46 protein-coding genes are annotated in these 48,453 nt (G+C 72.0%); 27 read left to right on the top strand and 19 right to left on the bottom strand.

Annotated elements, in window-relative coordinates; all coding sequences use genetic code 11:
- Nucleotides 1-147: 147 nt before the first annotated feature.
- On the bottom strand, nt 148-345 hold the full coding sequence (locus ABD714_RS07295; protein ID WP_344811640.1) for a DUF7455 domain-containing protein: 198 nt from the start codon (nt 343-345) through the stop codon (nt 148-150).
- A gap of 229 nt (nt 346-574) precedes the next feature.
- Between ABD714_RS07295 and ABD714_RS07290 the strand changes: the two genes are divergently transcribed.
- On the top strand, nt 575-2,668 hold the full coding sequence (locus tag ABD714_RS07290; RefSeq protein WP_344811639.1) for a DNA gyrase/topoisomerase IV subunit B: 2,094 nt from the start codon (nt 575-577) through the stop codon (nt 2,666-2,668).
- A 39-nt stretch (nt 2,669-2,707) separates the two neighbouring features.
- Here ABD714_RS07290 and ABD714_RS07285 read toward each other — a convergent pair whose 3' ends face one another.
- Nucleotides 2,708-3,550: an alpha/beta hydrolase gene (locus ABD714_RS07285; protein WP_344811638.1), complete on the bottom strand. Its 843-nt coding sequence runs from the start codon at nt 3,548-3,550 to the stop codon at nt 2,708-2,710.
- Nucleotides 3,551-3,576: 26 nt separating this feature from the next.
- Nucleotides 3,577-4,437, bottom strand: a complete 861-nt coding sequence (locus ABD714_RS07280) for an alpha/beta hydrolase (protein WP_344811637.1) — start codon at nt 4,435-4,437, stop codon at nt 3,577-3,579.
- Nucleotides 4,438-4,609: 172 nt separating this feature from the next.
- Between ABD714_RS07280 and ABD714_RS07275 the strand changes: the two genes are divergently transcribed.
- Genes ABD714_RS07275 through ABD714_RS07265 form a run of 3 tightly spaced genes read left to right on the top strand, consistent with a single transcriptional unit; the run spans nt 4,610 to nt 6,982 of the window.
- The gene (locus tag ABD714_RS07275; protein WP_344811636.1) at nt 4,610-5,569 is read left to right on the top strand and encodes a helix-turn-helix domain-containing protein; all 960 of its coding nucleotides are present in this window, start codon (nt 4,610-4,612) and stop codon (nt 5,567-5,569) included.
- A gap of 58 nt (nt 5,570-5,627) precedes the next feature.
- Nucleotides 5,628-6,224: a mycothiol transferase gene (locus tag ABD714_RS07270; RefSeq protein WP_344811635.1), complete on the top strand. Its 597-nt coding sequence runs from the start codon at nt 5,628-5,630 to the stop codon at nt 6,222-6,224.
- Nucleotides 6,221-6,982, top strand: coding sequence for a glycoside hydrolase family 16 protein (locus tag ABD714_RS07265; protein ID WP_344811634.1), 762 nt, complete (start codon nt 6,221-6,223; stop codon nt 6,980-6,982). The genes ABD714_RS07270 and ABD714_RS07265 overlap by 4 nt, the downstream gene beginning before the upstream one ends.
- Here the strand turns inward: ABD714_RS07265 and ABD714_RS07260 are convergent.
- Both ABD714_RS07260 and ABD714_RS07255 read right to left on the bottom strand, forming a co-directional pair.
- The gene (locus ABD714_RS07260) at nt 6,925-7,515 is read right to left on the bottom strand and encodes a hypothetical protein (RefSeq protein ID WP_344811633.1); all 591 of its coding nucleotides are present in this window, start codon (nt 7,513-7,515) and stop codon (nt 6,925-6,927) included. The genes ABD714_RS07265 and ABD714_RS07260 overlap by 58 nt on opposite strands.
- Entirely contained in the window at nt 7,512-8,078 is a 567-nt protein-coding gene (locus ABD714_RS07255; protein WP_344811632.1) for a hypothetical protein, read from the bottom strand. The genes ABD714_RS07260 and ABD714_RS07255 overlap by 4 nt, the downstream gene beginning before the upstream one ends.
- 143 nt (nt 8,079-8,221) lie before the next feature.
- Here ABD714_RS07255 and ABD714_RS07250 point away from each other — a divergent pair, with 143 nt between their 5' ends.
- Nucleotides 8,222-8,758, top strand: a complete 537-nt coding sequence (locus ABD714_RS07250) for an RNA polymerase sigma factor (protein WP_344811631.1) — start codon at nt 8,222-8,224, stop codon at nt 8,756-8,758.
- A complete protein-coding gene (locus tag ABD714_RS07245; protein ID WP_344811630.1) occupies nt 8,755-9,372 on the top strand; it encodes a hypothetical protein in 618 nt (205 codons plus the stop codon). The genes ABD714_RS07250 and ABD714_RS07245 overlap by 4 nt, the downstream gene beginning before the upstream one ends.
- Here ABD714_RS07245 and ABD714_RS07240 read toward each other — a convergent pair whose 3' ends face one another.
- Complete coding sequence (locus ABD714_RS07240) at nt 9,373-11,826, bottom strand: DNA gyrase/topoisomerase IV subunit A (protein WP_344811629.1); 2,454 nt, start codon at nt 11,824-11,826, stop codon at nt 9,373-9,375. It abuts the gene before it with no gap.
- A gap of 66 nt (nt 11,827-11,892) precedes the next feature.
- Here ABD714_RS07240 and ABD714_RS07235 point away from each other — a divergent pair, with 66 nt between their 5' ends.
- Nucleotides 11,893-12,330, top strand: a complete 438-nt coding sequence (locus ABD714_RS07235) for a YdeI/OmpD-associated family protein (RefSeq protein ID WP_344811628.1) — start codon at nt 11,893-11,895, stop codon at nt 12,328-12,330.
- Here the strand turns inward: ABD714_RS07235 and ABD714_RS07230 are convergent.
- The 3 genes from ABD714_RS07230 to ABD714_RS07220 form a co-directional block, all read right to left on the bottom strand.
- A complete protein-coding gene (locus ABD714_RS07230) occupies nt 12,323-13,186 on the bottom strand; it encodes a CHAD domain-containing protein (protein ID WP_344811627.1) in 864 nt (287 codons plus the stop codon). The two genes, ABD714_RS07235 and ABD714_RS07230, sit on opposite strands and share 8 nt — an antisense overlap.
- A 71-nt stretch (nt 13,187-13,257) precedes the next feature.
- Nucleotides 13,258-14,991, bottom strand: coding sequence for an AMP-binding protein (locus ABD714_RS07225; RefSeq protein ID WP_344811626.1), 1,734 nt, complete (start codon nt 14,989-14,991; stop codon nt 13,258-13,260).
- A 119-nt stretch (nt 14,992-15,110) separates the two neighbouring features.
- Nucleotides 15,111-15,665, bottom strand: a complete 555-nt coding sequence (locus tag ABD714_RS07220) for a P-loop nucleotide/nucleoside kinase family protein (RefSeq protein ID WP_344811625.1) — start codon at nt 15,663-15,665, stop codon at nt 15,111-15,113.
- 70 nt (nt 15,666-15,735) lie between these two features.
- Here ABD714_RS07220 and ABD714_RS07215 point away from each other — a divergent pair, with 70 nt between their 5' ends.
- Entirely contained in the window at nt 15,736-16,692 is a 957-nt protein-coding gene (locus ABD714_RS07215; RefSeq protein WP_344811624.1) for an NAD(P)-dependent oxidoreductase, read from the top strand.
- Here the strand turns inward: ABD714_RS07215 and ABD714_RS07210 are convergent.
- On the bottom strand, nt 16,686-18,488 hold the full coding sequence (locus ABD714_RS07210) for a glycerol-3-phosphate dehydrogenase/oxidase (protein ID WP_344811623.1): 1,803 nt from the start codon (nt 18,486-18,488) through the stop codon (nt 16,686-16,688). The two genes, ABD714_RS07215 and ABD714_RS07210, sit on opposite strands and share 7 nt — an antisense overlap.
- 142 nt (nt 18,489-18,630) lie before the next feature.
- On the opposite strand from ABD714_RS07210, the gene ABD714_RS07205 reads away from it, so the two are divergent.
- Genes ABD714_RS07205 through ABD714_RS07195 form a run of 3 tightly spaced genes read left to right on the top strand, consistent with a single transcriptional unit; the run spans nt 18,631 to nt 23,011 of the window.
- Entirely contained in the window at nt 18,631-21,270 is a 2,640-nt protein-coding gene (locus ABD714_RS07205) for a GNAT family N-acetyltransferase (RefSeq protein ID WP_344811622.1), read from the top strand.
- 50 nt (nt 21,271-21,320) lie between these two features.
- A complete protein-coding gene (locus ABD714_RS07200) occupies nt 21,321-21,899 on the top strand; it encodes a DUF5998 family protein (RefSeq protein ID WP_344811621.1) in 579 nt (192 codons plus the stop codon).
- 38 nt (nt 21,900-21,937) lie between these two features.
- The gene (locus tag ABD714_RS07195) at nt 21,938-23,011 is read left to right on the top strand and encodes an alkaline phosphatase family protein (protein WP_344811620.1); all 1,074 of its coding nucleotides are present in this window, start codon (nt 21,938-21,940) and stop codon (nt 23,009-23,011) included.
- Between the two features lie 16 nt (nt 23,012-23,027).
- Here the strand turns inward: ABD714_RS07195 and ABD714_RS07190 are convergent, their stop codons facing one another.
- Together ABD714_RS07190 and ABD714_RS07185 are read right to left on the bottom strand one after the other, a co-directional pair.
- On the bottom strand, nt 23,028-24,344 hold the full coding sequence (locus ABD714_RS07190; RefSeq protein WP_344811619.1) for a hypothetical protein: 1,317 nt from the start codon (nt 24,342-24,344) through the stop codon (nt 23,028-23,030).
- Between the two features lie 23 nt (nt 24,345-24,367).
- Nucleotides 24,368-25,651 carry a hypothetical protein gene (locus ABD714_RS07185; RefSeq protein WP_344811618.1) on the bottom strand — a complete coding sequence of 428 codons (1,284 nt, stop codon included), beginning with the start codon at nt 25,649-25,651 and terminating at the stop codon, nt 24,368-24,370.
- A gap of 36 nt (nt 25,652-25,687) precedes the next feature.
- On the opposite strand from ABD714_RS07185, the gene ABD714_RS07180 reads away from it, so the two are divergent.
- Both ABD714_RS07180 and ABD714_RS07175 read left to right on the top strand, forming a co-directional pair.
- Nucleotides 25,688-26,365: a thymidine kinase gene (locus ABD714_RS07180; protein ID WP_344811617.1), complete on the top strand. Its 678-nt coding sequence runs from the start codon at nt 25,688-25,690 to the stop codon at nt 26,363-26,365.
- Nucleotides 26,362-27,192 (top strand): sulfurtransferase, encoded by an 831-nt coding sequence (locus tag ABD714_RS07175; protein WP_344811616.1) that lies wholly within the window; start codon nt 26,362-26,364, stop codon nt 27,190-27,192. Before ABD714_RS07180 ends, ABD714_RS07175 begins: the two co-directional genes overlap by 4 nt.
- On the opposite strand, the gene sepH is transcribed toward ABD714_RS07175, so the two are convergent.
- Entirely contained in the window at nt 27,189-28,499 is a 1,311-nt protein-coding gene (gene sepH, locus ABD714_RS07170) for a septation protein SepH (protein ID WP_344811615.1), read from the bottom strand. The genes ABD714_RS07175 and sepH overlap by 4 nt on opposite strands.
- Nucleotides 28,500-28,593: 94 nt before the next feature.
- Here sepH and ABD714_RS07165 point away from each other — a divergent pair, with 94 nt between their 5' ends.
- The 5 genes from ABD714_RS07165 to ABD714_RS07145 all read left to right on the top strand — a co-directional run bounded on the left by ABD714_RS07165 (nt 28,594) and on the right by ABD714_RS07145 (nt 34,402).
- Nucleotides 28,594-29,214, top strand: a complete 621-nt coding sequence (locus ABD714_RS07165; protein ID WP_344811614.1) for a trimeric intracellular cation channel family protein — start codon at nt 28,594-28,596, stop codon at nt 29,212-29,214.
- Between the two features lie 45 nt (nt 29,215-29,259).
- Nucleotides 29,260-30,684, top strand: a complete 1,425-nt coding sequence (locus ABD714_RS07160; RefSeq protein ID WP_344811613.1) for a sigma 54-interacting transcriptional regulator — start codon at nt 29,260-29,262, stop codon at nt 30,682-30,684.
- 6 nt (nt 30,685-30,690) lie between these two features.
- Nucleotides 30,691-32,679 carry a VWA domain-containing protein gene (locus ABD714_RS07155; RefSeq protein WP_344811612.1) on the top strand — a complete coding sequence of 663 codons (1,989 nt, stop codon included), beginning with the start codon at nt 30,691-30,693 and terminating at the stop codon, nt 32,677-32,679.
- Entirely contained in the window at nt 32,676-33,608 is a 933-nt protein-coding gene (locus ABD714_RS07150; RefSeq protein ID WP_344811611.1) for an NAD(P)/FAD-dependent oxidoreductase, read from the top strand. The genes ABD714_RS07155 and ABD714_RS07150 overlap by 4 nt, the downstream gene beginning before the upstream one ends.
- Nucleotides 33,609-33,925: 317 nt before the next feature.
- Nucleotides 33,926-34,402, top strand: a complete 477-nt coding sequence (locus ABD714_RS07145) for a hypothetical protein (RefSeq protein ID WP_344811610.1) — start codon at nt 33,926-33,928, stop codon at nt 34,400-34,402.
- 707 nt (nt 34,403-35,109) lie between these two features.
- Here the strand turns inward: ABD714_RS07145 and rfbA are convergent.
- A complete protein-coding gene (gene rfbA / locus ABD714_RS07140; protein WP_344811609.1) occupies nt 35,110-35,982 on the bottom strand; it encodes a glucose-1-phosphate thymidylyltransferase RfbA in 873 nt (290 codons plus the stop codon).
- 50 nt (nt 35,983-36,032) lie between these two features.
- Here rfbA and rfbB point away from each other — a divergent pair, with 50 nt between their 5' ends.
- On the top strand, nt 36,033-37,031 hold the full coding sequence (gene rfbB / locus ABD714_RS07135) for a dTDP-glucose 4,6-dehydratase (RefSeq protein WP_344811608.1): 999 nt from the start codon (nt 36,033-36,035) through the stop codon (nt 37,029-37,031).
- 2 nt (nt 37,032-37,033) lie between these two features.
- Nucleotides 37,034-38,419, top strand: coding sequence for a sugar nucleotide-binding protein (locus ABD714_RS07130; protein WP_344811607.1), 1,386 nt, complete (start codon nt 37,034-37,036; stop codon nt 38,417-38,419).
- On the opposite strand, the gene ABD714_RS07125 is transcribed toward ABD714_RS07130, so the two are convergent.
- Nucleotides 38,355-39,623, bottom strand: a complete 1,269-nt coding sequence (locus ABD714_RS07125) for an MFS transporter (protein WP_344811606.1) — start codon at nt 39,621-39,623, stop codon at nt 38,355-38,357. The genes ABD714_RS07130 and ABD714_RS07125 overlap by 65 nt on opposite strands.
- A gap of 73 nt (nt 39,624-39,696) precedes the next feature.
- Between ABD714_RS07125 and ABD714_RS07120 the strand changes: the two genes are divergently transcribed.
- Together ABD714_RS07120 and ABD714_RS07115 are read left to right on the top strand one after the other, a co-directional pair.
- On the top strand, nt 39,697-40,854 hold the full coding sequence (locus ABD714_RS07120; protein ID WP_344811605.1) for a ferrochelatase: 1,158 nt from the start codon (nt 39,697-39,699) through the stop codon (nt 40,852-40,854).
- Between the two features lie 148 nt (nt 40,855-41,002).
- Nucleotides 41,003-41,305, top strand: a complete 303-nt coding sequence (locus tag ABD714_RS07115) for a DUF4193 domain-containing protein (RefSeq protein ID WP_344811760.1) — start codon at nt 41,003-41,005, stop codon at nt 41,303-41,305.
- On the opposite strand, the gene ABD714_RS07110 is transcribed toward ABD714_RS07115, so the two are convergent.
- Nucleotides 41,287-41,577 (bottom strand): hypothetical protein, encoded by a 291-nt coding sequence (locus ABD714_RS07110; RefSeq protein ID WP_344811604.1) that lies wholly within the window; start codon nt 41,575-41,577, stop codon nt 41,287-41,289. The genes ABD714_RS07115 and ABD714_RS07110 overlap by 19 nt on opposite strands.
- Before the next feature lie 61 nt (nt 41,578-41,638).
- Between ABD714_RS07110 and ABD714_RS07105 the strand changes: the two genes are divergently transcribed.
- From ABD714_RS07105 to ABD714_RS07090, 4 genes are read left to right on the top strand one after another with little or no spacing between them, the layout of a single operon-like run.
- Nucleotides 41,639-42,103 (top strand): DUF3093 domain-containing protein, encoded by a 465-nt coding sequence (locus ABD714_RS07105; protein ID WP_344811603.1) that lies wholly within the window; start codon nt 41,639-41,641, stop codon nt 42,101-42,103.
- Nucleotides 42,100-42,597 carry a dUTP diphosphatase gene (gene dut, locus ABD714_RS07100; protein ID WP_344811602.1) on the top strand — a complete coding sequence of 166 codons (498 nt, stop codon included), beginning with the start codon at nt 42,100-42,102 and terminating at the stop codon, nt 42,595-42,597. Before ABD714_RS07105 ends, dut begins: the two co-directional genes overlap by 4 nt.
- Before the next feature lie 7 nt (nt 42,598-42,604).
- Nucleotides 42,605-43,372 carry a DUF3710 domain-containing protein gene (locus ABD714_RS07095; protein WP_344811601.1) on the top strand — a complete coding sequence of 256 codons (768 nt, stop codon included), beginning with the start codon at nt 42,605-42,607 and terminating at the stop codon, nt 43,370-43,372.
- A gap of 54 nt (nt 43,373-43,426) precedes the next feature.
- Entirely contained in the window at nt 43,427-43,807 is a 381-nt protein-coding gene (locus tag ABD714_RS07090; RefSeq protein ID WP_344811600.1) for an OB-fold nucleic acid binding domain-containing protein, read from the top strand.
- 18 nt (nt 43,808-43,825) lie between these two features.
- Here the strand turns inward: ABD714_RS07090 and ABD714_RS07085 are convergent, their stop codons facing one another.
- Complete coding sequence (locus ABD714_RS07085; RefSeq protein ID WP_344811599.1) at nt 43,826-44,533, bottom strand: potassium channel family protein; 708 nt, start codon at nt 44,531-44,533, stop codon at nt 43,826-43,828.
- Nucleotides 44,534-44,536: 3 nt separating this feature from the next.
- Complete coding sequence (locus ABD714_RS07080; protein WP_344811759.1) at nt 44,537-45,184, bottom strand: potassium channel family protein; 648 nt, start codon at nt 45,182-45,184, stop codon at nt 44,537-44,539.
- A gap of 79 nt (nt 45,185-45,263) precedes the next feature.
- Here ABD714_RS07080 and ABD714_RS07075 point away from each other — a divergent pair, with 79 nt between their 5' ends.
- Entirely contained in the window at nt 45,264-47,267 is a 2,004-nt protein-coding gene (locus tag ABD714_RS07075) for an APC family permease (RefSeq protein ID WP_344811598.1), read from the top strand.
- A gap of 77 nt (nt 47,268-47,344) precedes the next feature.
- Here the strand turns inward: ABD714_RS07075 and ABD714_RS07070 are convergent, their stop codons facing one another.
- Entirely contained in the window at nt 47,345-48,307 is a 963-nt protein-coding gene (locus tag ABD714_RS07070) for a hypothetical protein (protein WP_344811597.1), read from the bottom strand.
- Nucleotides 48,308-48,453: the final 146 nt, after the last annotated feature.

Here is a 48,453-nt window from a genome sequence, read left to right as displayed (position 1 = left end):
AGCAGGCGTACGGGAGGTCGGGTGGGAGGGCGGGGGCGGGTGAGACGGCGGGGGCGGTTACGAGGGTGGGGGGAGGGGAGGCCGGAGACGGCTCGGCCCCTCGTACCGTTGCGGTACGAAGGGCCGGGTCGAGGTCGGAGCGACGGGTCAGCTGATGCGCTGGGTCTCGTCGTGGATCTCCAGCGCGACCTGCTTGAGCTTGTCCGCGTGCTCCTTGGAGTGGTGAGCGCAGAAGAGAAGCTCGAAGCCGCTGGTCATCGTGACGCGCACGTATGCCTGTGCGCCGCAGCGGTCACAACGGTCGGACGCATTCAAAGCTGCGCCTTCGACGACGGTGGTGGTCATGGTGGCCTCTCTTCCTCATCCATGCTTCTGCATGTTCGGAGTGTCCGCACCCCCGAATCGATACGAGCCGGCGAGTTCTCCCGGCCCCACCGATCCAACGGGTACGCCTAGTCAACATCCAACCAGGCTCTGATTGTTCCCTTTTCACATCTCAGGTCCATGACTCTTGTGTAACGAACGGGGCGTGTGACGACCCTCACCTGAGGGGCCTCGGCGGTAACCTCGCTCCGTGCCCACCACCAAGCCTGCCCCATCGGATCAACCGGGCCTGGAGAGCAGGGACTACGAGGCGCGCCACCTGCTCGTGCTGGAGGGCCTGGAAGCGGTCCGCAAGCGCCCGGCCATGTACATCGGTTCCACCGACACCCGCGGGCTGATGCACTGTCTGTGGGAGATCATCGACAACGCCGTCGACGAGGCGCTGGGCGGCTTCGGCACCGAGATCGCCATCACGTTGGCGGGGGACGGCAGCATCAGCGTCCACGACCGGGCGCGGGGCATCCCGGTCGACGTCGAGCCGCGCACCGGCCTCTCCGGGGTCGAGGTGGTCTTCACCAAGCTGCACGCCGGCGGCAAGTTCGGCGGCGGCTCCTACAACGCCACCGGCGGCCTGCACGGTGTCGGCTCCTCGGTCGTCAACGCGCTGTCCAGTCGTCTGGACGTCGAGGTGGACCGGGGCGGCACCACCTGGGGGATGTCGTTCCGCCGTGGTGCCCCGGGCACCTTCGACGGCGACGGACCCACCGCCCCCTTCACCCCGGGTGGCACACTCCGCAAGATCGGTCGCACCCGGAAGGGGGTCACCGGCACCCGGGTGCGTTACTGGCCGGACCGGCAGATCTTCCTGGCCGAGGCCCAGCTCTCCCTGGAGGACCTGCACAACCGAGCCCGCCAGACCAGCTTCCTCGTGCCGGGGCTGGCCCTCGACGTCACCGACGCGCGCTCCGGCGAGCCGACCACCGAGCGGTTCCTGCACGAGGGCGGCATCGCGGAGTTCTGCGAGTTCCTGGCCCCCGACGAGCCGGTCACCGAGGTGATCCGGCTGCAGGGCCGGGACCGGTTCACCGAGACGGTGCCGATGCTCGACGACGCCGGCCACATGACACCGTCCGACGTCGAGCGCGACCTCGACATCGACATAGCGGTCCGCTGGGGCACCGGCTACGAGACCACCGCACGCTCGTACGTGAACATCATCGCCACCCCCAAGGGCGGCACCCACGTCGCCGGCTTCGAGCGGGCGCTGACCAAGTCGTTCACGGCGGCGCTGGAAGGCACCCGGCTGCTGAAGTCGGGCGAGGAGGTGGTCAAGGACGACGTGCTCGAGGGCCTGACGGCCGTGGTCACGGTCCGGCTGGCCGAGCCGCAGTTCGAGGGCCAGACCAAGGAGGTGCTGGGCACCCCTCCGGTCGCCGGACTGGTGGCCAAGGCGGTCAACCGGGAGCTGACGGCCTTCCTGACCTCGACCAAGGGCGCCACGAAGGCACAGGCCCGGGCGGCGATGGAGAAGGTGGTGGGGGCGTCCCGGGCGCGGGTCGCGGCCCGTCAGCACCGCGAGGCGACCCGCCGCAAGAACGCGCTGGAGTCGTCGTCGCTGCCGACCAAGCTGGCCGACTGCCGCAGCACCGACGTCGACCGTACGGAGCTGTTCATCGTGGAGGGCGACTCGGCCATGGGGACGGCCAAGCTGGCCCGGAACTCCGAGTTCCAGGCCCTGCTGCCGATCCGGGGCAAGATCCTCAACGTCCAGCGCGCCTCGGTGGGCGACATGCTCAAGAACGCCGAGTGCGCCTCGATCATCCAGGTGGTCGGCGCGGGCTCGGGGCGCACCTTCGACCTGGACGCCGCGCGCTACGGCAAGATCATCTTCATGGCCGACGCCGACTCCGACGGTGCCCACATCCGCTGCCTGCTGGCCACCCTGTTCTTCCGCTACATGCGCCCGCTGGTCGACGCCGGCCGGATCTTCACCGCGGTCCCGCCGCTGCACCGGTTCGAGCTGACCAACCCCCGCAAGGGGATGGAGAAGTACATCTACACGTACTCCGACGCGGAGTACCAGCGCAAGGCCGCCGAGCTGACCAAGCGCAACCTCAACTTCAAGGAGCCGCAGCGCTACAAGGGTCTGGGGGAGATGGACGCCGACCAGCTGGCCGACACGACCATGAGCCCCCGGCACCGGACCCTGCGCCGGATGACCGTGGACGACGGCCTGATCGCGGAGACCACCTTCGAGATGCTGATGGGCAACGACGTGGGTCCGCGCAAGACGTTCATCGTGGACGGGGCCTACCAGCTGGACGCCACCGCGATCGACGCCTGAGGGCCCGCTGCCCAGGACCGCGGGGTGCCCGCGGGCGGGTCAGCGCGTGCCCCGGTCCGCGTCCACGATCAGGTCGGCGACGACGTCGGGATGGGAGATCATCGCGACGTGGGAGGAGTTGACCTCCCGGGTGTGGGCCTTCATCCGCGTCGCCATGAACCGCTGGGGCGGCGGGCGGGATCGCCCGGTCCTGACGCGCCACCAGGTACCAGGACGGGATGGTGGTCCAGGCAGCCGGCCCGGAGTGCTCGCTGAGCGTCGCCAGCGCGCCGGGTCGCTGGGCGGCCGCCATCGCGTCGGCCGTCTTCTGCGGGAGATCGGCGCAGAAGATGCTCCGGAAGACCCCCGGGTTGATGTAGGCGTCGTAGCCCGTCGGTGGCGGAGACGGGGTACGGCCGGGGGACCAGGTTCTCCTCGGTGAGGCGGCTCCCCGGGAACATCGCGGTCAGCTGACCGGCGGTCTCGCCCTCGGCGGGGGGCGAACGCGGCGACGTAGACCAGCGCCTCGACGTTCGCGTTCCCGAACGCCGCGTTGGTGATCACCTCGCCGCCGTACGAGTGCCCGCCGAGGATGATCGGACCCTGGATGGTGGCCAGCACGCTCGCGACGTAGGCGGCGTCGGAGGCCAGGCCGCGGAGCGGGTTCGCCGGTGCGATGACGGTGTAGCCACGTCGCTGGAGCCGGTTGGTCACGTCGGCGAACACGGAGGCGTCGGCGAACGCCCCGTGGACCAGGACGATGGTCGGCCGCGACCCCGATCGACCGCCACCCGACGCGCTGCTGGCGGTCGGCAGGAGGACGAGGGCGGCGGCGAGCGCGAGAGCGGTGAGGGCGGCGCCGACGCGACGTCGGGCCTGTCGGGGGACGGAGCTGATGGACATGGGAGTGGTCCTCTCGGGGGGTCCGGCTAGTTGACGAAACGGGAGATGAAGCCGAGGCAGGTCTGGGCGACCTCCTGCCAGCCCGCGTCGATCGTCAGCGAGTGACCGCGGCCCGGGATCTCGACGTACTCGGTGACCGAGACCGTGTTCTTGCGCTGCTGCTTGGCCGTGGCCACCGCGATCGCGGTCGGCGCCTGATGATCTTCGGCACCCCCGACGATCAACATCGGTCCGCGATCGGGATTGGTCTTGTCGGCTCTGACCTCGGTGCCCGGGTTGATGTTGGCGAAGGCGGCCTGGAACAGCGGGATGCCGGACCCGGCGACGTGGAACTGCTCGTACAGCTCACGGGCCTCTGCCTCGGAGACGGCGTTGGCGAAGCCGAACCGGAACTGGTCGAAGGTGAGGGTGACCGCGCGGTGGCGGTTGGCCGGGTTCGACAGCACGGCGCTGGACGCCTTGAGGGCGTTGACGGGCAGGGGCAGCACCCCGCGCGAGGGAGCCGGGGAGATCGCACAGGTGGCGGCCGCCAGGCCCCGACCGGCGAGCATCTGGACCAACACGCCACCGAACGAGTGCCCGATGATGGCCGGCTTTCGGTCGAGCTGTTCGATGATCATCTGCTGGTAGGCCGCCACGTCCCCGACGCTGTTGCCGGCGAACACGTCCGGGTCGGCGCGAGCGGCGGCGACGTCCTCGGGATCGTTCGGCCACCCCGGGGTGACCGCCACGTAGCCCGCCTCCTCGAAGAACGCGGCCCAACGGTCCCAGCTCGAGTCAAGGAGCCAGAGACCGTGGACGAAGACGACCGGTTGCTTCCCGGAGCTGTTGGCCCGGTGGATCTCATGCTGTTCCGACGCCGTCGGGGTGCTGCTCTCGAGGCTCATCTGGGCTCCCGTTCTGTGGACTGGTGTCAGTCTCGAGTCGGTTCGACGGCGTGGGTGGGCTGACTGTGCAGGATCGTCTGCAGATCCTGCCGAGATCGAGGCGGCCGGTCGCCGGGGATGGTCGGCCCCTGGCACCGACCCCTACGCTGAGGCCACCGGGGGGAGGTCGGACGTGGCGGTGATCTTGCGCAGTGACGCGATCGCGCCCGGGGACCGCGTCGAGTTCATCCGGGAAGCCATCTGGCAGGGCGTCCTCCCGGTCGAGATCGACTGGCAGCAGTCACCGGAGGAGCTCGAGCTCATCTGCCGGATCGCGGTGGCCGGGCCCCTCAACTTCTCGTCCGCCCGATCGGCCACCAACGGGATCCGGCGGACGAGCCGGCTCGCCGGAGTCGATCACGATCCTCGGATCTTCGTCGCGATCCAGGTGAGTGGAACCACGCGGATCGAGCAGGCCGGCCACCAGAGCGAGCTGGCGCGGGGGGACATGGTCGTCTACGACAGCACCAAGCCCTACAGCATCGTCAACGTCGACCGGACCGAGCTGCACTACTTCCAGATCCCCCGGTCGACGTTCGCCGTTCCCGACCGCATCCTCGACCAGGTCCTCGGGGTCCGCATCGGCCCGGACAACAACAGCCTGGCCGGTCTCGTCGCCCCCTACTTCGCTTCGCTGGGCAGCGGGGACGTGCTCGACCAGCCCGGTGCCGCCGAGCTGGTCGCGGAGCCGAGCATCCAGCTGCTCCGGGCCCTCGTCACCCATCAGGTGGCCGACCGGGAGGCGAGCACGGAGTCCTTCGCCGCGTCCCTGACCCTGCGGATCCAGCAGCACGTCCAGGCTCATCTGGGGGACCGTGACCTCGGGGCCGCCTCGATCGCGAGTGCCCACAACATCTCGGTGCGCCACCTGTACGCCACCATGGCCCGGGCCGGCGTCGGACTGCGGGACTCCATCCAGCAGCAGCGTCTGGAACGGTGCCGCGCCGATCTCCGCGACCCGCGGCTGGCCCACCTGGCGGTGGCGACGATCGGCTCCCGGTGGGGCTTCGTCGATCCCTCCCACTTCGGGCGGGTGTTCCGGACCGCCTACGGGATGACCCCCAACGAGTGGCGACGTTCAGCTCGTCGATGACGCACTGTCGGTGCGGACCGCTAGAACGGAGAGCGTCCGCGAGCCCCAGGAGATCACCTTGTACGCACCCGCCCCCCACGACGAGATCACCGGTCTGGTCAGCTACCTCGACGTCCAGCTGTCCGCGATCAGGGCCGCCCCGCTCGGCCTGACCGAGGAGCAGGCCCGAGCCACCCCGTGCCGCAGTGCGCTGTCGGTCGGTGGCATCGTCAAGCACACCGCGTACGGTCTGCGGGGTGCGACCGCGACCGTCCTCGCCGAGGGTCGCGAGGAGATCGACGGGGCGGCCTACGCCGCGCACGCGGCGAGCTTCGCGCTCACCGACCAGGAGTCCGTGGACGGCGTGCTGGCGGAGTTCGACGCGGCCCGGGAGGCCTGTCTCGAGGCGGTCGCCGCCGCCGATCCCGATGCCGACTTCCTGGCCCCACCGGCACCCTGGTTCGGGATCTTCCAGTCGCAGCCGGCGAAGCTGCGCTACTTCCTCGTGCACCAGATCGAGGAGACCGCCCGCCACGCCGGGCACGCCGACATCATCCGGGAACAGCTCGACGGCGTCTCCGTGCCGGCGTTGGTGCTGACCCTCGAGGGGGTGCCCGCCAACGACTTCTTCCAGCCGTACGTCCCTGGTCCCGGCACCATCGGGGCGGAGCGATGACGCCCCTCCACGAGACCTTCGCCGGAGCCGACCTCGACCGGAGCGTGTGGTTCCCGTACTACCTGCCGCACTGGAGCTCCCGGGCCACCGCGGCGGCGACGTACGAGGTCGGTGACGGTCGGCTGCGGCTCACCCTGGCCGACGACCAGCCCCTGTGGTGCGCCGACCGGCACGCCGAGCCGATGCGCGTCTCGTGTCTGCAGACCGGGTCGTACGCCGGTCCGGTCGGCAGCACGATCGGGCAGCAACCCTTCGCCGACGGTCTGACGGTGACCGAGGAGCAGCCGACGTTCTGGGGCTGCACCCCGCACCTCGGCTCGCTCGAGGTGACGATGCGGGGGACCGTGGGCCTGCGGTCGATGATCGCGTTCTGGCTCTCCGGGATCGAGGACACGCCGGAGCGGTCCGGTGAGATCTGCGTGGCCGAGATCTTCGGCGATGCGGTCGCCGACGGGATCGCTCAGGTGGGGATGGGCGTGCACCGGTTCCGCGACCCGGAGCTCACCGAGGAGTTCACCACCGAGCCGCTCCGCCTGGACGTCGGCGAGGACCACACGTACGCGGTGGACTGGCGTCCGGGCTCGCTGGTGTTCGGCGTGGACGGTCAGATCGTCCGTGAGCTCCGACAGGCGCCCGACTACCCGGTGCAGCTGATGCTCGGGGTGTTCGAGTTCCCTCGCCGACATGTCGAGCTGACCGATCACGGCCCGTTGCCGGAGTTGGTGGTGAGTCGGGTGCGGTGGGAGCCGTCGACCTGAGCGAGCGACCAGGACGGGCGGTCGACGCTGACGTGCGGGGTCGGGTCGGGCCACCGACGGAACAGCTCGGCGCCCGCCACCGCCAGCGCGGCCAGCAGGGTGGCGAGCACGACGACCACGATGGGCAGCGGCATCGCCGCCGGCTCGGTCTCGAACGTCAGTCCGAGGACCACCAGCGGTGCCGCCGTCGCCGCCGCGAGCAGGACGCGCCACCGGACCGGCGGCCGGCCGCTGACCGCCAACCCGCCCAGCAGCAGAGCCGGTAGCAGCACCACCACACCCTGCGGGAAGAGGACCAGGGGTGCCGCGAGGAGCGCCGCCCAGCGCCAGCCCGGGCCGCGTCCGGTCCGTCGGGCCGCCCGGACCAGCGCCAGTCCCGTCCCGGCGGCGGCCGAGCAGCCGATGATCATCAGAGTTCCCGACCAGCTGAACTCCCCGTACGCGACGAGCAGCCTCATCCAGACCCGCAGGAACACTCCCCACACCACGCCGACGAGCAGCCCCGCAGCGGCCGCACGCAGCATGATGATCACGGGACCCACACCAGCGGCAGACAGGCGAGGCGGCCACCGGCAGTGCCGTCCGGATGGGTCTCGTCGGCGTGGATGACGATGGCGCGGTTGCCCGGCTCCGGGACGAACGGGACCCGGGCCACGGCGGCGCCCCGACCTTTCGAGGTGACCGTGAAGTCCAGCCACACCTCGGTGGTCCGATCGACCCTCGGCGGGGTCCGGCCGGCCAGCACGTCGGTGTTGTAGTGGGCGAGAGCAGCGGCGCTGTTGTCCGGCTCGCACGGCCCGAGGTGCAGGTGGGCGCCGAAGCGGGTGCCGGCCACCGCCCGGTCGATCCCGCGCACCTCGAAGGTCACCGTGCTGCCCCGGTGCCGGGAGTGGATGGTGGCGGTGGCGTACGCGTCGTCAAACGGTCCGTCGACGGCGGTCGCGTAGTCGCCCAGGGACCCGGACGACACGACCCTGAGATGGTCGCCGCCGGCCTGGGCCGCCCCGGCGCTGAGAACCAGCACCAGCGCTCCGGTGCCGACGCCGAGCAGCCGGGGCAGTCGTCCACGGGGGTTGCCAGCAGGTGTTGCGGTCATGTCGATCCTCCTCGTCGGTGGCGCGGGCGCGCCGTCACTGAGGAGGACGAGGCGCTCGCGAAGACGGGTGACGCCGGAGACCGACAGAACTAGATTGCGGAGCGTGTCACCCGGCGGGGGTGGCAGAGGAGTCCGTACCGGTGATGGAGTCCGTATCCGAGGAAGCCGTGGCCGCGCCAGCACCTCGGGTGACCGCCGACGAGCTGGTCGCCGAGCTGTTCCGGGCCGAGTCGGCGCGCCTGGTCTCGATGGCGCGCTGGTTCGTCGACGACCGGACCGCGGCCGAGGACCTGGTCCAGGAGGCGTTCATCAAGCTGGCCGCGAACGCGTACCGGATCCACCGCCGAGACCGGGCCGCGAGCTATCTCCGCTCGATCGTGATCAACCTGTGCCGCGACTACAACAGACGGGGCCTGGTGTCCCTGAGACACCGCCCGCCGGCGGTGGTCGACCAGGTCTCGGCCGAGGTCGAGGCCACGGTCCGAGAAGACGCCCGCGAGGTGGTGGCGGCGGTGCGTGCGCTGCCGCGTCGGCAGCGCGACTGCGTGGTGCTGCGCTTCTACCTGGAGCTGCCCGTCGCCGAGATCGCCGACACTCTCGGGTTGTCGACGAACTCGGTCAAGACCCACCTGCAACGTGGTCTGCGCGCGCTGGAACGAGAACTGGGGGAGCGGCGATGACGAACATCGAGGAACGCCTGTCCGAGGCGTTCGGGCGGACCGCGGAGCCGGCTGCTCCGGACCTGTTCGACCGCGTCGTCGGCAGCATCGCCGACGACCGCCTCCGCCGCTCCCGCCGACGACTGTTCCTGGGTGTCGGACTGCTGATCGCGGCCGCCGTGCTCACGCTGCTGGTGACCCTCGCCCCCCGACAGAACGGAGCTCTCATGCTGCCCTGGTGGACCCTGGAGCTGGCGACCAACGGCGTGCTGATCGCCCTGGCGTTCTGGCTCGGTCCGTTCATCAAGCGCTTCGGCCGTGCCTATGCGGCCGACGTGTTCCACGACAACCCGACGACGGGCAAGAGCTACATCGTGCTGACCGACATCGTCTACTACCTGATCTTCGCCGCGTACGTGCTGTTCACGGTCAACTTCGAGCCCGCCGAGACCTGGGGTCTCTCCGTGAACGCGGCTCAGGTCAAGGACGAGTGCATGCGCCTGGGTGGGATCCTGCTGATCATCGGCATCCTGCACGGGGCCAACCTGGTCCTGCTGCCCGTGCTCGGCCGACTGTTCTCGATGAATCGCCGCCTCGGTCCCCGGCCGCCGGCCGAGGAGTCAGCGCCGAGCTGATCAGTGCTGGGGCGAGGAGACCGCGGCGATCGGCTGGCTGCCCGCCAGCCCCGAGCCGTCCCGACGCCCGTCGGCGGGCGGCAGGTCCACCGGGGCACCGCTGGCGGCGGCGGCCCAGGCCGGTCCCGGTCCGGCCCAGGCCAGCAGCAGCGTGTCCTCACCCTTGAGGAAGCGGTGGCAGCGCACTCCGCCGGTCGCCCGGCCCTTACCCGGGTACTCGGCGAACGACGTCACCTTCACCGTGCCCGGGTCGGTCCCCGGCAGGGCGGTGGAGGAGCCGGAGATCGTGACCACCTCGGCGCCGCTGCCTGCCTCCCCGGTCGGCACCACGCCGAAGAACACCGCGCGCGCTCCTGGACCGAGCTTGACGCCGGCCATCCCGCCCCCGGAGCGACCCTGCGGGCGGACGGATGCCGCCGGGAAGTGCAGCAGCTGGGCGTCATTGGTGATGAAGGTCAGCTCGTGGGTCTCGCTGGTCAGCTCCACCGCGCCGACCAGGCTGTCGCCGGGCTCGAGCCGGATCACCTCCCAGGCGTCCCGCCCCAGCACCTCCGGGTTGACCCGCTTGACCACGCCGCGGGCGGTTCCCAGCGCCAGGCCCAGGGAGGTCTCCGCCAGCGTGGTCAGGCACAGGACGCGCTCGTTGCCCTCCAGGGTGACCAGCTCGGACACGTGGGTGCCACCCTGCAGGTTGGGCGCGTTGGCCGTCGACGGCACCGTCGGCAGGTCGAGGGCGTTGATCTTGATCAGCCGGCCGGCCGAGGTGACCACGCCGAGGTCGCCGCGGGCCGTACCCAGCACCGCCGAGACGAGCACGTCGTGGTTGGCCCGCTGCCCACCCGCCGGGAGGGGGTCTCCGTGGTCGGTCCGGGCCAGCAGCCCGGCCGAGGACAGCAGCACCCAGCACGGGTCGTCGGCGATCTCCAGCGGGTCCGCCGACGTGGTCGCCGCCACGCCGCTGGCGGCCAGCAGGATGGTGCGGCGCGGAGTGCCGTGCTGCTTGGCGATCTCGGCCAGGTCGACACTGACGACGGTCCGCAGCTGCTCGGGGTTCTCCAGGATCTCGGTCAGCTCGGCGATGGTGGCCTGCAGCGCGTCGCGCTCGGTCTCCAGCTCGATGGTGGAGTACTTCGTCAGCCGGCGGAGCGGCATCTCCAGGATGTAGTTGGCCTGGATCTCCGACAGGTCGAACGCCTCGATCAACCGGGCCCGGGCGTGCGCGGTGTCGTCGCTGCCCCGGATGATCGCGATCACGTCGTCGATGTCCAGGATGGCGATCAGCAGACCCTCGACCAGGTGCAGCCGGTCCAGAGCCCTGGTGCGCTCGAACTCGGTGCGTCGGCGGGTGACCTCGTAGCGGTGCTCGAGGTAGACCGTCAGCATCTCCTTGAGCGACAGGGTGCGCGGCTGCCCGTCGACCAGCGCCACCGAGTTGATCGCGAAGGAGTCCTCCAGCTTGGTGCCCCGGAAGAGCTGCTCGAGGATCGCCTCGGGATTGAAGCCGTTCTTGATCTCGATCACCAGCCGGGTGCCGTTGGTCAGGTCGGTCAGGTCCTTGACGTCGGCGATGCCCTGCAGCTTGCGACCGGTGACCAGGGTCTTGATCTGCTCGATCACCCGCTCCGGACCGACCATGTACGGCAGCTCGGTGACGACGATGCCCTTGCGCCGCGGGTGCACCTGCTCGATCCGGGTGGTGGCCCGGATCCGGAAGCTGCCCTTGCCCGTGGCATACGCGTCCCGGATCCCGTCCAGTCCGATGATCTTGCCGCCGCCCGGCAGGTCTGGTCCCGGGATGAAGCGCATCAGGGTGTCGAGCTGGGCGTCGGGGTGCTTGATCAGGTGCCGCAGCGCCTGGATCACCTCGACCAGGTTGTGCGGCGCGCAGTTGGTGGCCATCCCGACAGCGATCCCGGCGGCGCCGTTCACCAGCAGGTTGGGGAAAGCTGCCGGCAGCACCGTGGGCTCGGTGTCCTTGCCGTCGTAGTTGGGCTTGAAGTCGACGGTGTCGGAGTCCAGGCCGTCGGTCATGGCCAGGGCCGCCGGGGCCATCCGGCACTCGGTGTAGCGCATGGCGGCCGGCCCGGCGTCGGGGGAGCCGAAGTTGCCGTGGCCGTCGACCAGCGTCAGCCGCATCGTCCAGGCCTGGGCCGTGCGGACCAGGGCGTCGTAGATGGCGCCGTCACCGTGCGGGTGGTACTTGCCCATCACCTCACCGACCACCCGGGCGCACTTCACGTGGCCGCGGTCCGGTCGGACCCCCATCTCCTGCATCGAGTAGAGGATCCGTCGCTGGACCGGCTTGAGCCCGTCCCGGGCGTCGGGCAGGGCCCGGGAGTAGATGACGGAGTACGCGTACTCCAGGAAGCTGGTCTGCATCTCCGACGACACGTCGATGTCGACGATCTTCTCGATGAAGTCGTCGTCGACCGGCGGTGGGGTGCGGCGAGCCATGCGCTGATTCTGCCCGGTCCCGCGCCGGGCTTGCGCTTCCGGCGCGTGTCGGAGCACCATCGCCGGATGACGCTGCAGATCTCCACGGTCCTGCGACCCGTCGGTCCGGCCACGGCGCTGGAGCTCACCGACGCCCAGGTGGCCGAGCTCGGCGGCGGTCGGCGGGCGGCGGTGCGGGTCACCATCGGCGACCGTACGGCGCGGCTCCGGCTGGCCGGGATGGGAGGCCAGAACCTGATCGGGCTGTCCAAGGCGGCGCGGGCCGAGCTGGGGGTCGACATCGGGGACCCGGTCACGGCGACGGTCGAGCTGGACGACGCGGAGCGGGTGGTGGAGCTGCCCGCGGACCTCCGCGCGGCGCTGGAGGCCGATCCGCGAGCGATGGCCGCCTTCGAGGCCCTCACCCCGTCGCGCCGCAAGGAACAGGTCCGCGGCATCGTCGAGGCCAAACGGCCCGAGACCCGCGCCAGGCGCATCGCCGCCGCGGTCGCGGACCTCAGCTGAGGAAGGGCCGCAGCTGCTCGGTGACGGCCGCGCGGCGGGCGCGCTCGTGCCCGTACAGCAGTCCGTAGGTGAAGCCGTTGTGACCGCTCCGGTTGCCCACCCGGACCCCCTCGCTGCGGAGGAACTCCGCAGCCACGATGCTGTCCTGGTGATCGCCGAGGACGTCCTGCAGGTCCTTGCGCCCGGCGATGATCTTGTCGGCCTTCTTGCCCAGGACCGGGGCGGCGAGCTCGGCGGCGTAGCGGGCGCGCTTCCCCGCCTTGCGCGCCGCGTGCAGCAGGTGATCGGCCCCGGGGTCCCCGGTGAGCTGGGCCTCGATGGCCCGGTCGAGTCGCTTGTCGAGTGCCTTGGCCGCGCGCTTCACGTACGCCTTCGCCGCGACTCCAGGCGCCTTGGCCTCCGGGGTCAGCGGTGCGTCGCTGCGCCAGCGGTGCAGCTCGGCCAGCAGCCGGCGGTAGCGGTCGTCGTCCAGCGCGGCGTGCACGGCGTCCCAGGCCACCTTCCGCCGGGTGCTGAGCTCCGTCTGGATCTGGGCCGCGACCGCACCCACCACGAGCTCCGGTGGCAGCTCGGCCAGGTCGGCCAGCAGCCGCGCCTCCAGCACCTCGAGATCCCGCACCTCGCCCAGCAGACCCGCGAACCACACCAGCTCGTCACTCAACCCGCCGGCCCGAGCCACGTCGATCAGGTCGTCGTAGGTCCGCAGGGTGCTGCGGAGCCGCCGGGCCGCGACCCGGGTCGCGTGGATCACCGGCTCACGCTCGCGCAGTGCCTGCTCGGCCTCGATCAGCACCGTGCACTGCTCGGCCAGGTAGGCGCGGACCAGGTCGCCCACGGACTGCGGGGAATCGGCCATCGGAAGATCCTCGTCTCGGGTGGTTCGTCATCGGCCGGGTGCCGACCCGACCTTCTACCGCATCCGGGTGACTAGCCGGGGTCGGTGTCGCGGAACTCGGCCGCCGGACGCTCGCCCGACGCGCTCCGCGCCGCCTCCGCGTCCCGCAGCTCGACGCGCCGGATCTTGCCGCTGATCGTCTTCGGCAGCTCGGCGAACTCGATCCGGCGGATCCGCTTGTAGGACCCCAGGTGCTCGCGGCAGTAGGTCAGGATGGAGCGCGCCGTGGCCGCGTCGGGTGGATACCCCTCCGCCAGCACCACGTACGCCTTCGGCACCGCCAACCGCAGCTCGTCCGGGGCCGGCACCACGGCCGCCTCGGCCACCGCCGGGTGCTCGATCAGCACCGACTCCAGCTCGAACGGGCTGATCCGGTAGTCGCTGGCCTTGAACACGTCGTCGGCACGACCGACGAACGTCAGGTAGCCGTCCGCGTCCCGCGACACCACGTCACCGGTGTGGTAGACCGCGCCGGCGAACGCCTCCGCGTTCAGCTCGTCGGCCGGCACCCCGGCCCGTTCCGCGTAGCCGGCCATCAGGGGCACCGGGCGCGGGTCCAACGACAGGCACAGCTCGCCCTCGTCGTCCCGGTGGTCACCGGTGACCGGGTCGACCAGCACCACCCGGTAGCCCGGGAGCGGCCGGCCCATCGAGCCGGGACGGACCTCCGCGCCCGGCGGGTTGCCGACCTGGGCGGTGGTCTCGGTCTGGCCGTAGCCGTCCCGGACGGTGAGACCCCACGCCTGGCGGACCTGCTCGATCACCTCCGGGTTCAGCGGCTCGCCGGCCGACAGCACCTCGCGCAGCGAGTGCCGGGCCGAGGCGAGGTCGTGCTGGACGAGCATCCGCCACACCGTCGGCGGTGCGCAGAAGGTCGTCGCCCCGGTGTGCGCGAGCACGTCCAGCAGCTGCCGGGGGTCGAAGCGGGCGTAGGTGTACACCAGCACCGTCGCGCCGGCCAGCCAGGGGGCGAACACGTTGCTCCAGGCGTGCTTGCCCCACCCGGGCGAGGAGATGTTGAGGTGCACGTCACCGGGCTGCAGGCCCATCCAGTACATCGTCGACAGGTGGCCGATCGGGTAGGACACGTGGGTGTGCTGGACCAGCTTCGGTAGCGCGGTGGTCCCGGAGGTGAAGTAGAGCAGGGTGAGGTCGCCGGCCTTGCTTGCCCCGGGCAGGTGCCCGTCGGCGCCCAGGAACTCGTACGCCCGGCGGTAGTCCACCCACCCGTCGGGGACGGTCACCTCCTCCGAGCTGCCCACCGCGGAGCTGCCCACCGCGATCTTGCCCAGCGGCAGGGACAGGTGGGCGAACCGGTCGGCCTCCGCCCCGGCCGCCACCAGGAGCCGCGCCCCGCCCCGGTCCACCCGGTCGGCCAGGTCGGCCGCCGACAGCTGCGGGGTGGCCGGGATGATCACCGCGCCGAGCCGGATGGCGGCCAGCATCAGCTCCCACAGCGGCACGCAGTTGCCCAGCACCATCAGCACCCGGTCGCCGCGCCGGAGACCGAGCTCGGCCAGCAGGTGGGCGGTGGCGATGGAGCGGGCGGACAGCTCGGCGAAGGTCAGCTTCGTCTCCTGGTCGCCGTCGATCACCCACAGCGCGACCCCGTCCGGGTTCTCCGCCGCGAGCCCGTCGAACCAGTCGGTGGCGAAGTTGTAGATCGGCGGTTCGGGCCAGCTGAAGCCGGCCGCGGCGACCTCGTAGTCGGTGCGGTGCTGGAGCAGGAAGTCGCGGGCGGCGCGGACGGCACAGTTCAGCGGCATCGTCGAGACCTCCGGGGGGCGAGGCGAGGAGACCGCAGCGAGGAGCGGTCCACGTTCTCGACACGCTACTGCGTCGCGACCGGGCACCCCGACGGCGTCGACCGGCCGGACGGCCCGCGTCACCCCTGGCCGGGCCGCCAGGACGGCCAACGTGCCCTCGCCCATGCCGCCCACGACGCGTGTCCGGCCGGGACGGCGGGGATCGTGCCGTCGCGCAGCTCGTCGACGTCCGGGGCCTGGAACCGGGTGTGCCACTGGCGCAGCTCGGCGTCGGACATCTCGAACTGAGCCGGGTCGCCTCCGGACCGGGCGGTGATGCGGCGGCGCTGCTCGTCGTAGCCGATCGGCAGGTAGACGACCTCGGTGCGCAGACCGCGGGCCGCGGCGATCCAGCGGAGGGCCGAGCGCTCGTCGGTGCCCCAGAACCCGAAGTCGAGGACGACGTCGAGACCGAGGTCGGCGGCTCGCAGACCGATCTCGATCAGCTTGCCCTCCAGGCGGTCACGGTGGGCGGCCCGCTCGGCCGATCGCCATCGGGTCGGGCTGTCACGATCGAACACCGCCATCTGCCACTCGTCCGGCGTCAACCGCAGCGCCGACCGCTCCGCCTCCAGCTCCCTGGCTCGGGTGGTCTTGCCGGCCCCCGGCAGCCCGACGATCAGGAAGACGGTCATCCGGCGACGCTAGTCCCCCGGGCCGCGACGCCGCGCGGGCCGCACCGGGCCGCGGCTAGCATCCAGGCCCATGATCACCTTCGCGGCCGGCTCGGACGACCTCGACGACCTGCGCGACCGGCTCAGCGCCGCTCCGGACGTGAGCGGGGACGTGACCCTGGTCGCGATCGACGACGAGGGAACCGACCTGGGTGCGGTCGAGGGCGCGGTGCAGTGGGGCGGGGACGCCGAGAAGCTCGCCACCCTGCTGGCCCGGGCCCCGCAGGTGCGGTGGCTGCACAGCCCGGGCGCCGGGGTCGAGAGCTGGCCGCTGGCCGAGCTGCGCCGCCGGCAGATCACGCTGACCAACGCCGCCGGCGTGTTCGCGATCCCGATCGCGGAGTGGGTGCTGTCGGTGATGCTGTCGGCGGTCACCCGGGCGCGGGAGGTCGACGCGGCCCAGCGGGAGCACCGGTGGGCCGACGACCTGGTCAGTGGTGAGCTGCACGGCCGCACGCTGCTGCTGCTCGGCGCCGGCGGGATCGGTCAGCAGGTCGTGGACCGCGCGGCGGCGTTCGGGATGCGGATCTGGGCCGCCAGCCGGAGCGGTCGCGCCGTGCCCGGTGCGGAGCGGTCCCTTGCCGGCGACGCCTGGCGGGACGCCCTGCCCGCGGCGGACGTCGTGGTCAGCACGGTGCCGCTGACCGCGCAGACCCGTGGGCTGGTGACGGCCGCCGACATCGCACGGCTGCGCTCCGACGCGTGGTTCGTCAACGTCGGCCGGGGCGGCACGGTGGACGAGGAGGCGCTCCTCGACGCGGCCGCGGCGGGCCGGATCGGCGGAGCCGCCCTCGACACCTGGTTGACCGAGCCGCTCCCGGCCGACCACCGGGCGTGGGCCCTGGAGAACGTCGTCGTCTCGCCCCACCGTTCCGGGTCGTCGGCGGCCGGGCGGGACCGCGGCCTGGACCTGCTCGCCGACAACATCCGTCGGTTCTCGGCGAACGAGTCGTTGCGCAACGTGGTCGACCTGGACGCCGGCTACTGAGCCGGTCGCCCCTCGGACCCCTGGCGCCCGTCCAGGCGCACGTCGGGGGCACCGAGACGCGCCGCGTCGGCCGACCGGTCGTCGGGTTGGTGCTGCGACTCCCGCTCGGCGTCCACCCGGGCCGTGTAGTGCGCGATCTCGCGCCCCACCTGGGCCTCGTCCCACCCGAGTGCCGACGCCACCAGGCCGGCGACCTCGGTGGCCGCCGCGACCCCGCGGTCCCAGGTCTCGATCGAGATCCGCGTCCGCCGGGCCAGGATGTCGTCCAGGTGCAGGGCCCCCTCGTGGGTGGCGGCGTAGAGGGCCTCCACCGCCAGGTAGCCCGGCGCCGAGGCCAACGGCCGACCCAGCTCGGGGCGCTCGGCGATCAGCGCGAAGAGCTCGGCGGTCAGTGACCCGTAGCGGTTGAGCAGGTGCTCGACCCAGTCGGTCGACAGGCCGGAGTCCGCCGCCAGCCGGGCCCGGGTGTTCCACAGCGCCCGGTAGCCGTCGGCCCCCAGCAGCGGGACCTCCGCCGTCACCGACGGCGTGGCCGCCGCCGCCGCCGATGCTCCGCCGGGCACCGCGGCCAGCTCCCGGACCGCCACGTCGACGGCATCGGCGGCCATCACCCGGTACGTCGTGTACTTGCCCCCGGCGACCGTGACGAGACCCGGCACGGGGGTGGCGACGGCGTGCTCGCGGGACAGCTTGGAGGTCGAGTCCGACTCACCGGCCAGCAGCGGCCGCAGCCCGGCGTACACCCCCATCACGTCGTCACGGGTCAGCGGCTGCGCGAGCAGCCGGTTGACCTGGCCGAGCAGGTAGTCGATGTCGGCGCTGCTGGCGGCGGGGTGCGCGAGGTCGAGGTCCCAGTCGGTGTCGGTGGTGCCGATGATCCAGTGCTGGTGCCAGGGGATCACGAAGAGCAGGCTCGACTTCGTCCGGGTGATCAGCCCGCAGCCGGCGTCGATCCGGTCCCGGGGAACGAGCAGGTGGACGCCCTTGGAGGCCCGCACCCGGAACGACCTGGCCGGCTGCAGACCGCTCGGGCTCAGCAGCTGGGCGAGCTGGTCGATCCACACCCCGGCGGCGTTGATCACGGTGCGTGCCCTGATCTCGATCTCGCGGCCGGACTCCAGGTCCCGGACGCGCACGCCGGCGACCCGTCCGCCGCGGCCCCGCGCCGGACCGTCCGGATCGGCCAGGAACCCCACCACCCGCGTGCTGCTGGCCACCGCGGCACCGAAGTGGGCAGCGGTCCGGGACAGCATCATGGTGTGCCGTGCGTCGTCCACCTGGCCTTCGTAGAAGGCGATCGAGCCGCGGATCACCGACGGGTCGCCGGACCCGAACAGCTCGATCGTCCGGCGCCGGCCCAGGTGCCGCAGGTGGCTCGGCACGCCGCGGCCGGCTCCCATCACGTCGTAGACGCCGATGCCCAGCCCCGCGTACGCGCGGTCGATCCCGGTCTTCAGCAGCGGGTAGATGAACCGGACCGGCTTGGCCAGGTGCGGCGCCAGCGTCTCCAGGGCCAGCTTGCGCTCCTGCAGCGCCTCGAAGACGAGCCGGAAGTCGAGCTGCTCCAGGTAGCGCAGACCGCCGTGGAACAGCTTGGTCGACCGGCTGGACGTGCCGGAGGCGTAGTCCCGGGCCTCGACCAGACCCACCGTCAGACCCCGGGTGGCGGCGTCCAGCGCCGCCCCGGCCCCGGTCACCCCGGCCCCGATGACGAGCACGTCGAAGTCGTCGGCCGCCAGCCGCTCCAGCGCCTGGGTCCGCGACGAGGGGGAGAGGGGAGTGGTGGGGCTGAGCACGCGATCGCCTCCGGGGTGGGTCGGTGGTGGAGCCGGACCGATCCAGCGGTCCGCGATCCACCGTACGGGGCCGTGGGGAGCCCGGGGGACAGGCATCTCGCCGGCTCCCCACGCCCTGGTGCGGACCCGTAGTGTGACCCTCGTGCCCGAGAGCCTGAACCCTCCCGGCTACCCGACGGAGTGGGAGGCCGACGTCCTGCTCGCCGACGGTGGCGTCGCGCGGCTCCGCCCCATCCGGCCGGCCGACGCGGACTTGCTGGTGCGGTTCTACGACCGGGTCTCGCCGGAGTCGAAGTACCTGCGCTTCTTCGCGCCCTACCCCCGGCTGAGCAGCCGGGACGTGGCCCGCTTCACCCAGGTCGACTACGTCGACCGGGTCGCCCTGATCATCACGCTCGGCGAGCAGATGATCGGCGTCGGACGCTACGACCGGGTGGAGAACGACCAGGCCGAGGTCGCCTTCCTGGTCGAGGACGCCCACCAGGGGCGCGGCATCGCCCAGCTGCTGCTCGAGCACCTGGCCGAGGCCGCCCGGGAGCGCGGGATCACCAAGTTCGTGGCCGAGGTGCTGCCGGAGAACCGCCGGATGGCCCAGGTGTTCGCGGATGCGGGCTACCGGGTGCAGAAGGGCTACGAAGACGGGGTGCTGATGGTGGAGTTCGCCATCCTGCCCACCGACACCTCGGTCGGGGTGATGGAGCGCCGCGAGCACCGGGCCGAGAGCCGGTCGATCCGCCGGTTGCTGACCCCGGACCGCGTGGTGCTGCTCGGCCCCGGCAGCCGGGTCCAGGAGCTGGTGGTGGCCACCGTCAGTGGCGGCTTCCGCGGCGAGGTGATCGCGGTCAGCACCGACAGCTGCCCGGTCTCCGGGGTGCCGCTGGCGAGCTCGATCGCGACCGTGGAGGGCCGGATCGACCTGGCCGTGGTCTCGGTCCCGACCGACCAGCTCGGCGGTGTGGTGATCGACGCCGCCCACAAGGGCGCCCACGGGCTGGTGGTGCTCACCGGCGGCGGCGACGGCGGGCACGACAACCGGACGGTGGTCAACCTGGCCCGGGCGTACGGCGTGCGGGCGGTCGGGCCGGACGCCCTCGGGCTGATCAACACCGACTCCGAGGTGGGGCTGAACGCCAGCCCCGCGCCGATGCCGCGGCCCGGCGTGGTCGGGATGTTCTGCCAGTCGGCGGCGATCGGGGTGTCGCTGCTGAACTACGCGGTGGAACGGGACCTCGGCCTGTCCTCGTTCCTGTCCACCGGGGACTTCGCCGACGTGACCGCCAACGACGTGATGCAGTTCTGGGAGGACGACGAGGCCACCTCCGCCTGCCTGCTGTCCCTGGACTCGATCGGCAACCCGCGCAAGTTCACCCGGATCGTGCGCCGGCTGGCCCGGCGCAAGCCGGTGGTCGTGTTCTCCCCGGGGCGGGCCGACCGGGCCGACCACTACGGCGTCCGCGGTGGTCTGGGGCACGCGGAGGAGGCCGCGGTCGACGCGCTGTTCCGGCAGAACGGCGTGATCGTCAGCCACCGCCGACAGGGCATGATCGACGCGGCCCGGGTGGTCTCCCGGCAGCCGCTGCCCAAGGGCCCGCGGGTGCAGCTGATCACCAACTCCGCCACCCTGGCCCGGCAGATGGCCGCGACGGCCGAGGCGGCCGGACTCGTGCTCAAGCCGGAACCGCTGATCCTGGCCACCAACGCCGGGGCCGACGAGTTCCACACCGCCGCCGACGAGGCCCTCGCCGACGGCACCTGCGACTCGGTCGTCTGCACCGCCGTCTCCCCGTACGGGCGTGACGACGACGTGGAGGAGGCGCTGGAGGAGCTCGCCGCCTACGCCGAGAAACCGCTCATCTGCGTCCTGCTCGACTTCCGCGGTCCGATCCCGGCGAGCGACGACCGCGACGGGATGGGGCAGCTGGTCACCTTCTCCTCCCCGGGTGACGCGATCCGGGCCCTCGGCTCGATCACCGAGTACGCCGGCTGGCTGGCTCGCGACCCCGGTGCCGTGCCGCTGCTGGACATCGACGAGCAGGCGGCCAAGCGGCTGGTGAACCGGGTCCTCGCCCAGCACCCGGCCGGCCGCGCGCTCACCCAGGACGAGGCGGCCCGGCTGCTCGGCGCGTACGGCATCGAGCTGGTCACCAAGACCGAGGTGCACACGCTGGAGGAGGCCGTGGCCACCGCCGAGGCGCTCGGCTGGAACGTGGTGCTGAAGGCGTCGGCCCCGGGGCTGCGGGCCCGGCCCGACCAGGCGGCGGTCTACCGCAACCTCGACGACGCCGACGAGCTGGCGTACGCGTGGCAGGACCTCACCGAGGTGGTGTCGGTGCTCGGTTTCGACCGCGAGCAGGCGATCGCCGCAGCCAGTCCGGTGATCCAGAAGATGGCGCCCCCCGGGGTGGCCCTGGTCATCCGCTCCCGGGAGGATGCCGCCTTCGGCCCGATCCTGTCGCTCGGTCTGGACGGTCTGGCGAGCGAGCTGCTCGGCGACGTGGTGCACCGGGTGCCGCCGCTGACCACTGTCGACGCCGCCGGCATGGTCCGGGGGCTGCGGGCGGCGCCGCTGCTGTTCGGCCGGGAGAACTCGCCGGGGGTCAAGGTGGCGGCGGTGGAGGACCTGCTGCACCGGGTGGCCCAGCTCGCCGACGACCTCCCGCAGCTGGCCGCGCTGACCCTGAGCCCGTGCGTCGCGTCCCTCACCGGGATGGCCGTGCTGGGGGCTGCGGTGCGGCTCGCCCCGACCGACGACCAGCGCGATCCGATGGCCCGGGTGCTGTGAGGGGAACGGAGCGACTGCGTCGCGGCTTGCGCATGGCAGGATCTATCCCCATGAGGTTGGACGCCGTGCGGCGGGACCTGAGGTCGGAGATCGAGGCCCAGGGCTACTTCCCGGATCTGGTCGAGGACACCGTCGCCCTGGCGCTGGCCGGGGAGGACCTGGTGGACTTCGTCGTCCACCACGAACCGACGTTCAGCCACGACGAGATCCACCGGCACGTCACCGTGCTGGCCCTGACCGAGACCCGGCTGATCGTCGGGCACACCGACGACCAGCCCGCCGAGCCGCCGAACACCGGCTCGTACGCCGCGTCGTCGACGGAGTCCGTGGCGCTCGGCACGATCGGCACGGTCACCCTCACCCGGGTCGTCGCCGACCCGGAGAAGTTCCGGGCCGGGGCGGGGCGGGTCGACGAGACCTGGCTGTCGGTCGGCTGGGGCGCCATGCGGCGGATCGACCTGGAGCAGGCCGGCTGCGCCGATCCCGACTGCGAGGCCGACCACGGCTACACCGGCACGATGGCCGGAGACGACCTGACCGTGCGGATGAGCGCGGCTGCCGACGGCGAGGACCGGGTGGCCCGGCTGGTGCGGTTCGCCACCACGCTGCAGCGCGTCACCGCCCGGTGATCGTCCCGGCGTATGGGTCGGCGACGATCGCCGACCTGATGCCGAGCATCGGCGCGCACCTCGGCGTCCCCGGCTGCCGGGAGGACGTGCTGGGACTGCCGAACGCCGAGCGCTACGTCGTGGTGCTGGTCGACGGTCTGGGCTGGCACCTGGTCCGTGGCGCGATCCGGGACGCGCCCTACCTGGCGTCGCTGCTGGGCGACGGCAAGCCGATCACCGCCGGCGTGCCGAGCACCACGGTGACCAGTCTGGCGTCGCTCGGCACCGGGCTGCCGCCCGGTCAGCACGGCATGGCCGGCTACACCTCGCGGGTCCCCTCGACCGGGGAGATCCTCAACGCGCTGACCTGGGAGTCCGACCTCGTCGCCCGCTCGTACCAGTCGAAGCCGACGCTGTTCGAGCGCGCCGCGGAGGCCGGCGTCGCGGTCAGCTCGGTGGCCCTGGAGCGGTTCGAGTTCAGCGGGCTGACCGAGGCGGGTCTGCGCGGACCGGACTTCGTCGGGTACGCCGAGGAGCGCGACACCGAGCGACGGATCGCCCTGACCGTGGCGGCCGCCCAGCGCGGTCGGAGGTCGTTGGTCTACGCGTACGAGCGTGAGCTCGACCACACCGGCCACGTAGAGGGCTGCGGCTCGTCCAGCTGGCTGCGGCACCTGTCCCGGGTCGACGACATGATCGAGCGGCTCCGCGCGGAGCTGCCCGACGACGTGGTGCTGATCGTGACCGGGGACCACGGCATGGTCGACGTGCCGCAGGAGCACCAGATCCTGGCGGAGGACGTGCCGGACCTGATGGCCGGGGTCGACGCCCTGGCCGGGGAGGGCCGGTTCCGACAGCTGTACGTGGACCGCGACTCCCCGGCGGCCGTGGCGGCGCGGTGGGCGGATCACCTGGGGGACCGGGCGTGGGTCCGGACCCGGGAGCAGGCGATCGAGGACGGGTGGTTCGGCCCGGTCGACCCGGCCCTGGTCGAGCGGTGGGGTCACGTGCTGGTGGCCCTGCAGACCGACTGGGCGGTGATGACGCGGCAGTTCCCGCGGGAGCTGTCCCTGGTCGGGATGCACGGCTCGCTCACGCCCGCCGAGATGACCGTGCCCCTGTTCGTCGACTGAGCGCGGCCCTCGCGGATCAGCGGGGGAGGCCGGTGGCGTCGAACCAGCCGGCCCGGTCGGTCGGGTCGGGGGCGAGTCGCAGGTCCCGGACCACTGTGGCCAGCAGCGACCGGCCGACCCCGGGCTGCACCGGGATCTGGTCGTCGGACTGGCCCGCGGTGACGCAGATGCTCTGGTCGGGCCCCAGACACCGCTCGGTGGCGATGCCCTGGTCGGCGTCGGAGGTCTTCGGACCGATCAGCAGGATGGGCCAGTAGCTGTCCTGCGGGGGGTCGAGCACCACGAACGGGCCCCAGTCGGGCTCGGCGAAGGCCTCGCCGACCGTACGGATCCGGTAACCCTCCGGCAGGGCGTCCAGCATGAAGGGCAGCAGCTGCCGTCGGTCGGTGAAGCGGACGGTGGCGGCCACCTGCTGGAGGCCGGCCACGGGTACCGGCCGGTTCGGGCACGACACGGTGGCCCAGGCCTCGTCGCCGTACTGCCAGGCCAGGATGAGGTTGTTCCCGCCGGTGTCGATCAGCTCGCCGGGTCTGCCCCCGACGCTGGTCGCCCGCGAGTCCCCCCGGGCGGGGAGCTGCTCCTCGCCCGGGACGGTCGACACCGTCACCAGGCAGGTCGTCTCCTCGTCGTCCGGCCCGGGAAGGACCACGTTGGTCTGCTCGTAGTCGGGGTAGATGGCCCGGTAGGTGATGCGCCAGTCCTCGAGGGGACGGACCTCGTGGCTGAACCGCCACTCGGTGGCCGGTTTGACGTCGGCCGGCAGCCGCGGGAGCACGAGGGTCGGGAGGGCGACGGCGGCCAGCACCACGAGCGTCGCCGCGGTCAGCAGGCCCGTGCGTCGTCCCCGCTGGGTGCGGACCCGCCGGACCGTGTCGGCGAACCGGTCGGCGACGGTCGCCGGCGCCGGGGCCAGAGCCGTCAGCTCGGCGATCTCCGGGTCGTGGGCGCCGGGCGGGATCTCGGCCAGGTCGGAGGCCACCCGCTTCGCGGGCCGGTCCAGGAGACAGGCGATCTCACCGGTGGTGAGGCGCTCGCCGTCGCGCAGCACGACAGCCGCCCGGGCGGGTCCGGTCAGGGCGTCCAGCCCGGACCGGACCGGTGGGAGGGAGCGGCCCAGCGGGGAGGCCAGGAAGGTGCGGACGACTGACGCCCGCAACCGCGGGCTCGGGTCCAGCTCGCCGGCCAGAGCGGTCCAGGACCGGTCCCGGGCCAGGGCCTGCGTCACCAGGTCGACAGCTCCGGGCCGCGAACCGGTCAACGCCGCGGCCAGACCCAGGGTGGGACCCAGGTCCCGCAGCAGCCACTCCGGCAGCGCGGCGGGTGGGCGGGGCATGAGCGAAGGGTACGTCGGGGTGGTCAGCCCGGCAGGTCGTCGGCGTCGAACCAGGTGCGCGGATCGGTGACGTCCGCGGCCCGCTGCAGGAGTCCGGACACCTCGTCCAGTGCTCGGCCGGCAGCGGGTTCCCGCGTCGACCAGGAGGCCGTCAGGCAGATCTCGTCGGGTCGCGGCACCACCGTCCGGGCGGTCCGCACCGTGCCGTCGGCCGGGAAGCACCGGTCCGCGGGCTCCGGCCGGCCGGAGCTCACCACGATGGTCGGCGCGGCCGAGACGTCGTCGGGCGCGAGCTCCACCAGCACCTCACGGGCGGCCGGTCCGGTCCAGCTGACCAGGTCGACGCGGTAGCCCGCGGGCCGCGCGGTCAGCGTGAAGGGCGTCCGCAGCTGCTCGCCGTCGAAGACCACCGCGTCGGCCACCTGCAGCTGCAACGACTCCGGGGTCACCAGGCGCGAGCAGCTGACCACGGCGTGACGCTCGGTGGCGTAGGACCAGACCACGTACGGATCGAGCGCGGGGTCGTCGACGTAGGTGGCGTCGTGGTCCTGCACCCGGACGGGGTGGGTCTCGGCCCGCCGGGCGACCGGTTCCACCCGCTCGGCGAGCGTGATGGTGCAGCTGCCGGGATCGCCGTTGGTGATCGGCAGCCGGATGACCGTCCGCTCCGTGACCGGCGTCAGCAGCCGCTGTTCCACCGACCAGCCGTCGGCCAGCTCGACCCGGTGGGAGAACCGCCACTCCCCGGGCTCCCGGACGTCCGGCGGCAGCAGCCGGGTCGCGAGCGTGGGTAGCACCACGACGCCGATCACCACCAGCGCCCCGACCAGCAGCCCGGCGGCGACCAGTCGCCGCCGCCGCGCCGGCTCCCGGCGGACCTCGCGCGCCGCTGCGGTGTACCGGTCCACGACCACCGCGAGCGACGGCGCGGTGACGGCCGGGGGACCCGCCCCGTGTTCGCGGTCACCCGGCGGTGCGCCGGCCAGGTCGGTCGCCACCCGACGCGTCGGCCGGTCGACGAGGGAGGCGATCTCGCCGATCGTCAGCCGCTCGGTGTCGCGCAGCGCGACCGCCGCGCGGGACGGATCGCCGCCGCCGCGCAGGTAGGTCCGCACCAGGCCCGTTCGCAGCAGCGGCGCCGGGTCGTGACCGACGGGCAGCTGCGTCCAGGACGGGTCCCGCGCCAGAGCCTCGGCGACCAGGTCGGCGGCTTCGGCGGGGGAGTCGGTCAGAGCGGCAGCCAGACGGCGCACCGGCTCGAGCTCGGCCAGCAGCCAGCCGGGGAGGGCGTCGGGCGGGCGCGGCATGCGGGCAGGTTAAGGCACCCGTGGCACGATGCCCCGGTGGCCGAGTTCGTCTTCTTCACCGGACCCATGGACTGCGGCAAGTCGACCCTGGCGCTGCAGTTCGACTACACCCAGTCCGTCGCCGGACGTCGTGGCCGCCTGTTCACCAGCCAGGACCGGGCCGGGGAGGCCACCATCTCCTCCCGGCTGGGGCTGGAGCGACCGGCGGTCGAGGTGACCGCGGAGTTCGACTTCTGGGGCTACCTCGTCGGCCAGCTGACCACGGGGGAGCGGATCGACTACCTGGTCTGCGACGAGACCCAGTTCTACCTGCCGGGGCAGATCGACCAGCTGGCGCGGATCGTGGACGAGCTGGACGTCGACGTGTTCGCCGTCGGGATCCTGACCGACTTCCGCACCCTGCTGTTCCCCGGTTCCCGCCGGCTGGTCGAGCTGGCGGACCGGATCGAGACGCTGCAGGTCCGGTCGCTGTGCTGGTGCGGCAAGCGCGCCACCCACAACGCGCGTACGGTGGCCGGCCGGATGGTCACCGAGGGTGCGCAGGTCGTGGTCGGTGACACCGTGCCCGACGTGGAGGACGGGGACGCGACGGGCGGCGCCACGGCGTACGAGGTGCTGTGTCGCGACCACCACCGACGAGGGGTCACCCGGGTGGTGGCGCAGTCCAGCCGGACCGACCCGCTGCCCTTCGAGCGAGAGGACGAGGACCTGTGAACAACCCCCTGGTGACGGTCGAGGAGCTGGCCGCGGAGCGGGCGACGGGTCGCCCCCTGGTGCTGGCCGACGTGCGCTGGACCCTGAACGGCCCGTCCGGCCGGGCCGACTACGAGGCGGGGCACCTGCCGGGTGCGGTCTACGTGGACCTGGAGGCCGAGCTGACCACCCACGGCCCGTCCGGCGGGCGCCACCCGCTGCCCGACCTCGGCACCTTCCAGCTGGCGATGCGCCGGATCGGCGTCTCGGCCGCCACCCCGGTGGTGGTGTACGACGGGGCGACCTCGCTGGCCGCGTCCCGGCTGTGGTGGCTGCTGACCGACGCCGGTCATCCCTCGGTCCGGGTGCTGGACGGCGGGTTCGCCGGTTGGCGGGCCGCCGGGCAGCCGGTGGAGACCGGCCCCGGTGCCGCGCCGGCACCGGGGGACTTCGTGGTCGCGCCCGGCCACCGTCGAGTGGTCGACGCGGCCGGGGTCGCGGCGCTGCTGGACGGCGAGGTGGCCCTGGTGGACGTCCGTGCCGCCGACCGCTACGCCGGGGAGAACGAGACGATCGATCCGGTCGCCGGTCACATCCCCGGCGCTGTGAGCCGACCCTCCACCCAGAACCTGACCGAGGCGGGTGGCTTCCGGCCGGCGGCCGAGATCGCCGAGCGGTTCGCCGACGTCGTCGGCGAGCCGGTGCTCTACTGCGGCTCCGGGATCACCGCGGCCCACACCCTGCTGGCGCTGGAGTCCGCCGGGCGGACCGGAGCCCTCTACCCGGGCTCGTGGAGCGACTGGATCACCGATCCGGCCCGCCCCCGTGCCACCGGGTCGACGCCCTAGCTCTTCGGGCCGCCGAACACGATCTCGTCCCAGCTCGGCACCGAGGCCCGCTTGCGCCGGACCGGCTTGGGCGCGGCGGCAGGGGTCGGCTGCTCGGGCAGGTCGAGCGGGAGCTCCTGCTCCTCCGGCTCGGTGATCACCCGCTCGGTGGCGGCCGGGGGCGTCACGGTGGCGGCCGGGGGCGTCACGGTGGCGGCCTCGGCGGTGACCTGACCGAACAGGACCGCGTCGAGCAGCGACTCGGCCTCGTCGCGGCGATCCTGACCGGCGACCGGGGGCTCCGGGCGGCCCGGGTCGTCGCTGCCTTCGGGGACCTCGACGTCGCCGTCGTCCTCGCTCGGCTCGACCGGGTAGTCGACCACGATCGCCGGCTCCCACGCCTCCGACCGCAGGGACGGACCGAGCTCCGGCACGGCGGACGCGTCGCTCGGCCTGGTGTCGGTCGGCACCGGGTCGCCGGCGGAGGGCTCGGACCCCGGCGCCACGACCTCCAGCACCGTCTCCTCGTAGATGGTCTCCACCACGAGCTCGACCGGCTCGGCGCCGTCGACGTCCTGGTAGGAGAAGATCTCGGACAGGACGTCCAGACCGGAACCCCCGTCCTCGGAACCCTCGTCCTCGGTCGGCCCGTCCTCGGGCAGCTCCGCCGCGGTCTCGGCCGGGGTCTCGACAGGTCCGGAGCGCGGGGTCCGGGCGAGCTGCACCACCTCCGCGTACGTCACCTCGACCTGGGTCTCCCGCGGGCCGGGGCCGGTGGCCGGTGGGATGTCCTGGATCGCGCGCACCAGGGCCAGCTCGTCGCTCAGGTCGATGGTGGGCTCGGTGTCGTCGTCGGGCTGACCAGGTTGCGGCGTGCGCGCGGGCGGGATGTCGCCGAGCGCCCAACGCCCCTCGTCGTTGCCGGCCACGGAGTAGCGGCCGGCGACATCGAAGTAGAAGACCGCCTGGTGGTCGCTGTCGCCGGTGACGTAGTCCGCGGTGACCGCCCAGCGGCCGTCGTCCAGCCGGTAGGAGTCCCAGCCGACGGTGTCGATGTCGACCCCACGGGTGAGCAGCCGCTCGTTCAGCACCTGACGCAGCGTCCGGTTGGCCGACGTCTCGCCCCGGCGGCGCGCCGACGAGGTCATGGCCAGTCCGGCGACGTGCTCCCGTTCAGCGATCACGGGCGCAGCGAACCGCTCGACCCGGTCGTGGTCGACGCCGGCGACGCGGGCCACGTCTGCTACCGACTCACCCGATCGGATCCGCGTTTGGATCTCGCGCGGGCTGAGTGCGCTCTCCATCTCGATCTCCAGCTGTGTCCTCACCGCGCTGTTGTCGGTGCAGTGTTCGACCAAACCTATCCTGCACGGCCCCCTACGCCGTACGCGACGAGCGGTCCGATGGCCTAGGGTGCGGCGAATGGGCCTGGTACCGGTCGCCCTCGACCTGATCGGCATCTTCGTGTTCGCGTTGTCCGGGGCACTGCTCGGCGTCCGCATCCAGTTCGACATCGTCGGGGTGATCGTCCTCGGTGCCGTCACCGGTCTCGGCGGCGGCATCATGCGCGACGTCCTGATCGGCGACACCCCACCGGCCTCGTTCACCGACTGGCGCTACCTGGCCGTGCCGGTGGTCGCCGCCCTGGTCGCCTTCCGGTTCCATCCGAAGCTGGCCCGGATCGAGCGGTACGTCGACTGGTTCGACGCGATGGGCCTGGGTCTGTTCTGCGTGCTCGGCACGGTCAAGGCGCTCTTCTTCGGGCTGGACCCCATCCCGGCCGCGCTGATGGGCGTTCTTACGGCCATCGGCGGCGGCGTGCTGCGGGACCTGCTGGCCAACCGGATGCCGGTGGTGCTGCGTCAGGACGTGTACGCCATCCCGGCGCTGGCCGGGGCGACGGTGGTGGTGCTCACCTGGGAGGCGGGTGTGTTCCGCGAGTGGGTGCTGGTGCCGGCCGCGGCCCTCTGCATCGCGCTGCGGTTCCTGGCCATGCACCGCCGGTGGAGCGCGCCCCGCGCGTCGGATCTGCGCCGGGACTAGACCCGCCGGGCCCAGGGTCTTGTGACCGAGTTCTAGGGTCGCGGTATGACCGCCATCACGCCGGGCCACGCCGCCCCGGCCACCCCCCCATCTGCTCGGACCAGGGGCCAGCTCCGGGCGAGCGGACACGACACCCGTTCCGTGGCCGAGGAGCTGCGGACCAACCTGATGACCAGGCTGCGCAGCGGCGCGACAGCCTTCCCCGGGATCGTCGGTTTCGACGACTCCGTGCTGCCCGAGCTGGAGACCGCGCTGCTGGCCGGTCACGACCTCGTCCTGCTGGGCGAGCGCGGCCAGGGCAAGACCCGGCTGATGCGCACCCTGACCCAGCTGCTCGACGAGTGGAGCCCCGAGGTCGCCGGCTGCGAGATCCACGACGACCCGTACGAGCCCGTCTGCGTCCGGTGCGTGGCGCTGGCCGCCGAGCTGGGCGACGACCTGCCCATCACCTGGCGCCACCGCGACGACCGCTACACCGAGAAGCTGGCCACTCCCGACACCAGCGTGGGCGACCTGATCGGCGACGTCGATCCGGTGAAGGTGGCGCAGGGCCGCACCCTCGGCGACCCGGAAACCGTCCACTACGGCCTGGTGCCGCGGGCCAACCGCGGGGTGTTCGGGCTGAACGAGCTGCCCGACCTGGCCGAGCGGATCCAGGTCGCGTTGTTCAACGTGCTGGAGGAGCGCGACATCCAGGTCCGCGGCTACTCGCTCCGGCTGCCGTTGGACGTGGTGCTGGTCGCCACCGCCAACCCGGAGGACTACACCAACCGCGGCCGCATCATCACCCCGCTCAAGGACCGGTTCGGCGCCGAGATCCGCACCCACTACCTGTCGGAGCTGGCCGACGAGGTGCAGCTGCTCCGGCAGGAGGCCGTCCTCGTCGCCGAGGTCGGCGACCACCTGCTGGAGGTGCTGGCCCGGTTCACCGCCAGCCTGCGGGAGTCGGCGTCGGTGGACCAGCGGTCCGGGGTGTCGGCCCGCTTCACCATCGCCGCCGCCGAGGCTGTGGCCGGATCGGCCCTGCGTCGCTCCGGTCGCACCGACGACCCCGAGGCGGTGGCTCGGGTCGGCGACCTGCCCTCGGTGCTGCCCACCCTGCTCGGCAAGGTCGAGTTCGAGATGGGCGAGGAGGGTCGGGAGCGCGATGTGCTGGAGCACCTGCTCCGGCTGGCCGTGGCCACCACCTTCCGGGAGCGGCTCGGCGGACTGGACCTGTCGGGCTTCACCGCGGTGTTCGCCGAGGGCGCGGTGGTGGAGACCGGGGACCTGGTCCCCGCGGCGGACCTGCTCTCCCAGCTCGGCACCGTGACCGGACTGGCCAAGGTGCTGGACCGGTTGGGCTACGCGGACTCCGCCGGTCGCGGCGAGGTAGCGGCGGCTGTCGAGTTCGTGCTGGAGGGCCTGCACCTGACCCGCCGGATCGACAAGGACGCCGTCGGTGGCCGGACCGTCTACGGCGCTCGGTGAGCCGTCGTGAGCGCTGACCGCTACGAGAGCCCCGACCCGCACGGCCGGTTCCGCTACGGACCGTGGCGGGGTGGCCGGGACCCGTTGGCGCCGCCGTACGACCTGCGGGCGGCGCTGGACAAGATCGGCGACGACGTCCTGTCGGCCGGCACCGTCCGGGACGCGCTGCGGGAGCTGATGCAGCGCGGGCCGGACGGTCGGGGTGGCCTGGACAAGCTGGCCCAGCGGTTGCGCAAGCTGCGGGCGGCGGCCCGCAAGCGCGGTGACCTGGGCGGCACCCTCGACCAGATCCGGTCCGCGCTGGACCAGGCGCTGGCCGCCGAGCGCGAGCAGCTCGCCGGGATGGACGGCGACGAGCACCGGCTGGCGGAGATGGAGCTGGACACCATCCCCGACGACGTCGCCGGGGCGGTGCGCGCGCTGAGCGACTACCAGTGGCGTTCCGACGAGGCGCGGCAGACGTACGAGGCCATCACCCAGATGCTGCAGCGGGAGGTGCTGGACGCGCAGTTCGCCGGCATGAAGCAGGCGCTGGAGGGCCAGGATCCCGAGGCGATGCAGCAGGTCAAGGACATGCTGGCCGACCTCAACACCCTGCTGGCCAAGCACGCGCGCAACGAGGACACCACCGACGCGTTCGCCGACTTCATGGACAAGCACGGCGAGTTCTTCCCCGAGCAGCCGGAGGACGTCGAGGAGCTCATCGACGCGCTGGCCCGCCGCCAGGCCGCCGCCCAGCGGATGATGAGCTCGCTCAGTCCCGAGCAGCGGGAGCAGCTGGCGCAGCTGATGCAGCAGGCGCTGTCCGACGCCGATCTGGCCTCGGAGATGGCCCAGCTGTCGGACAACCTGCGGGCGCTGCGGCCCGGCCTGGACCGCTCGTCGCCGACCGGCATGGGTCAGGGGGGACAGCCGCTCGGCTACGGGGAGGCGGTCGAGGCCGTCGCCGAGCTCGCCGACCTGGAGGCCCTTGGTCAGCAGCTGTCCCAGGACCGACCGGGATCGACCCTGGACGACGTGGATGTCGACCTGCTGGAGAAGCGGCTCGGCCGCGACGCCGTGGCCGACCTGCAGGGGCTGCGTGACCTGGAGCGGGAGCTGGAGCGGCAGGGGTACCTGACCCGCACCGACGACGGGCTCCGGCTGACGCCGCGCTCGCTGCGCCGGCTGGGCCAGACCGCCCTGAAGCGGGTCTTCGCGCAGCTCGAGGCGTCCGGCCGGGGAGACCACGACGACCGCCGGACGGGGTCGGCCGACGAGCGGACCGGACTGACCCGGCCGTGGGAGTTCGGCGACGAGCTGCCGCTCGACGCCCCGCGCACCGTGGCCAACGCCCTGCGCCGCGCGGGGTTGCCGGCCGGTGGAGGCGGGGTGCGGCTGGCCGTCGAGGACTTCGAGGTGATCGAGACCGAGCGCCGGACCACCGCGGCCGTGGCGCTCTGCGTCGACCTGTCGTACTCGATGGTGCAGGACGGTCGCTGGGGTCCGATGAAGCAGACCGCGCTGGCCCTGAACCACCTGATCGAGACCCGCTTCCGGCAGGACTCGCTGCAGGTGATCGGGTTCAACCGGTACGCCCGCCGACTGACCCCGCTGCAGCTGGCCGAGGTCGAGCCGGACTGGATCCAGGGCACCAACCTGCAGCACGCGCTGATGCTGGCGGCCCGCCACCTGCGCCGCCATCCGGACGCCGAGCCGGTGGTGCTGGTCGTCACCGACGGCGAGCCCACGGCGCACCTGGCCGAGGACGGGGAGGCGCAGTTCCAGTGGCCGACCACGTCGGCCACCCTGCGGGCCACCGTGGCCCAGGTCGACGAGCTGTCCCGCTACGGCGCGACGCTCAACACCTTCATGCTGGGCGAGGACCCCGGGCTGGCCCGTTTCGTCGACGCCATCGCCCGACGGTCCGGCGGCCGGGTGTTCACGCCTGACATCGGACGGCTGGGGGAGTACGTGGTGGCCGACTACCTCTCGGCTCGACGGGGGCGTCGATGACCGGCGGTCGCGTGACAGTGGTCGGCGCCGGTCTGGCCGGGATCGCCTGCGCCCGGACGCTGCAGCGGGCGGGCGTCGACGTAAGGGTGCTGGAGCGCGGGCGGCGGGTCGGCGGTCGGATGGCCAGCCGGCGGATCGACGACCGACCGGTCGATCTCGGTGCTTCCTACCTCACCGTGTCCGATGACGCCTTCGCCGCGGTGGTGGACGACTGGGCCGCCCGCGGCCTGGCCCGGCCCTGGACCGACACCTTCGCCGTGGCCGGTGGCGAGCCGAAGAGCGGACCGCTGCGCTGGGGTGCGGCCCACGGGCTGCGCTCGCTGGTGGAGGACCTGGCCGACGGGCTGGACGTCGCGCTCGAGACTCCGGTCAGCACGGTCCGGCGCGCCGGCGACGGGTGGCTGGTGGACGACGACACCACCGACGCGGTGGTGCTGGCCATGCCCGATCCGCAGGCTCGCCGGCTGCTCGCGCCGGACGTGGCCGAGGCACTGCCGGCGGATGGGACCTTCGCCCCGGTGCTGGCCCTGGCGGCCCGGTGGCCGGAGCGGGTCTGGGACTTCGACGGGCTGTTCGTCAACGACCACCAGGTCCTGGACTGGGTGGCCGACGACGGTCGGCGGCGCGGCGACGACGCCCCGGTGCTGGTCGCCCACTCCGGCGCCGACTTCGCGTCGCGGCACCTGGACGACCCGCAGGCGGCCGGTCCGGAGCTGGCCGGTGCGCTGGCCGACCTCCTCGCTGCACCGCTCCCGTCGAGCACCTTCGTGCACCGCTGGACGTTCGCCAAGCCGTCCGGGTCCCGGTCGGAGTCGTACGCCCTGGTCGACGGGCTCGGACTGTGCGGCGACGGCTGGTCGGAGAAGCCGCGGGTCGAGTCCGCGTACCTGTCCGGACGGGCCCTGGCCGAGGCGCTGCTCGCCGGCTGAGCGATCAGGATCACGCGATCTTCGGATCTCCGGTGAGTCAGCCGGTCCGTCGGTAGTGTCCGACCATGGAAGAACGTCGCCGCGCGTGGTGGGCGTCCGGGTTCGCTCTCGTGCTGGCCGCGACCACCGGAGCAGCCGCGGTCCATCTGTGGTGGTTGCCTTGCCGCGGCACGATGCTGGTCGGGACACCCCTTGCCTCGTTTGGCGACGCCGCTGACGTAGCGGACGGATGCGTCGACCGGATGGGGGAGGGAACGCCCTTTCCGCTCCCGACGGCAGCGGCGTCGTCATCCCCCGGCCTCCTCGCACTGATCGTCGTGACCATCGTCGCCGTTGCCGTCGCCTGGCTCCTCCCGGTGCTCACCGAGCCGCTCTCGGGGACTAGTCGGCTGGTGGCGGCCCTGCCTGGGTTCGCCGCCCTCGGGGTCGCTGTCCTCGCGGTGGGCATCGCGTACGACGTCCCGGGCGCCGAAGAGGTGGCCTACCCGTTGGCCACCTTCCTGAATCTGCTGGTCGTCTCGGGCTTCGCCGTGCTGCTGGGACAGGTCGGAACCTGGCCGCGCCATCTGGTGACCGCGCTCGCCCTGAGCTCGATGGGCTTCGCCGGACCGATCGTGAACTACCTGCTGATGGTGCACTGGAGTGACTTGAACTGGGACGCACCGCCCGGCAGCGGCTACCTCACGGCGGCCTTCCTGCTCGTCTGCGGGATCGCGGTCCTGGCGCTGACTTTCCTGCGTCGACCCGCTCCGCCGATGGCTGCCCGAAGGGTGCCGGCGGAGGTCGCCGCGTGAGCAGCGGGCGGTCGGATCCACCCTGGGTCTGGTGGGTCTCCGCTGGGCTGATGCTGCTCTCCGGGGTGGCAGCCTGGTCGACGACGGCTCTGTGGTGGAATCCCTGTCGCTCCAGCATGCTGGTCGGCACGATCCTGGAACCGACAGGCTCGGTCGGCTTCAGTGAGCAGTGCCTCGTTCGGATGGACTCGGGTACGCCGTACCCGCTGCCGGTGGCCGTCGACGGTGCTCCGCCGGAGGTGTACGGACTCGGGGCGGCGGCCTGCGTGATCGCCGCGCTCGCCTTGGTCCCGGTCATCGTCGCGCCGATGGCCCGCTCCACTCGGGTGGCCGGCCTCGCCCTGGTCGCCTCCCTGATCGTGCTCGCCCTCGTCGGTCTGCAGCCCGTGGGTCGACAGGACGACCCCGCCGCCCTCGGCGCCGCGGCGTACTGGCTGGTCGACATCACCACGACCGCCTGCCTGGTGGGTGTCCTCCGCACCGGTTCCCGTCTGTCACTCCGGACGCTCCTCCGGTTGGTGCTCCTCCTCGGCGGCGTCAGCACCTTCGGAGCCGTGCGCGGCACCCTCGACTACCTGACCATGATGACCTGGAGCGAGGCGAACTGGGACGTGCCCCCGGGCACCGGGTACCTACCGGCCGCGGGCCTGGTTCTGTGCTCCCTCGGGGTGGTCGCGGCGACGCTCCGTCGCCCCCGGGTCGGGGGATCAGCCCCGGCCGCGGCGGAGCAGGTCCAGCAGATAGGTCCCGTAGCCGGACTTGGCCAGCGCGGTGGCGCGGGTGTGCAGGTCCTCGTCGGAGAGGAACCCCTGCCGCCACGCGGCCTCCTCCGGGGCCCCGACCTTGAGTCCCTGCCGTGACTCCAAGGTCCGGACGAAGTTGTTCGCGTCATTCAGCGACTCGAAGGTGCCGGTGTCCAGCCAGGCGGTGCCGCGGGGGAGCACCCCCACCTGCAGCCGCCCGGCGGCCAGGTAGTGCTTGTTGACGTCGGTGATCTCGTACTCCCCGCGCGGCGAGGGCTGCAGCTCGCGCGCGATGGTGATCACGTCGTTGTCGTAGAAGTAGAGACCCGGCACCGCGTAGTTCGACTTGGGCACGGCGGGCTTCTCCTCCAGCGAGATCGCCCGACCGTCCGCGTCGAACTCGACCACGCCGTAGGCGCTGGGCTCGGCCACCCAGTAGGCGAAGACGGCCCCGCCGTCGACGTCGTTGAACTTCTGCAGCTGGGTGCCCAGCCCCGCTCCGTAGAAGATGTTGTCACCCAGCACCAGGGCGACCTTGTCGTCACCGATGAAGTCGGCGCCGATCACGAACGCCTGGGCCAGCCCGTCCGGCGAGGGCTGCTGTGCGTAGCTGATCGAGATCCCGAACTGCGAGCCGTCACCGAGCAGCCGCTCGAAGCCGGGGGCATCGTGTGGCGTGGTGATGATCAGCACGTCGGAGATGCCGGCGAAGATCAGCGTCGACAGCGGGTAGTAGATCATCGGCTTGTCGTAGACCGGGACCAGCTGTTTGCTGATGCCCAGAGTGACCGGATGAAGTCGGGTGCCGGAGCCGCCAGCCAGGATGATGCCACGCATGGCAGTTGAGTCTTCCATGCCACGTCGGGTCACACCTTAGGATCGCGCCCATGCCTGCGTATCTCGTGACCGGCGGCGCCGGTTTCATCGGCTCCAACTTCGTCCGCCACGTGCTCGATCACACCGACCACTCCGTGACGGTGCTCGACAAGCTCACGTACGCCGGGAACCGCGCCTCTCTCGAGGGTCTGCCCGCCGAGCGCTTCCGCTTCGTGCAGGGCGACATCTGCGACGCCGCGGTCGTCGACTCCCTGGTGGCCGAGGCCGACGTAGTGGTGCACTTCGCCGCCGAGTCGCACAACGACAACTCGCTGCGAGACCCCTCGCCGTTCCTGCAGACCAACCTGATCGGCACGTACACGCTGTTGGAGGCGGTCCGGAAGCACGGCACCCGCTACCACCACATCTCCACCGACGAGGTGTACGGCGACCTCGAGCTCGACGACCCGGCCAAGTTCACCGAGCAGACCCCCTACAACCCGTCCAGCCCGTACTCCTCGACCAAGGCCGGTTCCGACCTGCTGGTCCGGGCGTGGGTGCGGTCCTTCGGGGTGCAGGCCACCATCAGCAACTGCTCCAACAACTACGGTCCCTACCAGCACGTGGAGAAGTTCATCCCCCGGCAGATCACCAACGTGCTGGACGGTCAGCGGCCGAAGCTCTACGGCCGGGGCGAGAACGTGCGTGACTGGATCCACGCCGACGACCACAGTGCCGCCGTGCTGACGATCATCGACGGCGGCCGGATCGGTGACACCTACCTGATCGGCGCCGACGGGGAGAAGAACAACAAGGAGGTCGTGGAGGCCATCCTCACCGAGCTCGGCCGGCCGAGTGACGCGTACGACCTGGTCACCGACCGGCCGGGCCACGATCTCCGCTACGCGATCGACGCCACCCGGTTGCGCACCGAGCTCGGCTGGGCACCCCGGTTCTCCGACTTCTCCGCCGGCCTCGCCGACACCATCAGCTGGTACCGCGAGAACGAGGCCTGGTGGCGTCCGCAGAAGGCCGGCACCGAGGCGGCGTACGCCTCCCAGGGGCAGTAGTCATGGGTGACCTCACCCTCGCGTCGACCGCCATCGACGGCCTGCAGGTGATACGTCTGGACGTCCGCGCGGACAACCGGGGCTGGTTCAAGGAGAACTGGCAGCGGGCCAAGATGGTCGCCCTCGGGCTGCCGGACTTCTCCCCGGTGCAGAACAACGTGTCCTTCAACACGACCGCGGGGGCCACCCGGGGCATCCACGCCGAGCCCTGGGACAAGCTCGTCTCGGTGGCCCACGGCCGGATCTTCGGTGCCTGGGTGGACCTGCGACCGGGCGACGGCTTCGGCCGGGTGGTCACCCTGGAGCTCGGACCCGACACTGCGGTGTTCGTGCCCCGGGGGGTCGGCAACGCGTTCCAGACCCTGGCCGACGACACCGTGTACTCCTACCTGGTCAACGACCACTGGAGTCCGGCGGCCAAGGCGTCCTACACGTTCTGCAACCTGGCCGACGAGACGCTGGCCATCGCCTGGCCGATCCCGCTGGACCGGGCCGAGCTGTCCGAGGCCGACCGCCGCCATCCGCGGCTGGCCGACGTGACCCCCATGCCGCCGCCCCGACGGCTGGTGCTCGGCGCCGGTGGCCAGCTCGGGCGGGCCCTGCTCACGGCGTGGCCGGACGCGACGGGCCTGACCCGGGCCGACCTCGACCTGACCGACCCGGCCGCCCTGGCCGGGATCGACCTCAGCGGTTACGGCGTGGTGGTGAACGCCGCTGCCTACACGGCGGTGGACGCCGCCGAGACCGAGCAGGGCCGTCGGGTCGCCTGGGCCACGAACGTGGCAGCGGTCGCGGCCCTGGCCCACGCCGCCGAGGAGCACCGGACGACCCTCGTGCACCTCTCGTCGGACTACGTCTTCGACGGCACCGTGGAGCTCCATCGCGAGGACGAGCCGTTCAGCCCGCTCGGTGTCTACGGTCAGACCAAGGCGGCCGGTGACGCGGTCGTCGCCACCGTGCCGCGGCACTACCTGCTGCGGACCAGCTGGGTGATCGGGGACGGGAAGAACTTCGTCGCCACCATGGCCTCGCTGGCCGACCGTGGCGTGGCGCCGAGCGTGGTCGCCGACCAGTTCGGCCGGCTCACCTTCACCGACGAGATCGTCAGGGCCGTCAACCACCTGCTGGCGGTCGAGGCGCCGTACGGGACCTACAACGTGTCCAACGGTGGCCCGGTCACGAGCTGGGCGGACATCGCCCGCGAGGTCTACGCCGCGCGGGGTCAGGACCCGGCGACGGTCACCGCGGTCACGGCCGAGGAGTACGGCCGAGGCAAGGACCTGGCCCCCAGGCCACGGCACAGCGCGCTGGATCTGGCCAAGCTCAGCGCGACCGGTTTCCGGTCTCGGCCGGCAGCAGATCGTCTGGCGGAGTACCTGGCTCGCTGAGGGCAGTCTCCGGCCGCACGGCCGGGGGCCGGGTCCGGACGCACAGCGCGGCGGTGATCAGCACCAAGCCGGTCCCGATCACCCCGTAGAACCCCGCCTGGGCGCCGCCCGCGTCGATCACCTGGCCCAGCGCGGCCGCCCCGAGACCGACGCCGCCGGCCATGCCCATCGACGTCCAGCCCAGCGCCTCGGTCAGCCGCTCCGGCGGCACCGCGGCCTGGGTGACCGCGACGGAGGCGATCAGGGTGGGGGCGATGAACAACCCGCTGAGGATCAGCAGACCGGCCGTCGGCAGCGGGTGCAGCACGAAGGGAAGCGGGATCAGCGACAGGGCCAGCAGGACCGCACCGACCCGGAACCGCTTCGCCGGCCCGGCCGTCCAGGTGATGGTGCCGGTGACGACGCCCGCGATCAGCGAGCCGCCCGCCCACGTCATCACGATCACACCGGCGAACGGCAGGATCCCGGCCTCGTCGGCGAAGGCGATGATGACGACCTCCATGCCACCGAACATCATCCCCAGAGCGGCGCAGGCGAACACGATCGGCACCAGCAACCCTGGCGACAAGCGGGAGGAGGAGTGCCGTTGCGTCCGCGGCGTGCGCGGCGGCTCGGTCTCCCGCTGGCCCGCCAGGGCCACGGCCCCGACGAGTCCCACCACGCCGCCGGCGGCCAGTCCCAGCGCGGGGTGCACCGAGGTGGCGAGGAAGGTGGCGAGCACGGGACCGACGATGAAGACCGCCTCGTCCAGCACGGCCTCCCAGGCGAAGGCGGTGTTGAGCAGGGGGGTGTCGCGGAGGCGATGACTCCAGCGGGCGCGGACGGCGGCGCCGGCCGAGGAGAAGCCGAGACCCACCCCGACGGCTGAGGCCAGCGTCCAGGCGATCGGGGCGTCGAGGAGCACCGTGGTGATCAGCGCCCCGACGCTCAGGTTGTAGATGATCGTCGCCGCGATGAGCACCCTGGCCTGGCCGGAACGATCGATCAGCCGGCCCCAGGCCGGTGCGGCCACCGCCGTGGTCAAGGTGGCGACCGCGGTGACGATGCCGGCGCGGCCGTAGGACCCCGAGGTGATGGAGATGAGCAGGACGATGCCCAGCCCTGTCATGGCCATCGGCAGCCGGGCGGCGAACCCGGCGGCGGTGAACGCCCGGACCTCCGGGGTGCTCAGCACCCGTCGATACGCCCCGAACCCCGCGGCCATGCCACTCTCCTGTCGTGTCCCAGTTGCCGCCATGCGGCAAGATCATCAGGTGCCCGAACCCACGTCGAACCCTGTGTCAGGGACCGTACCCACCGCCACCGACAGTGCAGCCACGACGGTCGAGCAGGCGGATCTCGCTCCCTACGACGCGGTCCTGCTGCTGTCGTTCGGCGGCCCCGAGCGCCCGGAGGACGTGGTGCCGTTCCTGGAGAACGTCACCAGGGGTCGGGGCATTCCCCGGGAGCGTCTGGCCGAGGTCGGGGAGCACTACTTCCTGTTCGGCGGCCGCAGCCCGATCAACGACCAGTGCCGGGAGCTGCTCGCCGCCCTGCGCACCGAGCTGGACGGTCGCGGGATCGACCTGCCGGTGTTCTGGGGGAACCGCAACTGGGACCCGTACGTGGGTGAGGTGGCCCGGGAGATGGAGGCCGCGGGCCACCGTCGGGTCCTCGTGCTGACCACCAGCGCCTACCCGTCCTACTCCTCCTGCCGGCAGTACCGGGAGAACCTCTACGACGCCTTCGCCGACACCGCCATCACGGTCGAGAAGATCCGTCACTACGCCGACCACCCCGGCTTCGTCACCGCCTCGGTCGACGCCACCGTGGCCGCGGTCGACGGCCTGGTCGCCGAGCTGGGCGCCGGGGTCCGCCCACGGTTGGTCTTCGTGACCCACTCGATCCCGACCGCCATGGCGGAGACGGCGGGACCGCCGCCGAAGTCGCCCGCCGGCGGCTACGTCGACTGGCACCGTCTGGTCGCCTCGGCGGTCACCCGCCGGGTCGCCGACGTGCGGGCGATCGCCGACGACCACGACGTCGTCTACTGCTCCCGGTCCGGGCCGCCCACGCAACCCTGGTTGGAGCCGGACGTGAACGACCACCTGACTGCCCTCTCCGCCGCCGGTGAGCGGGCGGTCGTCGCGGTCCCGATCGGTTTCGTGTCCGATCACATGGAGGTCATCTTCGATCTCGACACCGAGGCGGCCGAGACCGCTCGCCAGCTCGGGCTGCCGTTCGCCCGGGCCGCGACGGCCGGCACCCATCCGGCCTTCGTCACCGCCCTGGTGGACCTGCTGGTCGAGCGCGCGGCGGTCGCGCGCGGCGAGCAGGTCGAGCAGCCGGTCGTGGCGGGCGGCACGGTGGGGCGCTACGCCTGCCTGTCCGGCTGCTGCCCCAACCTCCGCCAGCCGGACCGACCGGCCCTGTGCCAGGTCGCCGGAGCCCTGTAAGGTACGCCGACGCGACCCGCTGGAATACCCCAGGCCGGAGCGCGTTGTAGCGGCGCGAGCCGAAAGACACGCGCCCGCTTGTCCCGTGTGGTATTCATACGCGCGGGCCACGACGACATGTCTGGGCCCACCGCCCGGAAAGGTAATGATGGCGACCGATTACGACGCCCCCCGCAAGACCGAGGAAGAGCTCAACGAGGACTCCATCGAGGAGCTCAAGACTCGCCGCAACGACAAGAACTCAGGGAAGGTCGACGAGGACGAGGCCGAGGCCGCCGAGTCGTTCGAGCTCCCTGGAGCCGACCTCTCCCACGAGGAGCTGACCGTCCGGGTGCTGCCGCAGCAGTCCGACGAGTTCACCTGCGCCGGCTGCTTCCTGGTCCGGCACCGCAGCCAGATCGCCGAGCAGCGGGCCAACGGCAACGCCTACTGCTACGACTGCGCAGGCTGAGTCGCGACCACGGACGTGACCGGGGTGGGCCGGACGAGCTTCTTGCCCGCGTAGACGCCCACCCCACCGGAGACCGCCCAGCTCACAGCGGTCCACACCAACGCCGTCCCGCCGCCGCTGCGGCCGGGCGGCGTTACGTTTCCTCCGACCACGAGCTGCCGGGCGGCCTGGAGCACCGCACGGGTGACCAGGGCTGCGCCGGCCCCGCCGGCCACCGGGTACACCGCCCTGAGCACCCTGGACGAAACAGTCATCGAGGTCGCCACCGTCACGCTCGAACCGTACAGCGGGCGAGCGGACCGGATGCGGCGAGGGAGCGATTAGGTTGTGAGCGTGCTGTACCGCGAGTGGGTCGGGCCGCCGCCGAGCTGGTGGGTGCTGTCGGGGCTGTTCAGCCTGAGCTGGCTGGCCGCGATCGGCTTCTACCTCGGCCCGCTGGCGGGTGTCCTGGCTCTGCTCGGCGCCCAGGCCGTGCTGACCGCGCTGTTCTGCGGCAGTGCGATCCGGCTCCGGCTGGACGGGTCCGAGCTCCGGGTCGGGCGAGCGGTCCTGGACCTGGCCTACGTGGCGGACGCCCGCCCACTGGACGTCGATGCCACCGCTCACCGGACCGGCCCCGGGGCCGACGCCCGGGCCCACCTGGTCCTCCGCCCGTACGCGCGGACGGCGGTCGAGCTGCGGCTGGACGACCCGGCCGACCCGGTGCCCTACTGGCTGGTCTCCACCCGCCGTCCGGTCGAGCTGGCGGCGGCGATCACCGCCGTCCTGGGCCGAGACCACGCCCGGCCGGCCCGATGACCGACGTGCCGATCGCCTACGTCGCCCTCGACGACGGGCTCGCCGCGCCGTCGTACGCCCACCCCGGCGACGCCGGGGCCGATCTGGTCTCGGCCGAGTCGTTCGTGCTCGAGCCCGGAGAGCGCCGGCTGGTGGGGACGGGGGTGGCCGTCGCCCTGCCCGACGGGTACGCCGGCTTCGTGCACCCTCGATCGGGTCTGGCCGCCCGGCACGGGATCAGCATCGTCAACGCCCCCGGCACTGTCGACGCCGGCTACCGCGGCGAGATCCTGGTCTGCCTGGTCAACACCGACGCACGGACGCCGGTGGCGATCTCCCGGGGCGACCGGATCGCCCAGCTGGTCGTGCAGCGGGTCGAGCGAGCCCGGTTCGTGCCCGTGCCACAATTGCCCGATTCGCCCGCAGCCGCCGGCCGATCGAGGGGCACCGGCGGCCACGGGTCCACCGGCGGTCTGGCCGCCGGACCCAGCAACGAGGAGCAGCCACCAGCGTGAGTGCGTCATGATCTTCCGCCGCCGCCGCAAGGACGACGAGATCCCCGCCGACGAGGCGGAGGACACCACCGGGTCCGCAGACTCCGCCGAGGACCTCCCCGAGGACGACGAGACCGCGTCGGCCGCCGGGGACGACGAGGCCGCGGCCGAGCTCGATGTCGAGGCTCTGGACTCACGGGACTGGCGGGGCGCCGGGCCCTGGGACCTGACCGAGGTCGACCTGGACGTCGAACCGCTGCCCGGCCGCGCCCGGATCGACCTGGGGAGCATGATCATCACCGGGTTCGGCGGCGCCGAGCTGCGGCTGCAGGTCGCCGAGGAGACCCAGCAGATCGTCTCCGCGATGCTCATCAAGGGCGATTCCGCGCTGGAGCTGGGGGCGTACGCGGCCCCGCGCAGCGGGGGGCTGTGGCCCGAGCTGCGCGAGGAGATCGTGGAGGCGGCCACGGAGGCCGGCGGATCGGCCGCTCTGGTCGAGGGCCCCTTCGGTGTCGAGCTGCGCCGGCTGCTGCCGGTCACCACACCGGACGGCGAGCAGGGCTACCAGCCGTCGCGGATGTGGGTGGTCGAGGGACCCCGTTGGCTGCTCCGCGGCATCCTCTACGGCCAGGCCGCGCTGGAGGAGGGTCTGGAGCCGCCGGTGGCGGATCTGCTGACCGCGTTCCGCGAGGTGGTCGTCCGACGCGGCGACGAGGCCAAGTCGCCGGGCGACCTGCTGCCCCTGGTGATCCCGGCCGACGTGGAGCCCGACCCGGAGTCGGCCGAGGACGCGTAGCGGCTCACACGGAAGGCACCGGAAATTGACATTCGGTGTCATAGTGGAAGTGCTATGGGTAAGAACTCTCTGCTGCAGCGGGTCATCCACCGCCTCGCCACCTCGGACGCCGAGCTGGAGTCGGAGGAGATGCAACGCGCCGTCGAAGCCGAGTCCGCCGTCCCGATTCGCACCTGCGAGGACCGCCAGCTCGTCCGCCTGCGCGGCACCGTGTCCAACGTCACCATCCACCCCCGTGGCGGTCACCCGGCACTGGAGGTCGAGCTGCGCGACGGCAGCGGCGCGGCCCGGTTGGTCTGGCTCGGACGGCGTGAGATCGCGGGCATCGAGCCCGGTCGCACGCTGTCCGTCGAAGGACGGGTCAGCTGTCGCCGTGGGGAGCGCCTGCTGTACAACCCGCGCTACGAGCTGCTCGACGGGCCCAGGGGAGTCTGAGCCCGTCCTCGCGGGGCCCTAGCGGGTCACCCGCGGGGTCGCCGTCACGGCGACCGCCACGGTGCCGCGCCGGGGGGCCAGCATCTCGGCCAGCTCCTTCTCGTACGACTGCGCGGTGACGAAGAGCAGCTCGTCGCCGGCCTCCAGCGTCCCGTCGGGGTCGGGCGGCTGGGCGTGACCGTCGCGGATGATGGCCACCAGCACGACGTCCCCGGGGAAGCTGATGTCCCCGATCCGCACGCCGACCTGCGGGCTGTCGTCGGGCAGCGTCATCTCGACCAGGTTGGCGTCCCCCTCGTGGAAGGTGAGCAGCCGCACCAGGTCGCCGACGGTGACCGCCTCCTCGACCAGCGCGCACATCAGCCGAGGGGTGGAGACGGCGACGTCGACGCCCCAGACGTCGTTGAACAGCCACTCGTTCTTGGGGTGGTTCACCCGCGCGACCGTCCGCGGCACGCCGAACTCCGTCTTGGCCAGCAGCGACGTGACCAGGTTGGCCTTGTCGTCACCGGTGGCCGCGATGACCACGTCACAGGAGTCGATGTTGGCCTCCTCGAGCGAGGACAGCTCGCACGCGTCCGCGAGCAACCAGTCGGCCTCCGGCACCGAGTCGGCCTTGATCGCGTGCGGGTCGCGGTCGATCAGCAGGATCTGGTGGCCGTTCTCGATCAGCTCGCTGGCGATGGACCGGCCGACGTTGCCGGCTCCGGCGATGGCGACGCGCATCTCTCACAGCTCCTTGGGGCGATCGGCCAGGATGGCTTCGACTTCGGCGAGCCGGGCGTCGGTCACCGCGGCGTAGATCAGGTCCCCGTCCTGGAAGGCCGTGCTCCGCCTGGGCACCTGACCCGAGCCGAGCCGGAACAGGAACGGGATCCGCGCGCCGGTGGCGTCCTCGATCTGCTCGATCGTGCGACCCACCCAGGACCGGTCGACGTGCACCTCCATCAACCGGACCGAACCGGACGGGTCACGCCACTGCGGCTCCGAGCCGGCCGGCAGCAGCCGACGCAGGACCTGGTCGGCGGTCCAGCGTACGGTCGCGACGGTGGGGATGCCCAGCCGTTCGTACACCTCGGCCCGCCCGGGGTCGTAGATGCGGGCCACCACGTTGTGCACGTCGAAGGTCTCGCGCACCACCCGGGCGGCGAGGATGTTGGAGTTGTCGCCGTTCGACACGGCGGCGAACGCCTCGGCCCGGTCGATCCCCGCCTCGGCGAGCACCTCCTGGTCGAAGCCGACCCCCTTCACCGTCTGACCCTCGAAGTCGGGTCCCAGCCGTCGGAACGCCTCGATGTTGTGATCGATCACCGCCACTGTGTGACCGCGCTTCTCCAGGCTCCGGGCCAGGGTGGATCCCACGCGGCCGCAGCCCATGATCACGATGTGCACGGGCACGAGTCTAGGGTGACGCGTCGGTAGGGCGACCGCTGCACCAGAGGTTAGAGTGCCGCACGTGAACCCCGCCGAGGTCGCGAAGCGCCTCCTCATCGGCCGGCGACTCCGGAGCACGCAGCTGGGCGAGACCCTGCTGCCCAAGCGGATCGCCCTGCCGGTCTTCGCCTCGGACGCGCTGTCGTCGGTGGCCTACGCCCCCGACGAGATCCTGCTGACCCTCTCGCTCGCGGGCCTGGTGGCGTACGGCTACTCCTGGAAGATCGCCATCCTGGTCGCGGTGGTGATGCTCGTGGTCGTCGCGTCGTACCGCCAGAACGTGCACGCCTACCCCTCCGGCGGCGGCGACTACGAGGTGGCGACCACCAACCTCGGCTCCAACGCGGGTCTCACCGTGGCCAGCGCGCTGATGGTGGACTACGTCCTCACCGTGGCCGTGTCGATCTCCTCCGGCGTGCAGAACGCGAAGTCGGTCTTCCCCTTCATCGACGGGCACGAGGCCTGGATCGGAGCCCTGGCCGCGCTGATCCTGATGGCCCTGAACCTGCGCGGTGTCCGGGAGTCAGGTGCGGTCTTCGCCATCCCGGTCTACTGCTTCATGGTCGGCATCATCGGCATGGTGGTCTACGGGCTGTTCCGGATCCTGGTGCTCGGTGACGAGGTCCAGGCCCACAGCGCCCAGTACGGGATCGAGGCCGACCCCAAGTACGCCGCCTTCACCGGGTTCGCGATGGTCGCCCTGCTGGCCCGTGCCTTCTCCTCGGGCTCCGCCGCGCTGACCGGGGTGGAGGCGATCTCCAACGGCGTCCCGGCCTTCCGGAAGCCGAAGAGCAAGAACGCGGCGACGACCCTGCTGCTCCTCGGCACCATCGCTGTCACCATGCTGATCGGCGTCATCACCCTGGCCAACCTGACCGGGTTGAAGCTGATCGACGCCCCGTACTCGCACTACACGCTGAACGGTCAGCGGGTCGACGTGGTCGAGGAGACCGCCATCGGTCAGCTGTCCCGGGCGATCTTCTCCGACTTCACCCCGGGCTTCTACTTCGTGGTGGCCGCGACCATGCTCATCTTGTTCCTGGCCGCGAACACCGCCTTCAACGGCTTCCCGGTGCTCGGCTCGATCCTGGCCCGAGACGGCTACCTGCCGCGTCAGCTGCACACCCGCGGTGACCGGCTGGCCTACAGCAACGGCATCATCACCCTGGCCGTGCTGGCCATCATCTTGATCATCGCCTTCCGCGCCGACGTGACCGCCCTGATCCAGCTCTACGTGGTGGGGGTGTTCGTCTCCTTCACCGTCAGCCAGCTCGGGATGCTGCGGCACTGGACCCGGCTGCTGAAGACCGAGACCAAACCGGCGGTCCGAGCCCGGATGAAGCGCTCGCGGGTGATCAACGGGACCGGTCTCACCATGACCGGCACGGTGCTGGTGATCGTGCTGCTGTCCAAGTTCACCCAGGGTGCCTACATCGCGATCATCGCCATGGCCGCTCTGTTCGTGCTGATGAAGTCGATCCGCCGGCACTACGACCGGGTGTCCGCCGAGACCGCCCTGGTCGAGGGCGACGACCGGACGCTGCCGAGCCGGGTCCGGGCCGTGGTGCTGGTGTCCAAGCTGCACAAACCCACCGCCCGGGCGGTCGCGTTCGCCAAGGCGTCCCGGCCGAGCGTGCTGGAGGCGCTGACCGTCGCGGTGGACCCGGAGGAGACCGACCGGCTCGTCGGCCTGTGGAACGAGACCGGCATCGACATCCCGCTCAAGGTGATCGCCTCCCCGTACCGCGACGTCACCGGCCCGATCCTGGACTACGTCAAGAACCTGCGGAAGGACTCTCCGCGGGACGTCGTCACGGTCTACATCCCCGAGTACGTGGTCGGGCACTGGTGGGAGCAGATCCTGCACAACCAGAGCGCGCTGCGGCTGAAGGCCCGGCTGCTGTTCACCCCCGGGGTGATGGTGACCTCGGTGCCGTACCTGCTGCAGTCCTCCGGCAAGGCCGAGGAGCGTCTGGCGCGCGACGACCGCCGCTCGCGCCGCCGCCGGTCGTACCTGGGGTCCTAGGTGGACCGGTTCGAGCGCCGACAAGGAGGCTCGGACACGGTGGTCGGCATCCTGGCGTGCCCGGACCTCCTTCTCGATCAGGCGGGCAGCCCGTACCAGCCCTCCGGCTCGTCCACGGTCCAGCCGTCGCGCCCGCGGTCCCTGTCCATCCCCTCAGCGCGGGCCGCGCGCAGGCGACCGGCCAGCTCGGTGCGGTGCTGGATCAGATCCGCCTTGTCCACGCGGACCACGACGAGCCCGGCCCGCTCGAGGCGCTCTTCGCGGATGTTGTCCTCGCGGTGCTGTCGCCGGTCCCGGTGCCCGTGCGACCGCTCCGCGCGCCAGCTGGCGCCGTCGTACTCGATGGCCAGCCCGGCATCGGTATCGAGGAGATCGGGGATGCCGAGCAGCCGTCCGCTTCGGTCGAAGACGGCGCGGTTGGGCTGGAGCGTCACCATCCCGACCTCGAGCGTGGCGAACATCCGGAGTCGTGACTCCCAGGGGCTGCGGACGCCGGCCCGAGCGAGCGTGACGGCTGTCCGCACCTGGGCGATGCCGCGCCGGCTCGGCGCGCTGCTGATGTGGCGTTCGAGGGTTCCCCGCGTGAGGAGACGAGCGGCCAGAACGGCATCCACCGCCACCACTGCCTCGGTCACGTCGGGAGCCCACCGAGCGAGATCGAAGACGGTCCGCCACAGCGTCGTCACCGGTAGCTCGTGCACCGTCTCACTTCTCGGCGGTCGTGCACTCTGCCGGTACGACAGCGCCGGGGTGCTGCGACGACGCAACCCGGGTGGCAGGAGGATCGGCACAGGCAGCGGGGCGAGTGTCAGATGATCGCGACCGTCGAGGTCGTCGACGCCGTGGACGTAGGCGGCGGCCCAACCGCCCAGCAGTGCGCCGGGTGGCAGCACGGCCGTCGCGTCGAGGATGCGCTGGGCCGAGGTCGGCGGACCAAGGGAGCCCGACGAGGAGATGCCCGACGAGGAGATGGCGGCGCGGCGGTGGTAGCCGCGCGTGCTGCGCTCGTACGCCGCGCCGGCGATCGCCCGGCGGCTCACCCCTCGATCGCGGAGATCCTGCCGAGCCGAGGAGTTCGGGCCAGACTCATCTCGTCCTCGAACCTGCTCATGCATCGCAGGCTCGCACGAGTCGCTCGCTGCTGGAGCGTCATCCACAGCACCATCGAGAAGGAGGTCCGAGCCCG

Source organism: Microlunatus aurantiacus (assembly GCF_039536605.1).
GTDB classification, from domain to species: Bacteria; Actinomycetota; Actinomycetes; order Propionibacteriales; family Propionibacteriaceae; genus Microlunatus; species Microlunatus aurantiacus.
This window is presented reverse-complemented; position numbering and strand designations above follow the sequence as displayed.

Bases quoted from the DNA above. Each gene is read 5' to 3' on its own strand.
- ABD714_RS07200 (WP_344811621.1), top strand. From the start codon at position 21,321: ATGAGGTTGGACGCCGTGCGGCGGGACCTGAGGTCGGAGATCGAGGCC.
- rfbB (WP_344811608.1), top strand. From the start codon at position 36,033: ATGCCTGCGTATCTCGTGACCGGCGGCGCCGGTTTCATCGGCTCCAAC.
- ABD714_RS07235 (WP_344811628.1), top strand. From the start codon at position 11,893: ATGACGCTGCAGATCTCCACGGTCCTGCGACCCGTCGGTCCGGCCACG.
- ABD714_RS07090 (WP_344811600.1), top strand. From the start codon at position 43,427: ATGGGTAAGAACTCTCTGCTGCAGCGGGTCATCCACCGCCTCGCCACC.
- ABD714_RS07215 (WP_344811624.1), top strand. From the start codon at position 15,736: ATGATCACCTTCGCGGCCGGCTCGGACGACCTCGACGACCTGCGCGAC.
- ABD714_RS07195 (WP_344811620.1), top strand. From the start codon at position 21,938: ATGCCGAGCATCGGCGCGCACCTCGGCGTCCCCGGCTGCCGGGAGGAC.
- ABD714_RS07285 (WP_344811638.1), bottom strand. From the start codon at position 3,550: ATGTCCATCAGCTCCGTCCCCCGACAGGCCCGACGTCGCGTCGGCGCC.
- ABD714_RS07240 (WP_344811629.1), bottom strand. From the start codon at position 11,826: ATGGCTCGCCGCACCCCACCGCCGGTCGACGACGACTTCATCGAGAAG.
- ABD714_RS07255 (WP_344811632.1), bottom strand. From the start codon at position 8,078: ATGACCGCAACACCTGCTGGCAACCCCCGTGGACGACTGCCCCGGCTG.
- rfbA (WP_344811609.1), bottom strand. From the start codon at position 35,982: ATGCGTGGCATCATCCTGGCTGGCGGCTCCGGCACCCGACTTCATCCG.
- ABD714_RS07245 (WP_344811630.1), top strand. From the start codon at position 8,755: ATGACGAACATCGAGGAACGCCTGTCCGAGGCGTTCGGGCGGACCGCG.
- ABD714_RS07250 (WP_344811631.1), top strand. From the start codon at position 8,222: ATGGAGTCCGTATCCGAGGAAGCCGTGGCCGCGCCAGCACCTCGGGTG.
- ABD714_RS07115 (WP_344811760.1), top strand. From the start codon at position 41,003: ATGGCGACCGATTACGACGCCCCCCGCAAGACCGAGGAAGAGCTCAAC.
- ABD714_RS07295 (WP_344811640.1), bottom strand. From the start codon at position 345: ATGACCACCACCGTCGTCGAAGGCGCAGCTTTGAATGCGTCCGACCGT.
- ABD714_RS07165 (WP_344811614.1), top strand. From the start codon at position 28,594: ATGGGCCTGGTACCGGTCGCCCTCGACCTGATCGGCATCTTCGTGTTC.
- ABD714_RS07085 (WP_344811599.1), bottom strand. From the start codon at position 44,533: ATGCGCGTCGCCATCGCCGGAGCCGGCAACGTCGGCCGGTCCATCGCC.
- ABD714_RS07190 (WP_344811619.1), bottom strand. From the start codon at position 24,344: ATGCCCCGCCCACCCGCCGCGCTGCCGGAGTGGCTGCTGCGGGACCTG.
- ABD714_RS07095 (WP_344811601.1), top strand. From the start codon at position 42,605: ATGATCTTCCGCCGCCGCCGCAAGGACGACGAGATCCCCGCCGACGAG.
- ABD714_RS07230 (WP_344811627.1), bottom strand. From the start codon at position 13,186: ATGGCCGATTCCCCGCAGTCCGTGGGCGACCTGGTCCGCGCCTACCTG.
- ABD714_RS07225 (WP_344811626.1), bottom strand. From the start codon at position 14,991: ATGCCGCTGAACTGTGCCGTCCGCGCCGCCCGCGACTTCCTGCTCCAG.
- ABD714_RS07080 (WP_344811759.1), bottom strand. From the start codon at position 45,184: ATGGGCTGCGGCCGCGTGGGATCCACCCTGGCCCGGAGCCTGGAGAAG.
- ABD714_RS07185 (WP_344811618.1), bottom strand. From the start codon at position 25,651: ATGCCGCGCCCGCCCGACGCCCTCCCCGGCTGGCTGCTGGCCGAGCTC.
- dut (WP_344811602.1), top strand. From the start codon at position 42,100: ATGACCGACGTGCCGATCGCCTACGTCGCCCTCGACGACGGGCTCGCC.
- ABD714_RS07150 (WP_344811611.1), top strand. From the start codon at position 32,676: ATGACCGGCGGTCGCGTGACAGTGGTCGGCGCCGGTCTGGCCGGGATC.
- ABD714_RS07265 (WP_344811634.1), top strand. From the start codon at position 6,221: ATGACGCCCCTCCACGAGACCTTCGCCGGAGCCGACCTCGACCGGAGC.
- ABD714_RS07125 (WP_344811606.1), bottom strand. From the start codon at position 39,623: ATGGCCGCGGGGTTCGGGGCGTATCGACGGGTGCTGAGCACCCCGGAG.
- ABD714_RS07130 (WP_344811607.1), top strand. From the start codon at position 37,034: ATGGGTGACCTCACCCTCGCGTCGACCGCCATCGACGGCCTGCAGGTG.
- ABD714_RS07220 (WP_344811625.1), bottom strand. From the start codon at position 15,665: ATGACCGTCTTCCTGATCGTCGGGCTGCCGGGGGCCGGCAAGACCACC.
- ABD714_RS07280 (WP_344811637.1), bottom strand. From the start codon at position 4,437: ATGAGCCTCGAGAGCAGCACCCCGACGGCGTCGGAACAGCATGAGATC.
- ABD714_RS07160 (WP_344811613.1), top strand. From the start codon at position 29,260: ATGACCGCCATCACGCCGGGCCACGCCGCCCCGGCCACCCCCCCATCT.